The sequence below is a fragment of the Bacillus sp. XT-4 genome, assembly GCF_050864245.1.
In the GTDB taxonomy this organism is placed as follows: domain Bacteria; phylum Bacillota; class Bacilli; order Bacillales; family Bacillaceae; genus Bacillus; species Bacillus altitudinis.
In genome coordinates this window covers 262,838-320,508 of record NZ_JBPAFI010000001.1, presented here as the reverse complement: position 1 = coordinate 320,508, position 57,671 = coordinate 262,838, and the positions used below count along the sequence as shown (strand labels likewise).

The following is a 57,671-nucleotide window of genomic DNA, read 5'->3' as shown; positions in this document are numbered from 1 at the left end:
TCACTTCTCAGTTCAATCGGTGGAAAATGGGCTCAAAATGGATGTGAAAGATTCGGGAAGCGGCATTCCTGAAGAGGATCTCCCATTTATTTTTGAACGGTTCTATAAAGCAGATAAAGCAAGAACAAGAGGACGTTCCGGTACGGGGCTGGGCCTTGCGATTGTTAAGAACATCGTAGAAGCGCATCAAGGCTCCATTCATGCACATAGTAAAGCTGGAACAGGTACTCACTTCACTTTCTATATTCCGAAAAAGCAGGAACTCGTCTAATCTTGACGAAGAATCTTGTTACATGAGAAACACTTCTTTTCGAAAGAAAATGAAGTGTTTTTTCTATTTTCATATTTTTAAGGAGAAGTTAAACAAAAAGCCCTTTCCAAATTGTCGATCTTGTAATATATTTGTCATAAAGTTGTAATGTAACGTTTTGTGAGAGTCACTCGACAAAAATAAGTGAACGGAGGGGTTTCCTATGCATGAAACCTTTCAAAAAATATATGATTCGTACCATCAAGATTTGTACCAATTTTTATTTTATATGGTAAAAGATAAAAATCAGGCAGAGGATCTCGTGCAGGAGGTTTACATTCGGGTACTTCACTCATATAAAACTTTTGAAGGAAGAAGCAGCGAGAAAACATGGCTGTTTTCAATTGCAAGGCATGTAGCAATTGACTGGTTTCGCAAACAGCAAACCATCAGACAACGGGTGCTCGGCACGTTTGATTGGGATAAACAGGATGTAAAAGATCCAGACCTGCTCCCAGATGAATTGGCTGTACAGGATGAAAATATCAAAGAAATTTATGCCGCACTTGATCATTGCACCATTGATCAACGAGCCGTCATCATTTTAAGGTTTATCCAAGGCTACTCAATCATGGAGACGGCCAAGGCGCTAAAGTTCTCGGAAAGCAAAGTCAAAACAACGCAGCACCGAGGCCTGAAAGTGCTCCGAAAACATATGGAGCTTTTGAAGGAGGAGCTAGTGAATGAAAACGAACAGGTCCAATTGGAGCGAAGAACGAATTAAAGTATTACTCAGTCAGCTTCCAAAGGTGGAGGACAACCGTTCATCTAAGCAGATTTACCAGCAAATGCTGATGGCAAGCGGGAAGAAAAAGAAAAGTGCCAGATGGATCGGTCCAGCGGTCGCAACCGTTGTGGTCTTATTTATGGCGTTTTTGATTTCTCCTCATTTATTTCAGCCGGCTGCTCAAGATATAAAGAAAGTGAAAATGGATTCGAGTGCTGAAAAAGGACAGGTGAACGCTACATTAGAGGCGATAAAAAACACAAATGATCCTTCACATGTTGCTTACGCATCTGACAAAGAAAAGTATATGACGATTTCATACATAGATGAATCGACTTCTCAAGTTGTCCCAATCAGTATTCAAAAAGAAAATAAGCATGATGATGTGCAGGCGCTTCTTGATACATATGAAAAACTGGAGCTGCCTGAAATGACAAAACCTCTTCAAGCCTATATGGATATGGTGGATGTGAGTGAAAAAGGGGACACGCTGATTTTTCAGCTGAAAAATGATTTGTCTCTTGATACATTAAAAGAAGCCAATCGTTTTAAAGACATGGTCAAAGAAACGTTAAAATGGAGCCAATATAAACAAGTACAGGTCAAGTCTGTCAATGGCTCGCACCTTCAATTAGGGACGAATGGCCGTCTTGGTACCATTTCAATTAATAAACAAACAAAGCACGCTTACTACGTTTTAGAAAATAAGAGCGGGACATTTTTGGTGCCGTCAAAAGATGATTATCCTTCTTATAAAGATGCGGTAGAGGCGATGAAGCGGGCGAATGATGCAGGACTCGATCCACTCATTAAAGAAGAGCCTATTCAAAAGGTGACATCAAAAGGAAAACATGCAACCATCACGTTTGGAGCATCAGCACAATTAACGGACTCAATTGATCATATTTTACTTATTGAAGGACTGCTGCTCACAGCGAAAGATTTCGGTTTTACAGATGTCACGATACAAAATGCAGGAACAGATCAAGTAGGCCCATATGAATTAAAAGAACCGCTAGAGGTACCGGCACTGCCAAACCCAGTTGTTATCAAAGAACGCTAAAGGACGCAACTTATTGCGTTCTCAGCGTGTAGACAAACCCTCGCATTCTTTGTCAGTCCTGCGCTCCGGTGCTCACGAATGTCAAATTCGCTCTGCTCCGGTGCTCGTCCTTCCTAGACTGCAAAGGTTTTCTATCACGCTGAAAAGAAGACAAAGGGCTAAAATCAAGTTCATTTTAGCCCTTTGTCAACAATCTGAGGACGCAACTTATTGCGTTCTTTTTTCATGTATAGAAAAGGGCTTCCTTGAGGTATACTAAGCTGTCATGAAAAGAACTTCAAAGAAGGGAAGTCACTGATGAAAAGGTATTGCTACATATGTGCTAGCTGTTTCTTGTTCTTGACCTTATCACCGTTTGCCCGTGCAGAGAAAACAACCGAGTGGGTGGAACCAATCAAAGGTGAAGTCACTGATTTGTTTGGGACAAGAGGTGGTTCGCATAAGGGGTTAGACATTGCTGCACCAGAAGGAGAATCCATTTTGGCTGCTAGCGAAGGTGTGGTTACTCGTTCCTATGTATCTGCTACATATGGTGAAGTTGTATTTATTCGGCATCCAAATGGATATGAAACCGTCTATGCGCATTTAAATGCGCGTTTTGTGAAGAATGGTGACCATGTACAAACAGGACAGCCGATCGGCATCATAGGCAACACAGGCGCTTCTAGGGGCACTCATTTGCATTTTGAGGTGCACAGGGGTCATTGGTCAGTTAGTAAAGAAGATGCAGTAGATCCGCTCACAATCATTGCAAGAGATCGTTTCCAAGAGCCAGCCCTTCATGTAGATGGATATGAGAAACATACATATGTCATACAACAAGGGGACACGCTTTGGTCCATTGCTAAAGCACATCAAATGACCGTTAATCAATTGAAGAAAATCAATGCACTGACAACGCATCTCATACGTACAGGTGAACGTTTAATCGTTTCAACAAAATAAACCTCATGCAAAAGCATGAGGTTTACCATTTTTTATAGGTCAATCAGACGCACAGAAAGAATATCGCTTACTTCAGTTAATGTTTGGACAATTTCATCTTCAAGGTGCTTGTCAAAAGAAAGCATCATGATGGCTTCGCCGCCTTTTTCTTTACGGCCTACTTGCATTGTCGCAATGTTCACATCGTGGTCGCCTAAAATCTTTCCAACTTGACCGATCACACCAGGTGCGTCAGTATGCTGAATATAGACAAGGTGCCCATCTGGGTAAAAGTCAATATTGAAACCATTAATAGAAACGACACGTTCACCTAGATGCGGGATATACGTTGCTTTTAATGTAAAGGTGGAAAGGTCACCTTTGACTTCAATGGAAATGCTGTTCTCATAGCCAGATTCGCTTGAAGAAATTTTCTCGCTAAAGCTAATGCCGCGTTCTTTTGCCACCATACCTGCATTGACTTCATTTACAGTCGAATCGACACGCTCTTTCAAAAAGCCAGAAAGCAGACTTTTTGTAATAAATGATGTTTCGAGTTTTGCGATAGATCCTTCATATGAAATGCAGACTTCTTTTACAGGTTCTCTCATCGATTGAGAAACAAGACGTCCAAGTTTTCCCGCAAATTGATGATAAGGCTGGATTTTTTTGAACTCGTCTTTTGTCATCGCTGGTAGATTAATAGATGACATGACCGGGAGTCCTTTTGCAAATTGAAGAACTTCTTCAGAGACTTGTGCCGCCACATTTAATTGTGCTTCTTTTGTAGATGCACCAAGATGCGGAGTGGCAATGACGTTTGGATGATCCACAAGTGGATTCTCAGTAGGTGGTTCTACTTCAAATACATCGAGAGCAGCCCCTGCGACATGACCATTTTCAAGTGCTTCAAGAAGGTCTCGTTCGTCAATGATGCCGCCGCGTGCACAGTTCACTAGACGAACACCTTTTTTCGTTTTTGCGATTGTTTCTTTATTGAGAAGTCCTCTAGTTTCTTTTGTTAAAGGTGTATGTACCGTAATAATATCTGATACTTCAAGCACTTCATCAAGTGATTTTGCATTGACACCAATTTTTTCGGCACGTTCTTTTGTGAGGAAAGGGTCAAATACGTTGACCGTCATGCCAAATGCTCTTGCACGCTGGGCGATTTCACTTCCAATTCTGCCTAAGCCAACAATCCCAAGAGATTTTCCGTAAAGCTCAGCACCGACATATGCGCCTCTGTTCCATTCTTTTGATTTCACAGAAATATTCGCTTGAGGAATATGACGCATGAGAGATGAGATCATCGCAAACGTATGCTCTGCCGTTGAAATCGTATTCCCATTTGGTGCATTGATGACAATCACACCATGTTTTGTTGCTTCATCAATGTCAATGTTGTCGACTCCCACACCGGCACGGCCAACAATTTTTAATGAAGTCATTTTTTCATAAAGTTCTTTTGTCACTTTTGTGGCACTTCTGACAAGTAAGGCATCAAACGTGTGTAATTCATCTTCTGCTTCTGTTACATTTTTTTGAACAATTTCAACAAAATCTGATTCTAATAGTGGTAAAAGACCATCATTGCTCATCTTATCTGAGACTAATACTCGAAACATCGTAAGATTTCCTCCTAAAATAAACGTCATAAATATCTGATAATTTACCATATTCCTTTTCACTGTGTCAATCAAATTAAAGCAGTAAAGCGAAAAAGAAAACACGAACATTTTTTAGTGTCTTGATCAAGAATGGACACCTTTAAACAAAAGATAACCAATTTTTACGCATTTGTCATTATAAATTTTAGGTTTTTTACGATTTCTTAAAACTGATGAATTTGCTCAGGATTTTTATCTGTACAAATGCTCATATATCATATATAATGATGTCGAATTGAATAATGATCAATCTTCGGGGCAGGGTGTAATTCCCTACCGGCGGTGATGAGGCATAGTCTCTAAGCCCGCGAGCCTTTTTTGGCAGGATTCGGTGTGATTCCGAAGCCGACAGTATAGTCTGGATGGGAGAAGATGGAGGTTCGTAAACGTTGAAAACATGTCTGTTTATACGTTTATTTGTGTAGCCTAAATTTCCCGCTCCTGTGTATGTATTCAGAGCGGTTTTTTTGTGGCTAAAATTGAACAATCCTCTTTTCGAAAGATTTGATCGAAAAGGAGAGAGAATATTGAATCAAAGTAAAGTAAAACGTTTAGTCGTCATCAGCATGCTTAGCAGTATCGCATTTGTATTAATGTTATTGAATTTCCCTTTCCCTGGGCTTCCTGGGTATTTAAAAATTGATTTTAGTGACATTCCTGCGATTATTGCGATTTTAATTTATGGGCCAGGTGCTGGGATTGCTGTTGAAGCTTTAAAGAATCTACTGCACTACCTCATTCATGGTAGCATGTCCGGTGTTCCTGTGGATCAAGTAGCGAATTTTACAGCAGGTGTACTATTCATCTTACCGGTGGCTTTTATTTTTAAAAAGATTAAATCAGCAAGAGGGTTAGCGTGGTCCATGATTCTCGGAACATTACTCATGACAGTCATGATGAGCATCTTAAACTATTTCTTGTTCCTACCTGCTTATACATGGTTTTTGAATGCACCCGTCCTATCAGATCATGTGCTAAAGGCAACCATTACAGCAGGGATCTTGCCTTTTAACCTGATTAAAGGAATCATCATCACCATCGTCTTTAGTTTCATTTTTGTCAAAATGCGTCCATGGTTTGAAAATAAACGTCGACTTCAAAATAGTTAATATAAAAAAAGCCCCTTTTATAGGGGCTTCAGACCGTAGACAAACCCCACCTTTACTTCAAGTAAAAGTGGGGTTTTCACATTTTTTGATAAAAACATTATGTGTTTTACGCTGGACATGGCTCTTTCCATGTCCAGTTTGCTAGCTTTTTAAGATTCATGGCAGCGAAAGTAAGCATCGCCTGCATTGAAACTTTTTTCAGTCCTCGAAGTTTCGTCCAACGCATACCATGCTTTTCTTTTGCATCCGCAAAAACGCGTTCTATTGTTTCTTTCCGTTTTGCATAGATGTCTTTATTCATTTGTGTCAGCCTCAGATGGTCTGCTTCATCTAGATAGTCCTGCCAAATATGCCGATGAATTTGTTTAGTGTGATTTTGACTTTGTGTACAGTTATTTAAAAACGAGCAGGATTTACATACCTCTGAATCAGATGCATATTGCTTATAGCCTTCTCTAGTCGTTGTACGATAAGAGAGAATTTGCCCGTTGGGGCAAATGTAACAATCAAAATATGCATCATACACGTATTCATTCTTTTTCAAATAACCAGCTTTTGTTCTTGGGCGAGTGTAAGGCATGACAGGTCTTATCTCTTGATCCATTAAAAACTTAGCGATGTAAGGTGTTTTATATCCTGCATCTACTGCGACTACAAATGGTTTTCCGACTTTTTCTGTCACCTTTAATACGAGTGAATCCAACATACGACTATCATGAACATTTCCACCAGTGACCAGTGATCCTAAAATAAATCCTTTAGTATCACAAGCCGTATGAAATGAATAGGCAAATGATTTTTCTCGCTCATCCTTCACATAGTAACCACTCTCTGGATCAGTCGTACTTACCTTGATTTCTTTTGTCTCTTCTTTATTCTGTAGGGGTAAAGGCTTTTTTCCATGTTCTTCACGGTCAATATTGATCTCCTCATGAAGCTGATTTTGATAACTTCTCGTCTCTACTCGAACGATTTTCTTTTCAAGTTTTTTCTTATTGGCATTCGCTTTTACATGAGTGGAGTCAATGAAGGCAATAGAAGGGTCAACGAGTCCTTTTTTCAGCGCTTCTCTTAAGATTCGGTAAAAAATTTGTTCGAATAAATCTGTATCATGGAAGCGTCTCACGTAGTTTTTACCGAAGGTAGAAAAGTGCGGGATTTTCTCGGAAAATCCATATCCAATAAACCAACGATAAGCCACGTTGGTTTCAATTTCTCTAATGGTTTGCCGCATAGAGCGAATGCCAAATAGATATTGAATTAAGACCATCTTAATGAGAACAACGGGATCAACACTTGGTCTACCGTTGTCAGAACTATAATGATCTTTGACAAGATCATAAACGAAATCAAAGTCGATCGCTTGATCAATTTTTCGTACAAGATGATCTTCAGGCACTAATTCATCTAAGGCCACTACTTCTAATTGATTTCTTCTTTCTTCTTCACGTTTCGATAACATGTTCATCCCCCACAGAATTGTGTTATTACCCTTATTATACAAAAAAGCTTGTAGACTTTGTCTACAAGCTGAAGCCCCTTTTATAGGGGCTTTTATCCTATTCATGCTTAAGTGGATCACCATCGAAAGTTTCGTCCGCAACTTTAATTGAGTCAGTTGGGCAACCTTCAAATGCATCAAGCATATCTTCTTCAAGTACTTCTGGAACTTCTACAGTCCCCTGATTGTCATCAAGCGTGACAAATGCAATGCCTTCATCATCATAATCATAAATGTCTGGAGCAGCTGCACCGCATGCGCCGCAAGCAATACATGTGTCTTTGTCTACAATTGTATATTTTGCCATGTTAAAAAAATACCTCCCAGATTGTTCGATGGAACAAATGGTTTAACCTTTTTAGTTTCACCGATAAAAAACCAATTTCCTCAAACCTTATTGTAATGATTTTAAATTCACATTTCAACTGTAAAGTGATTGAGAATGCTTATCACATAAGGGTTTGTTCATAACTTTCCCCCATTAATTGAGTTTAAACATTTCTTCTTCAATGAAATCTGTTAAAATAAAGGGAGAAAATATTCGAATTTTGTCAGGAAGACAGGTGCTTTGGTCAATGACGATTCATTACTTGGATGTCATGTTGATGGACAGCGTACATAAATTGAACGGCGAACGCTCCATTAGTGCTGTCTACCATCTTTTTAAAGGAAAAAAATCTTCACAAACGATACAGGATGCAAGTTTGTTTCAGCTTTCTAGCTACTTCGGCTGCTATCCAGCTTTTACGAGGGATCAGTTGAACCGCTCTGTACAAAGGCTAAAAGAGCAGCACTTCATCAGAAAGACAGGGGATACATTCATCGCCACAGATGCAGGAATAAGTATGCTCAGGCAGTGTTTCACTGAAAAACCGATGCCAGTTTATTTTAATGGTGCCAAGTATCATGATAAAGCAAAGGCGTTATGGATGAGACTGTCTTTACTTGTGCAGGTCCTTTCACATCATGCAGCGGGGTCACAACACTATGTGCCGATTCAAAGAGATATATCGGTTCAAAACTGGACAAAATCCTTCTTCTCGCAATATCACCAGAAGAAAAAGCTTTCTGAAGATATCCATCATGAGCTTGAAACACTTCTTGCTCATTTAACTGATCAAGAGGCACTGCTTTTTGTTTATTCATTGACTTCCAATGAAAGAATCGGACGGACATACCAGCAAATGGCGGAATGGATGAAAGAAGATGTATGGTATGTTTACTTGCTTTTTTGGAATGTGCTCCATTATTTTATTCAATGTGCGAAAAAAGGTGAGGCACCGATCATCCAGCGAATGATAGATGATCTTCAATTCAAACGTGTGCTGACCACCTCTACCCATAAAACGCTTGAGCTTGTACAAAAAGGATTCAGTATTGATCAAATTGCTCATATTCGTTCATTAAAAAAAGCGACAATTGAAGATCATATTGTGGAGCTCTCGATACATGAGCCGAGCTTCTCGATCGAACCATATGTCAGCAGTGAAGCTCAAAAGGCGATACATGAGGTAGCCGGTCAGCTCCAAACCAACAAGATGAAGCTGATCAAAGAAAGTCTCGAGCATTCATTTACTTATTTTCAAATACGATTGGCATTGACAAGGATGGTGAAAGCAAGTGGATAAGCTTCATCAGACGCTGATGCGATACTTTGGTTATGATGCCTTCAAAACAGGTCAGGAGGACATTATTCGAAGTGTACTTCAACAAAAAGATACGGTTGCCATGCTTCCTACTGGTGGCGGGAAGTCACTTTGTTATCAAATTCCGGGCTATTTGACAGACGGGTTAGTGCTGATCATTTCACCTCTTTTATCACTCATGGAAGATCAAGTAGAACGCATGAAAATGCGCGGTGAAAAGCGAGTGGCTGCGCTTAACAGTACACTGTCCTTTCAGGAAAGAAGACATATTATTCGGCATTTGCCATCATATAAATTTTTATTTGTCGCACCTGAGGCGCTTATGTCAGAGGTATTGGTAGAGCAGCTCAAAGCGATGCATGTGGGTCTATTCGTTGTAGATGAAGCTCACTGTATATCGGAATGGGGACATGATTTCCGCCCGGAATACTCCAAGCTTGGAGTATGGAGAGAAGCGCTCGGCAATCCTGTCGCCTTAGCACTAACGGCAACTGCGACGAAACAAACCTTAAAAGATACTGTGCAAACGTTGCGGCTAGAGCATCCAGAGGTTCATATTCATTCAGTTAACCGGCCGAATATTGCACTATTAAAAGAGGCACATGAAACGAAAGAAGCAAAAGAGAAACGAGCACTTGAGCTTGTGGAAACCCTTCAAGGGCCTGGGCTGATTTATTGTCCGACCCGGCAAATGACAGAAGATATTTCACGTTTGGTGAAACAAAAAACGCATCAACGTGTAGAGTTTTATCATGGCGGAATGGAGTCAGGGGACCGCATGCTGATCCAGCAGCAATTTATCAGCGGTCAAATTGATCTCATTTGCTGTACAAGTGCTTTTGGAATGGGAATTGATAAAGCAAATATACGCTTTGTGATTCATATGAGTCCGCCTCAGTCAATTGAAGCATTTATGCAGGAAATTGGAAGAGCTGGACGGGACGGTAAAAATAGTGTGAGCGTTCTTTTATATACAGAAGAGGATGCGGATATTCAAAGTCATTTGATTCAAGCAGAAGGTTTTGATGACCCAGAAATTGATTTTTTCTTAGCTCGAGTATCACAAATGCCGATCAATGATGAAAAGAAATTACGTGAACAATTGATGGAAGCAGGGCTTCAGGAGACGCGCGCGCGAATGCTCTCGCATTATTACACGATGTACCAAACTGAACAGCCCCGTTTACTCATGAAGAAGCTGAAAGAAAAGCTGCAGGATAGACAAACAGAAAAGCTAAAAAAAGTGTGGCAGTTTAAAGAGCATATCACTGGCCATCGCTGCTTTAGGCAATCTTTGTTATCATACTTTGATGAGCAGCTTGATCTAACGGAGGACGCTTCCTTTGGGAACTGCTGCTCTTCATGCGGACTTGACCTGTCTGATTACGAAAAAAAAGATCAACCATTGGAGCTGAATGAAATGAAACACTGGAAGACCGAGCTGGATCGTCTGTTTCACCTGACAAAAGAGGCGCAGCATTGATTGAACAACATCGCCGTATTATTGAAAAATTAACCGATCGACAAGTAGTAGAACAGTTGTATTTCACACAGCTGCTCATGCTGATTGTCTCTTTTTTACTAGGGATGTTTATGTTTGATCATTGGACTGATTTTACAGCCCTATGGCAGATCCGAGATATGCGTATCCTGACTTACGGAATTGGCGGCGCTTTGCTTGTGATTATTGTCGACGCTATTGTCATGAAGGTGTTTCCAGCTCATATGTATGATGATGGCGGATTAAATGAAAAAATGTTCAAAAACCGCAGCATCCCGCATATTGTTTGGTTAACGCTGCTCATTGCCTTTTCAGAAGAAATTTTATTTCGCGGGATCGTTCAGCAGCAATTTGGACTGGAGATTGCAAGCATTGTGTTTGCACTTCTTCACTTTCGCTACTTGTCAAAAATACTCTTGTTTATCCTAGTGGTTTCTATTAGTATTTTTTTAGGACTTTTATACGAGTGGACAGGAAATTTATTCGTTCCTGTCATGACACACTTTGTCATTGACCTAGTCTTTGCATGTCAAATTCGTTTTAAATATTGGGGGAGGGATGAACATGGAAGAAATGTCGAGAATGAAGAGAAAAAAGCAGCAGCTGACAAACATTCATGATGATGATGTAGAGGAAAATCTTGAAGAAGAAAAAGTGCATCCTTCAGATGACTCTCACTTTCCTACACGAGAAGATTTTCATGAATATAAAAAGCAGCGAACCAAAAAGGTGCGTAATCCATTGTTTACGACACTGGCTATTATCTTTCCTATTATTGTCGTCACGGTTTTCTTCCTGTTGATTTATTACACATCAAAGGAAATTAACGATAACAACAATCAAGGTGTTTATATTGATAAAACATCGAGTGCTGACACAGATCCAGTCCCGTCAGCACTTGTTGACACAAAAAATGATTCAAGCGCTGACAAAGCGGATGCGTCTGATGATGAGAAGAAAAAGAAAGATGCTGATAAAGAAAAGCAGCGTTCAAAAGAAAAAGCAGAGCAAAAGAAAAAAGAACAAGCCGCTAAAGAGAAGGCTGAGCGTGAAAAGGCCGAAGCTGCAAAAAAGCGTGAGCAGCAACAGCTCGCTCTTCAAAAACAGCAGGAAGAGAAAAAGCGAAAAGAAGCAGAAGAGAAGAAGAAGCAGGAAGAAAAGCCTGTTCGTGTCGTGCAGCATACTGTTGGACCAGAGGAAAACTTGTATCGAATTTCCATGAAGTATTATCAAAACCGATCAGGGGAAGAGAAAATTCGAGCTTACAATCATTTAAAAGGAAATAGCGTGTACAGCGGACAAGTATTGAATATCCCATTAGAAAATTAATATTTGACATGAATGAATCGAAAAGCACATACATATGTAGAAAAAAGGGACAAGGGTGTATGTGATGACATTGCACGCAATCAGCCGCTATATGGATCAGCCGACACAGAAAATGATTGAAACATTGATCAAAAGGAAGCGCAAATACGAGGGGTTTGCAAAACAATGCAAAAGGTGGCAATGGACAGCCCTTTTATCACTTGCGATTCTTCTGTTTTATTTTGTGATAACAGCTAATAGCGGGGGCTCCCTGCAGCCGGAAGCGATGATTGCCACATTGCTTGGCCATGAGGTGTTTCTGTTTTGGATCATGGCTGAAGTGTTTGCTTTTTACGCATCGTATTATTATAAGAAAAAAGAAGAAAAGGCTGAGGATGAATATCATAAGCTCAGATGTGAAATTATACAGAAAAGCACAGATTTATGGCCTCAATCAAATCAATGGAAAGAGCGCGAGGCCGTTTTCCACTTCATGCAGACGCAATATGATATCAATCTCTATTATGAAAGTAAATAAATGAGCAAAAGACGTTTAAACAGTTGAAACGTCTTTTTTCATTCAAGCGTCTTATAAAAGAAAGCTGATACAAGGGAGTCATTCATAATGAAATATGCCATCGGATTTACTGCTGCCATAGCGGCTGTGACAACAGGTGTGTGTGTAACAGCGAAAATGGTGAAAACGGCAAAACAAAACAACATCAAAAAGCATTACTTTACAATAGAAGGACTTCAGTCAGATCGACCTGCAGTCATTTTCTTTATTTCTGATACCCATCGCCGTCTAATTAGTGATACTTTATTAGCGGAAGTAAAAGAGCAGCAGCCTGATGTCATTATGATCGGCGGGGACTTAGCTGAAAAGGGAGTCCCTTATGCTAGAGTTGAAGAAAATGTGAAACGTTTAGCAAGGATTGCCCCGGTGTATTTTGTGTGGGGGAATAACGACCATGAGCTGCATCAGCAAAAACTCAAAGACATCCTCCATACCTATCAGGTGACGACATTGCAAAATGAGACGGCTGTGTGGAATTTTGAAGGACAGCCCATTAAAATAGGCGGAATCGATGATATCCGGCTTGAAAAAGCAGATTATGAAGCGATACGGCCGGAGTTTGTCAAAGAAGACGTGAATATCCTTTTATCACACAACCCAGATGTGCATCATTTGATGAGTGAAGAAGAGGGAATTGATCTTGTTTTGAGCGGTCATACCCATGGGGGTCAAATTCGTATTGGGAAATTTGGTCCGTATGAAAAAGGAAGAACAGGCCAAGTCAAAGGTGCTTTCTTTCTGATTAGTAATGGTTACGGAACAACAAAGATTCCGATGCGTCTTGGAGCAGAACCAGAAACCCATCTGATCTATTTAATGCCGCTAAAAACGCGCTAAGTTGATGCCCCATCAATATTTTCCATAAAAGTCACCGTAAGCATAGCTTCATGCTTGTCTTCCGTCTTGACACAGTGTAAACTGAATACAAAATTAAGAACCTATGACTCATCATCTCATATACTACAGTATGATGTGTGTTAGAAGAGGCAGGAGGGAACGTTATGCGGCTAGAGCGTCTGAATTATAATAAAATCAAAATTTTTCTCACACTAGATGATCTGACAGACCGAGGTCTTACGAAAGAAGACCTTTGGAAAGATTCGTTCAAAGTTCATCAGCTGTTTAAAGACATGATGAACGAAGCGAATCAGGAGCTCGGTTTTGAAGCGAATGGACCGATTGCTGTTGAAGTATTTTCTCTTCAGGCGCAGGGGATGGTCGTCATTGTGACAAAGAGTCAGCAGGAAGATGCTGATGATGAGTTTGATGAAGATTACATTGAGATGCAAGTCAAGCTCGACGAGAGCAAGCATGTGCTCTATCAATTTGCCTCGTTTGAAGATGTGATTCAACTGTCCCATAGTTTAAGTCGTATTGGACTTTTAGGGGGTACAGTTTACCACTATGAAGGTCAATATTTTCTCAGCCTAGATGATTTCGAAGAACTGTCTGCAGATACAGTCATTTCTATTTTAGCGGAGTTCGGTTCTCCGACGACATTAACCATTCACCGGTTAAAAGAATACGGAAAAGTGATCATGCAGGAAGATGCAGTGAAAACGATTCAACTGTATTTTTAATCACTTTTTTCTATTATATTTAATACTGTTGTGATGAAACAACAGTATTTTTTTATATCCATTTTTATATTTATAAACGCTGATATTTTATTTTGATAAAAAACGCTTTTTACCTTTGCTTTACCAGTACGAAGGTGTATACTATTGCTTGAAAGGGAGCAGTAGATCATGAAAGATTTCTAGGGGGTTTATTTTAATGGCAGCCGATCAAAACGCCGCTCATAACGCAGAAGATAAGCTAGATGTTTTAAAGTCAACTCAAACCGTCATACATAAAGCGCTTGATAAATTGGGCTATCCGCAAGAAGTGTATGAATTGCTGAAGGAGCCAATTCGCCTATTAACGGTCAAAATTCCAGTACGTATGGATGATGGATCGGTGAAAATTTTCACTGGTTATCGTGCGCAGCATAATGATGCTGTCGGTCCAACAAAAGGCGGAATTCGATTCCACCCGAACGTTACTGAAAAAGAAGTAAAAGCGCTTTCAATTTGGATGAGTTTAAAATGTGGTATTGTGGATCTTCCTTATGGCGGAGGAAAAGGCGGTATTATCTGTGATCCAAGAGAAATGTCATTTAGGGAGCTTGAAAAACTAAGCCGCGGCTATGTTCGCGCAATTAGCCAAATCGTTGGACCAACAAAAGATGTTCCAGCACCAGATGTGTTTACAAACTCTCAAATCATGGCATGGATGATGGATGAGTATTCTAGAATTGATGAATTTAACTCGCCAGGATTTATTACAGGAAAACCAATTGTTCTTGGAGGCTCACATGGACGTGATACTGCAACGGCAAAAGGTGTAACGATCTGTATCAAAGAAGCGGCGAAGAAAAAAGGAATTGACATCAATGGGGCTCGTGTTGTCGTTCAGGGATTCGGAAATGCAGGAAGTTACTTGGCTAAATTTATGTATGATGCCGGAGCGAAAATCGTAGGAATTTCAGATGCTTACGGCGGTTTGTATGATGAAGATGGTCTCGATATTGACTACTTGCTTGACCGACGTGACAGCTTTGGAACCGTCACTAAATTATTTAATGATACAATTACAAACCAAGAGCTGCTTGAGCTAGATTGTGATATCTTAGTACCTGCAGCCATTGAAAACCAAATTACAGAAGATAATGCGGCAAACATTAAGGCCAAAATTGTCGTAGAAGCAGCAAATGGACCAACGACATTGGAAGGGACAAAAATTCTTTCAGATCGTGGTGTACTGCTTGTTCCAGACGTACTTGCAAGTGCGGGTGGAGTGACTGTTTCTTACTTTGAATGGGTTCAGAATAACCAAGGGTTCTACTGGACAGAAGAAGAAGTGGAAACTCGTTTAGAAGATATGATGGTGAAATCATTTAATAATATTTATGAAATGGCGCAAAACCGCCGTATTGATATGCGACTAGCAGCATATATGGTCGGTGTACGTAAAATGGCTGAAGCTTCTCGATTCAGAGGCTGGATTTAAGCGACTTATTTGCATCGCGCCTTAAAATCTCCTATCCTTAAATAGGAGATTTTTTTATGGAATCATGCAAAGAATCAAACAGCCCAGCAATTGTTATTGCAGTGAAACGACAGGAGTGGAACAAATGAAACAAGAAAAAGCGATCATAATAGGAGGAGGCCCGTGCGGTCTATCAGCTGCCATTGCATTCAAGCAAATTGGGATTGATGCACTTGTGATTGAAAAGGGCAATGTGGTCAACAGTATTTATCATTACCCTACACACCAAACCTTCTTCAGTACAAGTGAAAAGCTTGAGATCGGTGACGTCGCTTTTATCACTGAAAATCGGAAACCCGTTCGTATTCAGGCGCTTTCCTATTACCGAGAGGTGGTCAGACGAAAAAGCCTTCGTGTGAATGCTTTTGAAAAGGTAAACGCTGTGACGAAAAAAGATGGCCGTTTTACGGTAAATACATCAAAAGACGACTATACATGTGACTATGTTGTGATTGCGACTGGCTACTATGATCATCCTAACTATATGAATGTAAAAGGGGAAGACCTTCCTCATGTGTATCATTATTTTAAAGAAGGACACCCCTACTTTGATAAAGATGTGACGGTGATCGGCGGGAAGAACTCTAGTGTTGATGCTGCCCTAGAACTTGTGAAATGCGGAAGCAGGGTGACGGTTTTATATAGAGGAACTGAATATTCATCCAGCATCAAACCTTGGATTTTACCAGAGTTTGAAGCGCTTGTTCGAAATGGCACCATTCGAATGGAGTTTGGTGCAGAGGTGAAGGAAATCACAGAACAGGATGTTGTCTTTACAAACCAGCAGGGCCAAACGGATCGAGTGAAAAGTGATTATGTGTTTGCGATGACAGGTTATCATCCTGATCATTCATTTTTAGAAAAAATGGGTGTAACAATCGATCCAGAATCAGGCCGCCCAGCATTTGATGAACAAACAATGGAAACAAATGTAGAAGGTATTTTCATTGCAGGGGTTATTGCAGCTGGTAACAACGCCAACGAAATTTTCATTGAAAATGGAAGATTTCATGGTGGGTTAATTGCAGAAGAAATCAACAAAAGAATCAACGGGTAAAAAAAGAACTGGGTCCTTCTAAGGGATTCAGTTCTTTATTATGTAAATTGGGATTATATAGAAGATTATTTTTGGGAAAATGGGCTCGAGTCATATAAAAAAGGGGTGATTCGTGGTACGATAATAAAGGATAATGTAGGGAAAGAGGTCTGATTATGATCGCAATCATTTCAGCAGGTTTAGCTCCCGGCATCGCACTTTTAAGTTATTTTTATTTGAAAGATCAATACGACAATGAGCCGGTTCATATGGTCATCAGATCTTTTATGCTAGGTGTCATACTTGTGTTTCCAACCATGTTTATTCAGTATGTCCTCCAAGAGGAAAATATCGCTACGAATCCTATCGTGATTTCATTTGTGACATCGGGATTTTTAGAAGAATCATTAAAGTGGTTTATTTTAATGGTCAGTGTCTATGCGCACGTACAGTTTGATGAACACTATGACGGGATTGTCTATGGAACAAGTGTCTCACTTGGATTTGCGACACTTGAAAATATTCTGTACTTAGTGGGTCATGGGGTAGAGTACGCGTTTACACGTGCCTTGCTGCCTGTATCAAGCCACGCTTTATTTGGTGTGGTGATGGGATTTTATATAGGTAAAGCTCGCTTTTCTGATAAAAAAGAGCAGCGAAAATGGCTGATTCTCTCTTTAATACTTCCTATCCTTTTTCATGGCTTATATGATTTCATTCTTCTTGGCATGAAAAATTGGGGATATATTATGTTGCCGTTCATGATTTTTTTATGGTGGTTTGGTCTGCGGAAAGCCAAAAAAGCCCGTGCGGTGAAGATGGTACAAATTTAAATTGGAAAACGTCCTATACGTCTTTAGGGCGTTTTTTGTCTTTTCCATCCAATTCCCTCCTGTGATGAATGTATAAAAATAGGGATCGGAAGAAACATATATTCAAACATCAAAAGTACAGGAGGATCAAATATGGACAAAGCTCGTTTTATGAAACAAATCGTCCTTATCTTCTCAATTGTTCTGCTCGCGTCTTCATTGATGACAGCTGAAAAAAGTGAAGCTTTCACGAATCAAGTGATTCAGCGGGGAGCTACAGGAGAAGATGTCGTCGAGCTCCAGGCAAGGCTCCAATACAATGGTTTTTACAATGGAAAAATAGACGGGGTGTATGGCTGGGGAACTTACTGGGCCGTGCGCAATTTTCAAAGCCAGTTTGGTGTAAAGAAAGTCGATGGACTCGTAGGGGAAAAAACAAAAAGCCTATTAGTTCAAAAGACGAAATACTATAAAGAGTTTGTGCAACAGCAGTTGCAAAAAGGGAATCAGTTTACGCACTATGGCGGGAAACCTCTTGATCAGCAAACAAAGGCTCCTGCTCAAAGAAACACGCAAAAAAAGACAGCACAAGGTGCAAAAGAGAATCAAAAAAGTCAAAGCGGAGGAAACAGCTCGACTGGGAAGTCTGGAAACCAGTCAGGAAATGGTCAAGCAAATCAAACGCCGAAACAAACAGCAGCCAACATGCCAGGTGGTTTTTCAAGCAATGACATTCAGCTTCTTTCACAAGCTGTTTATAGTGAAGCGAGAGGTGAACCTTATGAAGGACAGGTAGCGATCGCAGCCGTCATCTTAAACCGTTTAAACAACCCGACCTTTCCAAACACGATTGCTGGTGTCATTTTTGAACCGCTTGCGTTTACTGCTGTAGCAGATGGACAATTTTATATGGCGCCAAATGAAACCGCTAAAAAGGCAGTATTTGATGCCATTAATGGCTGGGACCCATCTGAAAGCGCCGTTTATTACTTTAATCCTGATACAGCAACAAGCCCATGGATTTGGGGAAGACCACAAATTAAACGAATCGGGAAACATATTTTCTGTGAATAAAAAGAGGTGTAAATAAATGATCAGAGGAATATTGATTGCTATTTTAGGAATTGCTGTCATATCAACAGGATACTGGGGCTATAAAGAGCATCAAGAAAAAGATGCAGTACTGCTTCATGCAGAGAACAACTATCAAAGAGCCTTCCATGATTTAACGTATCAAGTCGATCAGCTGCACGATAAACTTGGCGCAACACTTGCGATGAATAGCCAAACATCTATATCTCCAGCACTGGCAGATGTATGGAGAATGTCATCAGAAGCGCATAACAATGTCAGTCAGCTTCCGCTCACATTGATGCCTTTTAACAAAACAGAAGAGTTTTTAGCGAATGTCGGTGACTTTAGCTACAAATCGTCACTTAAATCTTTATCAGATGAACCATTAAACAAAGATACACACAAAACCATTACCACTTTATATGATCAAGCGGCAGATATTCAAAACGAACTTAGACAAGTGCAGCATCTCGTACTCAACAAAAATTTAAAATGGATGGATGTTGAAATGGCACTGGCTGATGGAGATCGAAAAAACGACAACACCATCATTGACGGATTAAAAACCGTTGAAAGAAATGCTGATGCGTTTGCAGATGTTGATCTTGGCCCTACAAATGTGTCAACTGAATCAGAAACGCAAGGCTACAATCACTTAAAAGGGCAAAAGATTTCAAAAAAAGAAGCGATTCGCATCGCCCAGCAATTCGCGCCTGACCACAACAAAGATTTTAAGGTGAGAAAAAGTGGGAGTAAAACGAACCGTGATGTCTACAGCCTGTCAATGTCTGACCCAGACAACCGGGCAAACTTTTATTTAGACTTGACTGAAAAAGGCGGCCATCCTGTCTATCTTCTTCAGAACCGAGAAGTGAAAAAACAAAAAATCAGTTTAAATGATGCCTCAGAAAAAGCACTAAGTTTCTTAAAGAAGCATGGATTCGATACCGAATCATTTCATTTAGATGAGAGTGCGCAATTCGATAATATCGGCGTATTTACCTATGTACCTTTACAGAATAACGTATTGCTTTATCCAGATAGTATTCGAATGAAAGTCGCTTTAGATGATGGTGAGGTTGTGGGATTCTCAGCGAAAGACTATTTAATGAATCACAGAAAACGTGACATAAAAGCACCAAAGATTTCTCGAAAAGAAGCTGAAAAGACCTTAAATAAACATGTGAAGATCGAGGATACACATGTAGCTCTTGTTCAAAATGATATGTCAGAGGAAGTTCTCTGCTATGAGTTTTTAGGAACCATTAAAAACGACACGTACCGAATGTTCATTAATGCAGATACTGGAAAAGAAGAAAGAGTAGATAAACTAAAAAATGCAGAACCTATATATAAAGACCTATAGAAAAGGGAGCGAGGAAAAGGCGAATAAGCCTTTTCCTTTTGTTTTATACATGGTTTAATATAAGAGAGGATACGATTTCACAGATGAAAAGAGTGATGAGGAATGTTACAAATAGGGGATGCAATCACAATTGAGTATGTCAATGAGAACAAAGAAGTGAAAACCGCAAAATCGAAAGTTTTGGAAAATAATAACGATGATATTTGCATTAATTATCCAGCTGATAAAGAAACGGGGCGCACGATCTATTTAAATCAAGAAACAGAAATCACCGTCTTCTTTTTCGATGAAAATCAAATTCCATACAAATGTACAAGCAAAGTCATTGGGAAAAGAAAAGAAGATATCCCGATGATTGTCGTTTCGATTCCGCCAAAAGAAGAAATGATTCGGCTTCAGCGAAGAGAATATCTTCGAGTGGATACGATGGTGAAAGCGTCCATTACGCAAAATGGTGAAGAAACCTTCGACACATTTATTGTCAATATGAGTGCTGGCGGTGTAGCAATTGCTGTTCCAGAAGGTGTCTCACTAAAAGAATATGGCGAGGTCGTCACAGAGTTTGAACTTTCACTTAAAGAACCAGTGAAAATTAAAGCGATTGCAGAAATGAATCGTGTTTATCAAGATGAACAGACGGGGAAAACAAGAGCGATCATGGAATTTACTGAAATCACAAACGACCACCAGCAACACATCATGAAGTATTGCTTCCAGCAGCAGCTTCTAACACGTGTGAAAAAAGTATAAGAATAAAGGTTGTCAAAAGCTTCCATACTAGAGAGAAAGAATCTAGCGTTGGAGGCTTTTTGTATGAAAACAATGGAAAGATGGCTATTCAAAGCAGTGCTCATTCAGCTCATTCTGCTTTTGGCGGTTCAGGTCACCCTTCACTTGACGAAAGGAGAACTATTTTTGTCAAAAGTCGTACAATACGAGGGTGTGAATAACATGAGCATTGAAGATTGGATTGAGACATTTAAGCAAAAGGATTGATAGAAAATTCCCCCGTTTGAGCGGTGATCGTGTTACAATTCATAAGGGAGATTCAATCAAGGAGAGGTATTATGAAAAAGAAATTATCTATCGCAATTGACGGTCCTGCTGCAGCAGGAAAAAGCACTGTGGCAAAAATTGTCGCAGCGAAAAAATCATATATTTATATCGATACAGGTGCGATGTACCGCGCAATTACACTTGCAGCACTCAATCAAGGCGTAGACATTGAAGACGAACAGGCACTTGATGCGTTATTGAAAAACACAGTCATTGAACTTGTGTCAACTGATGAAGGTCAAAAAGTACATTTAGACACGATCGATGTCACAGAAGACATCAGAACAGACCGCGTAAGCAATCAAGTCTCTGTTGTTGCAAAGCATCGAGCTGTTAGGGAAGAAATGGTCCGCAGGCAGCAAGAGCTGGGGAACCGAGGCGGTGTCGTCATGGATGGAAGAGACATTGGCACGCATGTTCTTCCAGATGCAGAAGTGAAAATTTTCTTGCTTGCGTCAGTAGAGGAAAGAGCAAAACGTCGTTTTGAAGAAAATCAGAAAAAAGGCTATGATGTCAATTACGATCAGCTGATCGAAGAGATTGCAAGACGTGACAAGCTTGATTCTGAGCGGGAGGTATCACCGCTGAAGAAAGCAGATGACGCCATTGAAATTGACACGACTTCCCTTTCTATTCAAGAGGTTGCAGGTAAAATTTTAGATGCAGCAGAGCGTGTAGAAAAACAGTAAGAAATTTTAGAAAACTTTTATAAGTTAGAGGTTTATCTCTTGACAAACAAGGTCTTTTATTAGAAGTTTATACTAATACTATTTTTATTGATCATTCAAGCAATTCTGTTGATTTGAATGTTTCTATAATACATATTCGGCTGGCAATCATCATGCTAAGGACACATATTCACCCAGTCGTTTTAACTAAGCTGTGTAGGTTTGGACCAAGGAGGTTATCGAAATGACAGAGGAAATGAATCAAATCGATGTTCAGGTACCAGAGGTTGGAGATGTGGTGAAAGGGATTGTTTCTAAAGTTGAGGACAAGCATGTCAATGTAGATATCGTCAATGTGAAACAACCTGGGATCATCCCAATCAGTGAATTATCAAGTCTTCACGTTGAAAAAGCATCAGATGTCGTGAAAGATGGCGACGAGTTAGAGCTTAAAGTAACAAAGGTCGAAGACGATGCTTTGATTTTATCGAAACGTGCTGTTGATGCAGACCGCGCTTGGGAAGACCTAGAGAAAAAGTTTGAAACAAAAGAAGTATTTGAAGCAGAAGTAAAAGACGTTGTCAAAGGTGGTCTAGTGGTCGACATTGGTGTTCGCGGATTTATTCCTGCGTCTCTTGTTGAGGCACACTATGTAGAAGACTTCACTGACTACAAAGGAAAAACACTCTCGCTTGTTGTGGTAGAGCTTGACCGCGAAAAAAACCGCGTGATTCTATCGCATCGTGCAGTCGTTGAGCAAGAACAATTAGACAAGAAGCAAGACTTCCTGCAAAAGCTTGCAGTAGGCAGTGTGATTGATGGAAAAGTGCAGCGCCTGACTGACTTTGGTGCATTTGTTGACATTGGCGGCATTGATGGATTAGTTCACATTTCTCAACTATCCCATGCGCATGTCGAAAAGCCATCTGACGTTGTTGAAGAAGGACAGGAAGTAAAAGTCAAAGTTCTTGCTGTTGACCGCGATAACGAACGTATCTCACTATCTATTAAAGAAACATTACCAGGACCTTGGAGCCAAATTGGTGAAAAGGTAAAACAAGGTGATGTTCTTGAAGGAACCGTTCAACGTCTTGTGAGCTTTGGAGCATTTGTTGAAATTCTGCCAGGTGTAGAAGGACTTGTGCATATTTCCCAAATTTCACACAAACATATCGGTACTCCTCAAGAAGTCCTTGAAGAAGGGCAGACTGTGAAAGTGAAAGTGCTTGATGTCAATGAAGATGAAGAGCGCATTTCACTTAGCATTCGTGAATTAGAAGAGAATCCTGAAAAACAAATCGAAGAGGATTACCGTCAATATCAGGCGAAAGAAGAAAATACAAGTGGATTCCAGCTTGGTGACCTGATTGGTGATAAACTCAATAAACTAAAATAATTTGGTGATCAAAATTGACGCGAGCAGAAAGAAAGAAACAGCATATTGAGCATGCTTTGTCGACTGGCCAGCATGCAGCAACAGGTTTACAAGATGTTTCCTTCGTTCACGCCAGTTTACCAGATCTTGCGACATCACAAATTGATACACATACGACAATTGGCGGACTGACTTTCGGTTCGCCAATTTTTATCAATGCAATGACTGGTGGAGGCGGAGAATCGACCTATGAGATTAATCGCTCTTTATCTATCGCAGCGAAGGAAACCAATATTCCAGTAGCAGTCGGATCACAAATGGCTGCACTGAAAGATGCAGACGAACGTCGTACGTATGAAGTGGTTCGAAAGGTGAATCCAGATGGACTCGTTTTTGCCAATTTGGGTAGTGAGGCGACAATTCAGCAAGCACGGGATGCCGTTGACATGCTGGAAGCAAACATGCTTCAAATTCACTTAAACGTGATTCAAGAGATCGTCATGCCTGAAGGAGATCGTGATTTCAGAGGTGCTGTTGAGCGGATCGCAGCCATCACTGAATCAATTGAGGTACCTGTTGTCGTCAAAGAAGTTGGATTTGGGATGAGTAAGGAAACAGCAAAGAAATTATTTGATGCTGGAGTTGCTGCTGTTGATGTAGGTGGATTTGGGGGAACGAATTTTTCTAAAATCGAGAACCTGCGCCGTCAAAAAGCACTTCGCTACTTTGACCAGTGGGGAATTCCAACTGCAGCGAGTCTGGCTGAAGTACATACAGCCTTTCCAGATCAAACCGTCCTAGCTTCTGGAGGCATTCAAGATGCACTTGATGTGACAAAATCAATTGCTCTTGGTGCGTCTGCCGCTGGATTAGCCGGCTTTTTCTTAAAATCCCTGACGAGTGGAGGAGAAAAGGGCCTCATCTCTGATATCATTGATCTACAAGATGATGTGAAGATGTTGATGACAGTACTTGGCATGAAGACAATTGAGGAGCTACGGCAAGCTCCAATTGTGCTTACAGGGGAAACAAGTCATTGGCTGAAAGAAAGAGGCGTGGATACTACGTACTATAGTTTAAGAAATAAGAAGACAAAGGACTAAATGAAATTTAGCCCTTTGTTTTCTTTTCAGTGTGAAAGAAAACTTTTTTGTCTACGAAAGACAGCTGCTTTTTGCGGAGCGAATTTGACATTCATGAGCACCAATGCGCAGGACTGACATTGAATGCGAGGGTTTGTTTGCACGCTGAGACATGTGGTGATCACATGTCTTTTTTTATTGATTTCTTTTGCGAGCGTCTTCCGGGCCTTCTAAAGTTGTTGCCCCTTTGTGATGAATGGATTGATCGCGGTCAGATTCAACTCTTCTTGACGCCTTTAGGCGTTTTTCCTGTCTATCCTTACCCATTATACATCCCTCCTCAACTATTAGGGTGTCACCTCTTGTTTATTTCATGCAAATCCCGCACCTTCTCATACGTTTAAAAACTGGAGATTTTCCCATAATGTAATTGAGGTGATGAGGGTTGGAGGCATTGTACTATTATTGGTCAATATGGTTCGTTTGGATTATGGTGACATTTATCATGGAGAAAAGCACGTGGCGCAATGTGCTAGGCGTATGTGTTCTCATTCATATTATATGCAGTCATGTCATGGTTTCTATTTTAGACATTAGGATCAATGCAGGATTTTTGATGACCTTTTTATATGCTTGCATGTCATTCGTGATCTTTCGGCCTGCTCATCGAATCATGCGAATCATGCAATTAGGTTCCATGGTCAGTGCGTATGCCTTTTTTATGATTTTTGCATTATATGATCCAGTTTGGTTCACGATAATAAAGGTGGACTGGGTTGTATTTGCCTTGCTGATCTTGATGTGTTTAACATATGGGCATCAGTTAACGGAACGGATCACTTTATGGATGATGGCTATATGTCTGGGGGAAGCCCTTTATGCGCTTACGATTCATCGCCTCACATCTTCCATTGTCATAGGAGATCTCTCGTTTCTTTCCATGGCTGTTCAAGGAGCTGTCTTTCTATTAGGTGTAGGTCAGCTTGAAAAACTCTTGAACACCCGTTCATCTAGAAAACCAGTAAAAGGGGCTGCAAAATCAACATGACAAATTACACGTTTCCTGTGATTATTGGTGTCATCTTTGGGATGGCGGCTAGGCTTTATATGCTAAGAACTGATTATCGGCAATATCCCACATATATTCATGGACAAGTGATTCACATTGCGCTAGGTTTTATCGCATCAGGGCTTGGTGCTATTATTATGCCTGCGCTGATCCAGGAAGAATTCACTGCAATTACCTTTCTGACGCTTGCAGCCACGCAATTTCGTGATGTGCGTAATATGGAAAGAAATACATTGACCCAAATGGATTCGTATGAGCTTGTCTCACGAGGCAGTACATATATCGAAGGCATTGCGATCGCCTTTGAAAGTCGAAATTACATTGCCATTCTTACTGCCCTTATTACAACGACCGCCTGTATTTTCTTTTCGCTCGTCGTTGGGACCGTGGTCGGTATTCTTTGTTTTTTCATGGCAAAACTATTAATGTCAGGGAGCCAATTAAAGGATATCGTGAATATTCAAAAAGGGGAACTTCGTTTTGACGGCGCAGGACTTTATGTAAATGATATTTACATTATGAATATCGGGCTGCCTGAAAAGCAAAAATTGATTTTAGAGCATGGAATGGGGTTCATCTTGACTCCGAAGAATTTTAACTCGGCCACAACCATCGCAAACCTTGGGCAGCGGCAAGCTATCTTATTTGATTTATCCAACGTGCTTGGTGTATACCGAGATTCTGGTGAACCATCGCTTTGTCCGCTCGCAAAACGTGATCTGAATAATGGCACACTTGGCGTATTCATTTTACCGCAATGGCAGCGTGAAGATTTGGCTGTCCGTGTATTAGAAGAGGTGCCTATTTTAGAAAATGCCATTAGAATGCCGACAGATTTCATTAAAAAGAAAGTGAGGTAATAGGGCATGGCGAACACCATTGAACAATTTATATTGGCTGTGGCGACAACAAATAAAGAGCGGGTCATTGGCGGAACAGCCGTTTTTTTCTGTGAAAATAAAGAAGAACTCGACATGTATGCCATGAATTTAGAGGCCATTTTAGATGGAATTGCACACGGCATTGGAGAAGATCTTTACTTGATCGTCAAACATTTTTAAGTTATTCATTGTGGTCTGATTAAAAATTGATATAATATATAAGTTGAACCCTTCATGTTTGAAGGGTTTATTTCATAAAACTGAATGAAAATTATAAATCCCGGTTGAAACATGATGATGAACATATTGAATCGCGGCTGGATTGAAAGGAAGGGTACTATGGGTAAACCTGTCGTAGCCATTGTTGGAAGGCCCAACGTTGGAAAATCTACAATTTTTAATCGAATCGCAGGCGAAAGAATATCGATTGTAGAAGACACACCTGGTGTAACAAGAGATCGAATCTATAGCTCTGCTGAATGGTTAAATTATGACTTTAATTTAATAGATACTGGTGGAATTGATATTGGAGATGAGCCGTTTTTGGCGCAAATTCGCCATCAGGCTGAAATCGCAATGGATGAAGCGGATGTTATTATCTTTATGGTCAATGGAAGAGATGGCGTCACATCTGCGGATGAAGAAGTCGCAAAAATTTTATATCGCACGAAAAAACCTGTCGTACTTGCTGTCAATAAATTGGACAACCCTGAAATGAGAAGCGACGTGTATGACTTTTATGCACTTGGATTTGGCGAACCGTATCCGATTTCTGGAACGCACGGACTCGGTCTAGGTGATCTGCTTGATGCTGTCGCAGAGCATTTCAAAAACTTACCAGATACACAGTATGATGAAGAAGTGGTACAGTTCTGCTTAATCGGCCGCCCAAATGTAGGGAAATCCTCTTTGGTGAATGCGATGCTCGGTGAAGAACGTGTCATTGTCAGCAACATCGCTGGTACAACAAGAGATGCTGTAGATACAATGTTTACGTACAACCAACGTGACTTTGTCATTGTCGACACAGCCGGTATGAGAAAAAAAGGGAAAGTTTATGAAACAACAGAGAAATACAGTGTACTTCGAGCGTTAAAAGCCATTGATCGATCGGATGTTGTCGCTGTAGTTCTTGATGGTGAAGAAGGCATTATTGAACAGGATAAACGTATTGCCGGCTACGCACACGAAGCGGGTAAAGCCGTTGTGATCATTGTGAACAAGTGGGATGCTGTTGAAAAAGACGAGCGTACAATGAAGGAATTTGAGCAAAATATTCGCGAGCATTTTCAATTCCTTGATTATGCACCTGTCTTATTCATGTCTGCTCTTACGAAAAAGAGAATTCACACGTTAATGCCAACAATCATTACCGCTAGTGAAAATCATGCGATGCGCGTTCAAACGAACATTCTAAACGATATTATCATGGATGCCGTAGCAATGAACCCAACGCCGACCCATAACGGACAGCGTCTGAAAATTTACTATGCAACACAAGTGGCGATCAAACCGCCGTCCTTTGTTGTGTTTGTAAATGATCCAGAACTTATGCACTTTTCTTATGAGCGTTTCCTAGAAAACCGAATTCGAGATGCATTTGGTTTTGAAGGAACACCAATTAAAATATTTGCGAGAGCGAGAAAATAAAAAGGGTGAGCAGGATGAAGAAAATTTCAGTACTTGGAGCAGGGAGCTGGGGAACAGCTCTTGCGCTTGTATTAGCTGATAATCATCATGATGTACACATGTGGGGACATAGACAAGAATTAATTGATCAAATCAATGAGAAACATGAAAATCATGATTACTTGCCTAATGTTGCATTGCCAGCGTCTATTCAAGCGACAACAGATATGAAACAGGCACTAGAAGGGACAGATGCGATTATTGTCGCTGTGCCAACAAAGGCCATTCGAGAAGTATTGAAGCAGGCAAATGAGTTTGTTTCGTCAAAGGTGCCATTTGTTCATGTCAGTAAAGGGATTGAACCAGACACACTTCTTAGAATTTCTCAAATGATTGAACAAGAAGTCCCAGAAGCAAAAAGAGAAGCAGTTGTTGTCCTGTCAGGACCAAGCCATGCTGAAGAAGTTGGCTTGCGTCATCCGACAACTGTTACTGTCTCGTCAGAACATATTGAAGCAGCTCAATTTGTTCAAGATTTGTTCATGAACAATCATTTTAGAGTGTACACCAACCCTGATGTGATTGGGGTGGAAATTGGCGGGGCGCTGAAAAACATCATCGCTCTTGCGGCAGGGATCACAGACGGACTCGGATATGGCGATAATGCGAAAGCAGCGCTCATCACAAGGGGTCTTGCTGAAATCGCCCGCCTCGGCACAAAAATGGGAGGAAACCCTCTTACGTTTGCCGGATTAACAGGTGTTGGAGATTTGATTGTCACATGTACAAGTGTTCATTCGCGTAACTGGCGCTGCGGGAATTTACTCGGTAAAGGATATAAGCTCGAAGAAGTGCTTGAAAAAATGGGGATGGTTGTCGAAGGCGTCCGCACAACAAAAGGCGCTTATCAGCTCTCCAAAGAATACAAGGTCAGCATGCCGATTACAGAGGCTCTTTACGGCGTCCTATTTGAAGGGAAAAAGGTAGACGATGCTGTAGAATCCTTAATGGCACGTGTGAAAACACATGAGATGGAAGACCTTGTGAACATGTTCGAAAACCAAACAAAATAATTGGAAGACTGAACTTAGGCGTGTAGAGGATGCAAGAAGGGGAAGACTTGCATAACATAACAATGAAGTTTGAATAGAGCTTTGCCTCTACAGAATGAGGAAAAATAGTCGACCTAATGACTGAAGCAGAGTCCCCCTCTTTGCTTCAGTTTTTTTATGCACTTTTTTCTGAATTGATTGGAAAAATGATTGATATTTTACTTAATTTTGGTTTAGAATGAAATATAAACGCTTACAATTCGTTTGTATTAAAGGGGGACAGGCACGATGAGTTTTGCTTTAATCAAGATGTGGTTTGCGCTTGGTTCAATGGGGCTCATGTTTTTAGCCGTTGTAACCATTTATCTGAGTAGGTTTAAGCTGAAGAGCCGGTTTCTGAAAATAACAGCCTCAACTGTCGCGTACAGCTTAATGCTCATATCAGGTATCATTGTGTTTTTAGTTGTATTTAGCGGGCCGGTCAATGAATAAAGAAAAAGGAAGAATGTGATGATCAAAGCAAAAATCAGTGTCATGCTGTTAACACTTATTTTACTTACGGGGTGCCTCTATCCAGAGAATCGTAAAGCTGAAAACCGCGTGCCATATAAAGAGCAGCTGCAAAGTGTGCAGACCGCAATTGAAGATTTTCAAAAAGCGACAAATGGCCTTTTGCCGATTGAAACAAAAGAAGGCGACACACCTATTTATCAGAAGTATGTCATTGACTTTAAGCGTCTGTCACCTAGATATTTACACGATGTACCGTCGACATCTTTTGAAGGCGGGGGCGAATATATCTATGTCCTCACAGACGTCGAACAAAACCCAACGGTGAAACTGCTTGATGTCAAAATGACACAAACGATCAGTGAATTACGTCTAAGGATCAAAATATATCAAGATGAACATACATATCCGCCATATGGCAAAGTAGTATCTAAAGATTTATATACGTTAAATGAAAAAAAACTAGGGTTAAAAGCACCGCCTACAGTGACGAGCCCTGTCACGGGTGAATCACTTCCATTACTGATTTCCTCAAATGGCGAAATCTATGTTGACTATCGCAGTGATTTTGCCCAGATTTTGAAAAATACGAAACAAAAGCTGAAACCAGGTGAAAATATTCAAGATGTCTATTGGCAGGAAACCCCGTTTGTACCAGCGTTTTCTGTTCCATATACGATCAACAAAAAAGGTGAGCCGGCTTTTTTAGAAAAAAAGACGTCATAAACAAGAATGAACCTTTCTCCTCTGCATATAAATGAGGAGAAAGGTTTTTTTATGGCTAAACATACTCTCAAAACAAAAAAGGTGTCATATTCAAATAGGACAACGTCATACACATATATTGTCCTGACACCTTTCAAGCACCGTTTGATTGAAGTATAGAGTATTTTATTTGAAAACGAGGATAGCAAGTCCGGGAGGGGATCACTTGGAAAAAGTCGATATTTTCAAGGATATCGCTGAACGAACAGGAGGCGATATATATTTAGGAGTCGTTGGAGCTGTTCGTACAGGGAAATCTACGTTTATTAAAAAGTTTATGGAGCTCGTGGTGCTCCCGAATATCAATAATGAGGCAGACCGTGCAAGAGCACAGGATGAATTGCCGCAAAGCGCAGCAGGAAAAACCATTATGACCACAGAACCAAAATTTGTGCCAAATCAAGCGGCATCCATTCACGTGAGCGACGGCCTGGATGTCAACATTAGGCTTGTCGATTGTGTAGGCTACACCGTGCCTGGTGCACGCGGGTATGAAGATGAAAATGGTCCGAGAATGATTAATACTCCGTGGTATGAAGAGCCAATCCCGTTTCATGAAGCAGCGGAAATTGGTACACGCAAGGTCATTCAAGAGCATTCAACCATTGGTGTTGTGATTACAACAGATGGATCTATTGGGGAAATCCCAAGACATGACTATATTGAATCAGAAGAACGTGTCATTGACGAACTCAAAGAAGTTGGAAAGCCTTTTATTATGGTGATCAACTCTGTGAGACCTTATCACCCTGAAACAGAAGCACTGCGGCAGGAACTTAGTCAAAAATATGATATTCCTGTACTCGCGATGAGTGTCGAAAGTATGAGAGAACAAGACGTTCTCAGTGTACTTCGTGAAGCATTATATGAATTTCCAGTGCTTGAGGTGAATGTGAACCTGCCAAGCTGGGTCATGGTACTAAAAGAAGATCATTGGCTAAGAGAGAGTTATCAGGATTCAGTGAAAGAAACCGTCAAGGATATTAAGAGATTAAGAGATGTTGACCGAGTGGTAGGTCAGTTCAGTGAATTCGATTTTATCGAAAGAGCGGGCTTAGCAGGCATTGAAATGGGTCAGGGGATCGCAGAAATTGATCTGTATGCGCCGGATGATCTATATGATCATATCCTAAAAGAAGTGGTTGGTGTGGAAATTAGGGGCAAAGATCACCTTCTTGAGCTCATGCAAGATTTTGCACATGCGAAAACGGAGTATGATCAAGTGTCTGACGCTTTAAAAATGGTGAAGCAGACTGGTTATGGAATTGCGGCACCAGCTTTGTCAGATATGAGTTTAGATGAGCCGGAAATCATTAGGCAAGGATCAAGATTCGGCGTCAGATTAAAAGCAGTCGCGCCATCTATTCATATGATTAAGGTAGATGTAGAAAGTGAGTTTGCGCCGATTATCGGAACAGAAAAACAAAGTGAAGAGCTCGTCCGATACTTAATGCAAGACTTTGAAGATGATCCGCTTTCGATCTGGAATTCCGATATATTTGGACGCTCACTCAGCTCGCTTGTCAGAGAAGGCATTCAAGCAAAACTCTCGCTGATGCCGGAAAATGCAAGGTATAAACTAAAGGAAACGCTTGAACGAATTATTAACGAAGGATCAGGCGGTCTGATCGCGATTATTCTATAGGATGTGAGACCTCTCATTGATGGGGGTCTTTTTTTGCGTGCGGGTGAAGTCATAAAAAGACAATTGTATAAAGATTAGTCAGATTCAGGCTGAAATTAGGAATATTCGTTCGCAAAAGTGCCCTTAATCCTTGACGAATAAGGATTCTTCCCTTTAAAATGCTTGATATGGTATTTCATATGTGTTAATCTACTTACAGAAAATCTTCACTTTGTTGGACAAACATTCCTTCAAAGAGAAGTTTTCTAATGAAAAGCCATGTATGACGCTTTCTAGACGCTCTTTTTTTCAAAAAAAGTGTATAGAAAGAAGATGAATTGTGAAGAAATGATAACAATCTATTGAATGCATATTTTTGGGAGGAGGTGAAAGGCATGAACAAGACAGAACTTATTAACGCGGTTGCTGAAGCAAGCGAGTTATCTAAAAAAGATGCGACAAAAGCAGTTGATTCTGTTTTTGATACAATTTTAGATGCACTTAAAAATGGTGACAAAATCCAACTTATTGGTTTTGGTAACTTTGAAGTACGTGAGCGTTCAGCTCGTAAAGGACGTAACCCACAAACTGGTGCAGAGATCGAAATCCCTGCAAGCAAAGTACCTGCTTTCAAACCAGGTAAAGCACTTAAAGACGCGGTGGCAGGTAAATAATCGTTATGTGTAATGATCCTATTGAAGGAGTTATACATATACAGTTTCACACTGGTCTAGAAAAGCCCCTTTGATAAGGGGCTTTTCCTTTTGAATCAAATGGTTTGTTTAGAACGCTCTCCTTTGCTTTTAGGATCTGAAGTGTGCTAGAATCTGAATGAAATGTAATCGCCTTTGGAGGATATAATACATGAGTGAAATAAATAAAGAATTAATCGAACACGCTGTACGCGATATATTAAAAGCGATTGGAGAAGATCCAGATCGTGAAGGACTTCTTGATACCCCAAAACGAGTAGCAAAAATGTATGAAGAAGTGTTCTCGGGATTAAATGAAGATCCAAAAGAACATTTTAAAACCATTTTTGGTGAAGATCATGAAGAACTCGTTCTTGTCAAAGATATTGCTTTTCATTCAATGTGTGAACACCACCTTGTGCCATTCTATGGCAAAGCCCATGTCGCTTATATTCCGCGCGGCGGAAAAGTAACGGGACTCAGCAAGCTGGCAAGAGCAGTAGAGGCCGTGGCAAAGCGCCCGCAGCTTCAGGAACGCATTACATCAACGATTGCAGACAGTATGGTAGAAACCTTAAATCCACATGGTGTGATGATTGTCGTTGAAGCAGAGCATATGTGTATGACGATGCGCGGAGTGAAGAAGCCTGGCGCTAAAACAGTCACTTCAGCCGTACGCGGAACATTTGCAAATGATGCGGCAGCAAGAGCAGAAGTGCTTTCCTTTATTAAAAACGACTAATCCATAGATGGAAGGTGAACAGATTGAGTGAAAATAAAGCATCTGATTTTGTGGTGATTAAAGCCATTGATAATGGTGTCAATGTGATCGGCTTAACTAGAGGTTCCGATACAAGATTTCACCATTCCGAAAAGCTCGATAAAGGTGAAGTCATTATCGCACAATTTACTGAGCACACATCAGCCATCAAAGTGCGGGGCGATGCTGTTATTCAAACAAGCTTCGGTGAAATTCAAAGCGAAGCAAAGAAATAACGCTCGACTATGCACTTGATAGCATGAAAGTCAGGCCTGATATGATATAATAAATCTCTATACAATGTAGAGAGCTACATATGAAACTGTAATTTTTGGGACAAGGGTGATATCTTTGCAAGACATCTACGGAATTTTATCTAATCTGAATATAAAATTAAACAAAAAGCTTTCTCATCCTTACTTGGCGAAGCATTTGCGTGCGCCGCTCATCGATGAAGATAAGCTCCTTCTTTTTCATGCAATGTTTGATGAAGCTCAAATCGATGCTGAGAAAAAAGAAAATTATATTTTAACGGCGATGCTTGTGCAAATTGCCCTTGATACCCATGACGAAGTCACAACTGCTGCAGCCATCAAACAAGACGAGTTCAAAAATCGTCAGTTGACCATCCTAGCAGGAGACTATTTCAGCGGTCTCTATTACTCTCTTCTCTCTGACATGAAAGACATTTACATGATCCGCACTCTCGCCACGGCGATCAAAGAGATTAATGAACATAAAATTAGACTATATGATCGATCCATTCAAGATGCAGCCCACTTTTATAAAAGTGTTGCTACAGTGGAATCTGCGCTATTCCAAAGAATTTCTGAGCACTTTCAATTGACGCATTGGAATGAAATTGCAAGTCACTTCCTTGTTTATAAACGTTTTATGAAACAAGCAGAAGACGACAAACATTTAAAACTTTTTTTGAACGATAGCTATACGGACGCCTATACATGTTTTGACAACTTTGAGAATGAAGGCTATGAAAAGGCCAAACGATCAATCAAGGAGCATCTTGTTTCATCTCCGATCGTTCAAAAAGAGCTATTAAATCGCTTGGATCATATGAAAAATGAACCTGCGTACCATCAGAAAGTGGAAGAAGGGTAAGTCATGCAGCAATCAAAAGAACAGCGAGTACACGGTGTATTTGAAAAAATTTATAAAAACTATGACCAAATGAACTCTGTCATTAGCTTTAAACAGCATAAAAAATGGCGCGATAAAACAATGAAGCTCATGAATGTACAAAAAGGAGCCAAAGCACTAGATGTATGCTGCGGAACTGCCGATTGGACGATTGCGCTTGCAGACGCTGTTGGAGATACTGGCGAGGTCAAAGGTCTTGACTTCAGTAAAAATATGCTGAGTGTTGGCGAAACGAAGGTGAAAACAGGCGGCTACAATCAAATTGAGCTGCTCCACGGCAATGCAATGGAGCTTCCTTTTGAGGACAACTCATTTGATTATGTCACAATCGGTTTTGGCCTTCGAAATGTCCCTGATTACTTAACAGTGCTAAAGGAAATGACACGAGTGGTAAAACCCGGTGGAATGGTTGTCTGCCTTGAAACATCACAGCCTGAGATGATTGGGTTTAAACAAGGGTATTATGTCTATTTCAAATACATCATGCCGCTCTTTGGCAAGCTGTTTGCCAAAAGCTATCAGGAGTATTCATGGCTTCAAGAATCAGCCAAAACGTTCCCTGGCATGAAAGAACTGGCGTCTCTTTTTGAAGAGGCCGGTCTATCTGATGTCTCGTATCATCCATTTACAGGCGGTGTAGCAGCAACACATATCGGAAAGAAGCTTTGAATAAACGATATTTGGGTGAAAATAATGAAACTAAAAGCAATGATTTCTTTTCTAAATCATGATATCGATATAATTGAAAAAGAGCTTGAACAAACCGTTCGCTCTGATTATGCATTATTAAGTGAAGCCGGTCTTCATTTGCTGCAAGCGGGCGGAAAACGAATCCGCCCCGTTTTTGTTCTCCTTTCAGGCATGTTTGGTGACTATGATATTAATAAAATTAAATATGTAGCCGTAGCGCTTGAATTAATTCATATGGCATCACTTGTCCATGACGATGTCATTGATGATGCAGAACTGAGAAGAGGAAAACCGACGATTAAAGCAAAATGGGACAACAGAATTGCGATGTACACGGGGGATTACTTATTTGCAAGGTCACTCGAGTACATGACGAAAATCAATCACCCAATGGCACATGAAATTTTGTCAAAAATGGTCGTCGAGCTCTGTCTTGGGGAAATAGAACAAGTCAAAGATAAATACAACATGGACCAAAACCTTCGTACATATTTAAGAAGAATTAAACGAAAAACAGCCTTGCTTATTGCAGGTAGCTGCCAATTAGGTGCGATTGCAGCTGGAACAGATGAAAAAACACATAAAGCCCTTTACTGGTTTGGGTACTATGTTGGTATGTCGTACCAGATCATTGATGATGTCCTTGATTTTACATCAACTGAAGAAGAATTAGGTAAACCTGTTGGCGGGGACCTTTTACAAGGAAATGTCACTCTTCCCGTTTTATATGCGCTTCAGAACCCGACGTTAGAAGGTCAGTTGAAGCTGATCAATAGTGAAACGACGGAAAAGCAGCTGAAACCTGTGATTGAACATCTCAAACAAACAGATGCGATCGACCGTTCCATTCGAGTGAGTGAAATGTATTTGAAAAAAGCATTTGAACAGCTCGATCAACTTCCGCGAGGGCGGGCTAAATCTTCATTAGCGTCGATTGCAAAATATATTGGTAAACGAAAATTCTGATCAACGTTTCGTTGGTTGGTTTTTTTGTGAAATTTTTTGTCAAAAATTGATTATTATAAAAAAAAATGATACGATCACTTTGTAACAATGTAAGCCTATACATACATAACGACGGGGTGGAGAACGTATATGGACAAAACATTTCTTATGGTCAAGCCTGATGGTGTGGAAAGACAATTAATCGGTGAAATTGTGTCAAGATTCGAAAAAAAGGGGCTTCAGCTTGTTGGAGCAAAGCTCATGAGCATTCCAAAAGAAGTAGCAGAAACACATTACGGAGAGCATAAAGAAAAACCATTTTTCGGTGAATTGGTTGACTTTATTACGTCAGGACCTGTATTTGCGATGGTATGGCAAGGTGAACAAGTCGTAGACGTAACAAGGCAGATTATCGGAAAGACAAATCCGAAGGAAGCGCTTCCGGGAACAATAAGAGGCGACTATGGATTAACTGTTGGCAAAAACATTATCCATGGCTCAGACTCACCAGAAAGTGCCGAAAGAGAAATCAACCTGTTCTTCAAACAAGAAGAACTGACAAACTGGGATCAAACGATCTCAAGCTGGATTTATTAATGTTCAAGCCAAAGTGTTCATCAAATGATCACTTTGGCTTTTTTATATTGAGATTTCTATACGAATTTTCGCATGAGATGATACAAATTTATGATAAAAACAGCTATACTAGGACAAAGATAGATGAGACAGGAGAGGACATTGATGGATCAGTATCAAGTATTTGTTGGAAAATGGAAAAAACTAACTGGGGTGGATCTGAACTTATATAAAGAAGCACAAATGAAACGAAGATTAACATCCCTTTATGATAAAAAAGGATATAAAGATTTTGAGGCATTTGCATCTGCTCTTGAAAAGGACAAAGCGCTATTAGATGAAACGATGGATCGAATGACGATCAATGTGTCAGAATTTTACCGAAACTATCAGCGCTGGGAAGTACTTGATCAAAAAATCCTGCCGCTGCTTTCAAAAAACAGTGGCACCCTAAAAATATGGAGTGCAGCTTGCTCTACTGGAGAAGAGCCATATACACTCTCAATGCTGCTATCAAGCCATCCGCTTGTGAAAGACTTCCAAATTATTGCAACGGATATTGATGATAAAGTCTTGCAATCCGCGCAAAAAGGAAGATATCATGAACGATCTTTGCAAGAGGTGCCAGATCAAATCAAGCAAAAATATTTCACCAAGGAAGATTCTTCATTTTACACGGTGAAGGATGAGATTCGAAAGCACATTCAATTTAAGAAACACAACCTTTTAGCAGATCCATATGAAAAACAGCTGGATCTCATCGTGTGCCGAAATGTTCTCATCTACTTTACAGAAGAGGCGAAAGAAGAAATTTACTTAAAAATGAGCAGCAGTTTAAAGCAAAACGGCGTATTATTTGTTGGTTCTACAGAACAAATTTTTCACCCAGAAAAGTTTGGATTAACCTCTGCTGATACTTTCTTTTATCAAAAGAAGGGGTAGTAGCTGACTTTTTAGTAGGAAGTGTGTTATTATAGTTTTACTTAAAAGCGTTAATGCGATGAAGGGAGAATAAGTCATGAGGTACTTAACAGCAGGTGAATCACATGGTCCACAACTGACCACAATTATTGAAGGAGTTCCAGCGGGACTTTACATAGAGCAGGATGACATCAATTATGAACTGGCTAGAAGACAAAAAGGTCATGGCCGCGGAAGAAGAATGCAGATTGAAAAAGACCAAGCGAAAGTGTTAAGTGGAGTCCGCCACGGGAAAACATTAGGTTCTCCTATTGCACTTGTTGTTGAAAATAATGATTGGAAGCACTGGACAAAGGTCATGGGTGCAGAGCCAATTACTGAAGAAGAAGAGAGTGAAATGAAGCGTCAAATTTCTCGTCCAAGACCAGGGCATGCGGATTTAAATGGTGCGATTAAATATGGTCACCGTGATATGAGAAACGTATTAGAGCGCTCATCAGCACGCGAGACAACGGTTCGTGTAGCAGCAGGTGCAGTAGCGAAACAAATTTTGGCTCACCTTGGAATCAAAGTGGCTGGTCACGTCCTTGAAATTGGTGGAGTAAAAGCTTCCCATACCGCTTATGAATCTATTGAAGATTTGCAAAAAGTAACAGAAGAATCACCTGTTCGCTGCTATGACAGTGAAGCTGGTCAAAAAATGATGGATGCCATTGACGAAGCGAAGAAAAACGGCGATTCAATTGGTGGTATTGTCGAAGTCATCGTTGAAGGGATGCCAGTTGGAGTTGGCAGCTATGTGCACTATGACCGCAAACTGGATAGCAAGCTTGCAGGCGCAGTACTGAGTATCAACGCTTTTAAAGGTGTTGAATTTGGTATTGGCTTTGAGGCAGCTTCTAAAAATGGCAGTGAAGTTCATGATGAAATCATCTGGGATGAAGAAAAAGGCTATACGAGAAAAACAAACCGTTTAGGTGGTCTTGAAGGCGGAATGTCAACTGGCATGCCGATTGTCGTAAGAGGGGTTATGAAACCAATCCCAACCTTATACAAACCATTGCAAAGCGTGGATATTGAGACAAAAGAACCTTTCTCTGCAAGTATTGAGCGTTCTGACAGCTGTGCTGTTCCAGCCGCAAGTGTTGTGGCAGAAGCAGTCGTTGCATGGGAAATCGCCAATGCTGTAGTTGAGCAGTTTGGTCTTGATCAAATTGACCGCATTAAAGAAAATGTGGACAAAATGCGCCAGCTTCAGAGGGAGTTTTAATGAAAACACTGGAAGTGAAGACGTCTTCAGCCACTTATCCTGTATATATCGGTGATGGGATTAGACAAAATATCGTAGACTTGATTACTTCCACTGGGCGATCTTACACGAAGCTCTTCATCGTGACAGATTCAGCCGTCGATGCCCTTTATGGAGATGAAATGGTTCAATTACTGAAACAGAAATGGTCTGTACAAAAAGTAGTGGTGCCAAACGGAGAACAATCAAAATCTTTTACACAGTTTGAGCAGATTCATACGAAAGCCATCCAATTTCAACTCGACCGCTCCTCATGCATCATTGCATTAGGAGGCGGGGTGATTGGAGACTTGGCTGGCTTTGCTGCTGCCACTTATATGAGAGGCATTGATTTTATTCAAGTACCGACCACGCTGCTTGCACATGATAGTGCAGTCGGCGGAAAAACCGGAATCAATCATCCGCTCGGTAAAAATTTAATTGGTGCGTTTCATCAACCGGCAGCTGTCATCTATGATACAAGTATGCTAGAGACACTCTCACCAATAGAGCTGAGATCAGGCTTTGCTGAGGTGATAAAACATGCACTGATTTCAAGTGAAGTCTTTTTATCAGAACTGATGTCCATTCGTTCGTTGACAGAATTATCAAAGGATGAACTGGCACATATGCTTTATCAAGGGATTCAAGTGAAAGCATCCATTGTTCAAGAAGATGAAAAAGAACAAGGTGTGCGGGCATACTTGAATTTAGGTCATACACTAGGGCATGCCATTGAAGCGGAGTATGGATACGGTGCGATCACGCATGGAGATGCCATTGCAATTGGCATGCAGTTTGCTTTATATGTCAGTGAAAAAGAGCAAGGACTCAGCCTAGATCGTGAGAAACTTAAAGTGTGGATGAAAGAACTAGGGTTCCCAGTACAAGTCACACAAACGATTTCAACCAAAACATTTGTCGATCGCATGATTGGTGATAAGAAGGCAAGAGGCGGGAGTGTTCAGTTTGTTTTGCTAAAACAAGTTGGAGACGTCACCCTGCAATCTTTCACAAAAGATGAGCTGTATCACTGGCTCGAAGAATGGAAACGGGAGGAGGGCTGTCTATGATGTTTCGCGGGATACGCGGGGCTACAACTGTGACAGAAGATACAGAAACAGAAGTGTTAACCAAAACGAAGCAGCTGCTAGAAGCGATCATTTCAAAAAATCAAGTAGATCCAGAGCGTGTCGTGCAGATCTTGATTTCAGCTACACAAGATATTCACTCTGTTTTTCCAGCAAAAGCACTCAGGCAGTTTGAAGGATGGACCTATGTGCCTGTCACTTGTATGCAAGAGCTTGACATTGATGGAGGTCTAAAGAAGTGTATTCGCGTTTTAATGACCGTTCAGACAGATGTCAAGCAGGAAGACATACAGCACGTATACTTGGAAGAGGCTGTCACGCTTCGGCCTGATTTACAGTTGACAAAAAACAAGGAATTATAATACGATATGAACAGCCGAAGTTTACACACAGGTGTGAACGGCATTGCAAGCTTAGAGAAGATGAGAATGAGACTAGGGTAGTTGAGATGAGTAGAGTTGAGCAGAGATACGATACTTCTATTTAATCATACTGCCTAAAAGAGCGAAGCCTCTTTTAGGCTTATTTCGTATACTCAAACAAATCCTCAAGATGTCCCCTCATTCTCCTTAATTCCATTTAAGGAGTGTGCTTATGAAATCCCAATCAAACCTTACCCAATTTTTAAGAGACAGTCAGTTTTACAAAACCATCCCGATTGTTGAAACCATTACAGTTGATACGCTCTCACCCATTCAAATTGTTGAGAAACTGAAACAGGATATTGTGTATTTGCTAGAAAGCAAAGACGAATCTTCTAGCTGGTCGAGATATTCCTTTATCGGATTACATCCTTTTTTAACATTACATGACGAGCAAGACCATTATATTGCTCGTGACGCTGCAGGAAAGTCAGTGATGCAAAAAGCGGAGCTGAAAGAGTTGCTTGACTGGATGAAAGAGCAATATCAAATCAAGACACCTGAAATTGAGATCCCATTTACTGGCGGAGCCGTAGGGTACTTAAGTTACGACCTCATTCCAAACATTGAGCCGTCTGTTAAGCCGCATCCGAATGCATCAACAACAGATAATTGCACATTATTTGTTTGCCAAACAATGATCGCATTTGATCACGAAACAAACCAAGTTCATTTTATTCAGTACACGCAGCTGAACGGTCATGAAACAGAGGAAGAAAAAATTCTGGTTTATCAAGAAAATCAAAAGCAGCTTGAACTGATGATACAGCAGCTGCATACAAAAACTGATATGAAAGAATTGATTATCTCAGGGAATATGAATGAACCCCCTTCGTTTGAACAGGTGACGTCTACCTATGAAAAAGCAAAATTTTTAAAGGATGTCGAAAAAATCAAGGAGTATATTCGAGCGGGTGATATCTTCCAGGGTGTACTTTCTCAGCGTTTTGATATTCCAGTGACAGTGAGCTCATTTGAATTATATCGTGTGCTTCGGATCGTCAATCCATCACCGTATATGTATTTTATGAAATTAAAAGATCGAGACTTAGTCGGAAGCTCGCCAGAACGATTAATCCATGCGAAAAACGGTCACTTAGAAATCCATCCAATTGCTGGTACAAGAAAACGAGGAATGACAAAAGAAGAAGATGATGCACTAGCAAGAGAGTTGCTCGATGATGAAAAAGAAAAAGCAGAACATTACATGCTAGTGGATCTGGCTCGAAATGATGTGGGGCGTGTAGCAGAATACGGCAGTGTGTCTGTCCCAACTTTTACAAAAGTCGTGAACTTTTCGCACGTCATGCACATTATTTCTATTGTGACAGGGAAGCTGAAGCAGGATACACATCCAGTAGACGCGCTTATGTCCGCTTTTCCAGCAGGCACATTGACAGGCGCCCCAAAAATTAGGGCGATGCAATTATTAAACGAAATGGAGCCTGAGCCAAGAGAGACGTATGGCGGCTGTATTGCCTATATTGGTTTCGACGGCAATATCGATTCCTGTATTACCATTCGCACAATGAGCGTCAAACATCAGACTGCTTCAATACAAGCAGGTGCCGGCATTGTCGCTGATTCCGTTCCAGAAAACGAATGGGAAGAGACATGTAATAAGGCAGGAGCACTTCTAAAAGCCATTCAGCTTGCTGAACATATTTTCTCAGAAAAGGAGAGTGTGCCAAATGAATCAACGACTATCAGCTCTTGTTAATGGAGGAAAACTATCAGAAAAAGAAGCGAATGGCCTGATGCATGATATGATGAGCGGCTCGTTAACAGATGCTGAAGTCGCTGCTAGTCTATCTATTTTAGCGCATCGAGGAGAAACCGCTGAAGAAATGACAGGCTTCGTGAAAGCCATGAGGCAGCATGCAGCACCAGTAGAAAGGTCACTTGATGTCGTTGATACGTGCGGGACAGGAGGCGACGGTTTATCAACATTTAATATATCAACAGCCGCTGCCATCGTTGCTTCGGCTGCTGGGGCGAAAATCGCCAAGCACGGAAATCGTTCCGTCTCCTCTAAAAGCGGGAGTGCTGACGTGCTAGAATGTCTTGGTATTCAAATTCAATCCACACCTGAAGAAACAAGACGGCAAATACAGCAGAAAAACATGGGCTTTTTATTTGCACCGCTCTATCATTCTTCGATGAAACAAGTAGCCGCCGTACGCAAGCAGCTCGGATTTCGGACGGTATTTAACTTATTAGGACCGCTTTGCCACCCGATGCAGGCCAAAAAGCAAATCATCGGTGTGTATGCAAAGGAAAAGGCAAAGCTCATGGCGAAAGCTCTTGCTCCTTTAGAGCCAGAACATGTCCTGTTTGTTTGCGGAGATGATGGGCTGGATGAATTAACCATTACAGCAAATTCATACATCATTGAACTCAAAAAAGGTGTCATGACAGAATATACGTTAAACCCAGAAGACTTCGGACTTGAAAAAGGGCATTTATCAGACATTCAGGTCCAATCACCAGAAGAAAGCGCCAAATTGATTCAGAATATATTGAATTATCAAGCGGGTGGAGCACCGCTTCATATTACAGCGCTTAATGCTGGGGCCGCATTATATGTGGCAGGAAAAGCAGAGAGTCTGATGGCAGGAACAATGAAAGCATTAGAAACGATCAAAAACGGATCAGCTAAAGAACAATTAGCCCGTCTAAAACAAAAAACGAAAGAGGAAGAGATCTATGCTTAATCAAATTATCGCCCGTAAAAAAGAACATGTGAAAACCTTGCAATTACCTGAGGATGGACATTATGAAAGACGATCATTTAAAGAATCCCTTATGAATCCTCACCGCTCGATTGGACTGATTGCTGAGGTGAAAAAAGCGTCTCCTTCCAAAGGAATCATTCAGCCTCATTTTGATCCTTTACAGACAGCAAAAGCATACGAAGCATCAAATGCAGATTGTTTATCTGTCTTAACGGATGAACCGTTTTTCCAAGGGAAAAACGAATATTTGTCTCTTATTAAAGAACACATCACACGTCCTATTCTAAGAAAAGATTTCATTATTGACTCTATACAAGTAGAAGAATCGAAACGGATAGGGGCAGATGCCATTTTATTAATTGGAGAGGTGCTTGAGCCGCAAAAGCTGTATGAGCTCTATACAGAAGCGAAAGAAAAAGGACTGGATGTCCTCGTTGAAGTACATGCAGCACATACACTAGAAAAGATCTTACACCTATTCACTCCTGAGATCATCGGTGTGAACAACCGGAATCTCAATACGTTTACAACAACAGTTGAACAAACAAAAGAGATCGCGCCACTTGTTCCAAAAGACGTATTACTAGTAAGTGAAAGCGGCATAAAGACATTTGATGATCTGACCTTTGTGAAACAGCACGGAGCAAACGCCGTTCTTGTTGGTGAATCTTTAATGAGGGAACAATCACAGGAGAAAGCCGTTCAGGCATTGTTCGGAGAATGAATAGGATGAAACCTTATTTAAAATATTGCGGGGCTGTCTCACAAGAGGATGTCGCATGCATCTCGCAATCACAAGCGGATGCCATCGGTTTTATTTTTGCCCCGAGTAAAAGACGAGTTCATCCAGATCAAGTGAAACACTGGCTGTCACAAGTAAAATGCAAAAAAGAGATAGTGGGCGTATTTGTGAATGAAAAAACACCAAAAGTGTGCGAGATCACAAACAACCTCCCCTTAGATATTGTGCAGCTCCATGGCGATGAGACGCCAGAAGTTGCAAATGACATCAAACAGCAAACGAAGGCTCTCGTTTGGAAAGTGTTCCATCACGAGCCCGATGTAAACGACACACTTGAACATATGACGGCATTCGCTCCAAGTGTCGACGGTTTTCTCATTGATGCGAAAGTGAAAGGAATGAGAGGCGGTTCTGGAACAGCTTTTGCATGGGAGGCAGTGCCTTCATATGTTCAGCATGCAAAACAACTGGGGAAAACTTGCGCCATTGCTGGCGGGATCACGCCAGACACCATAACAGATCTGCTTGCTTTTGGTCCAGACGCCATAGACCTTTCAAGCGGTATAGAAGAAAACGGGAAGAAAAGCAGTACAAAGATGAAAGCGCTCGAAGAAAGGATGTTGAACCATGTACGCATATCCAAATGAGATTGGCAGATATGGAGAATTTGGAGGGAAATTCGTTCCTGAAACGCTCATGCAGCCACTAGAAGAGATCGAACAAGCTTTTCGTGAATTAAAAGAAGACCCTGCTTTTCAAAAGGAATATATATCGCTTTTGAAAAACTATTCAGGCAGACCAACTGCACTCACATACGCTGATCAATTATCGGCATATCTCGGCGGTGCTAAAATCTATTTAAAAAGAGAAGATTTAAACCATACAGGCGCTCATAAAATTAACAATGCGCTTGGGCAGGCACTGCTAGCGAAAAAAATGGGGAAATCAAATATCATCGCCGAAACAGGAGCAGGTCAGCACGGTGTAGCTGCTGCAACAGTGGCGGCAAAATTCGGTTTATCCTGCACTGTATTTATGGGAAAAGAAGATGTGGAAAGACAATCACTCAATGTGTTCCGAATGAAACTACTCGGCGCTGAAGTCATGCCTGTTACTAGCGGGAACGGAACATTAAAGGATGCAACCAATGAAGCCATCCGCTATTGGGTCCAGCATTGCAGTGACCACTTTTATATGATCGGCTCAGTCGTTGGACCTCATCCGTATCCTCAAATCGTCAGTGAATTTCAGCGGATGATCGGAGATGAGGCAAAAGCACAGATACTTGAAAAGGAAGGGCAGCTTCCTCATAAAGTCGTTGCCTGTGTTGGCGGCGGAAGCAATGCGATAGGAATGTACCGGGCGTTCTTAGATGAAGAGGTCGATATCATTGGTGTAGAAGCTGCTGGGAAAGGAATCGACACTCCGCTTCATGCAGCAACCATCACGAAAGGGACAAAAGGTGTCATACATGGATCTTTGACATACTTGATCCAAGACGAATTTGGTCAAATTATTGAGCCCTATTCCATTTCAGCTGGATTAGACTATCCGGGGATCGGGCCAGAGCATGCGTACTTGCATGCGAGCGGCCGGGTTCAATATGTGAGTGCGACAGATCAAGAAGCACTAGATGCGTTAAAGCTGCTCACAGAAAAAGAAGGAATCCTGCCAGCGATCGAATCTGCACATGCTTTAGCAAAAGCGTTTGAGATGAGCCAGAACATGAGTGAAGACGACATTGTTCTTGTCTGCTTGTCAGGCAGAGGAGATAAGGACGTGCATACATTAATGAATGTGCTTGAAAGTGAGGGTGAAACAAAATGATCACATTTCAATTAGAACAAGGTCAGAAATTATTTATTCCATTTATTACAGCGGGTGATCCATCAGAAGAGATCACCATTGATTTAGCCCTCGCGCTTCAAGCAGCAGGGGCACATGCGATTGAACTAGGTGTGCCGTATTCCGATCCGTTAGCGGACGGCCCTGTCATTCAAAGAGCTTCTAAAAGAGCACTTCATCATGGTATGAATATCGTAAAAGCGATAGAATTAGCAGGAAAGATGAAAAAAAACGGCGTAAAAATTCCTGTAATTCTATTTACGTATTATAATCCTGTGTTACAATTAGACACAGAATACTTTTTCGCTTTACTGCGCAAAAATCATATTTCGGGACTCTTAACACCCGACTTGCCTTTTGAAGAGAGCAGCGAGCTACAGAAGAACTGTCAAGCACACGACATTTCATATATATCACTCGTTGCACCAACAAGTAAGGAACGATTAGAAAAAATTGTAGAGCAGGCAGAAGGTTTTGTGTATTGTGTTTCATCTCTCGGCGTCACAGGTGTCAGACAATCTTTCGACGCATCGATTACAGATTTTATTCAACAAGTGAAAGAGCTGAGTCAAATACCAGTTGCTGTAGGTTTTGGTATTTCAACAAGAGAACAAGTAGACTCAATGAATAAAATGAGTGATGGTGTCGTTGTCGGCAGTGCGCTTGTCAAAAAAATTGAAGAGCTTCAAGAACAATTAGTAGCAAGTGATACACGCCAAGAGGCTTTAAGAGAATTTGAAACATATGCAAAAACATTTAGTCCCCTCTATTCATTCAAATGAGGTGAAACATTTTGCAAATCAAAGATCAATTAAAACAGCTAAAACCGTATCAACCTGGTAAACCAATTGAAGAGGTCAAAAAAGAATATCAATTAGACAAAATTGTGAAATTGGCTTCAAATGAAAACCCTTTTGGATGTTCCACACATGCAAGAGAGGCCATACAAGCTGAACTTGAACATTTAGCGATTTATCCAGACGGATACAGCGCAAGTTTAAGAACGGAACTGGCTGAGTTTCTTCAAGTAAATGAAAAACAATTAATATTCGGGAATGGCTCAGATGAACTTGTGCAAATTATTGCTAGGGCATTCCTTGATCAACATACAAATACGGTGATCCCATCTCCGTCATTCCCGCAATACCGTCACAATGCAGTAATTGAGCATGCAGAGATTAGAGAAGTACCACTTCTAAATGGTGGAGCTCATGATCTAAAGGGAATGCTGGATGCGATGGATGACAACACAAAAGTCGTTTGGGTGTGTAACCCGAACAATCCGACAGGAAATCATTTGTCAGAATCTGAGCTCGTATCGTTTTTAGATCAAGTGCCTGCTCACGTGCTTGTCGTTCTAGATGAAGCATATTTTGAATATGTTCGCGCGGAAGACTTTCCGAACAGTTTATCTCTATTAAAAGCCTATCAAAATGTCATTGTATTGCGCACATTCTCTAAAGCATATGGACTTGCGGCACTTCGAGTAGGTTATGGGGTTGCTTCAGAGGAATTGATTACCGCCATTGAACCTGCGAGAGAGCCCTTTAATACAAGTCGTATCGCTCAGGCAGCTGCACGTGCAGCCATTAAAGATCAAGACTTCATTCAATCGTGCAGACAAAAAAATGAAGCAGGTCTCAAACAATATCAAGAATTTGCAGACCGTTTTGGATTATTTATCTATCCATCTCAAACAAACTTTGTGCTGATTGATTTTAAAAGAGATGCAGATGAGTTGTTCAATGCACTTTTGAAAAAGGGCTACATCGTTCGATCTGGTCAAGCTCTCGGATTCCCAACTTCTTTACGTATTACTGTTGGAACAATGGAGCAAAATGAAGAAATCCTAACTACACTTGCCGATTTATTACAAGGCATTCGTGCGTAGCATAACAATGAAGTCATATCCTGTTTATGGGATATGGCTTTCGTTGTAACTCATCCAATATACATATAAGCTATTGAAACAGCTTGTTTAATTTTCGCGAAAAATCAGGTGATGAACATGAATGAAGCAAACGAAACCATATTAATCGCTGGGCTCGGTTTAATTGGTGGTTCTATTGCACTGTCGATTAAAAAAGAATTTCCACATAAAAAAATTGTAGGCTATGATGTCTCTAAAGAACAAATGATTGCTGCAACAAAACTAGGAATCATCGACGCGACTGCCGAGTCCTTGATGGAAGGCTTAAAAGCATCAGCAACGATTATTTTGGCAACGCCAGTACAACAAACCGTCAAAATGTTAAGTGATATTGCGGCATCTGGAATTGAAAGAGAGCTCACGATTACGGATGTAGGGAGCACAAAGCAAAAGGTCGTTCACTTTGCTGAAAAAACGTTGCCTGATCATTACCAATTTATTGGCGGGCATCCGATGGCAGGATCTCATAAGTCAGGTGTCATTGCAGCGAAAGACTTTTTATTTGAAAATGCATTCTACATTTTAACGCCAGCAAAGGTAACAAGTCGTCAGGCTGTTGACCGTTTGAAGGATCTACTGAAGGGAACCAATGCTCATTTCATTGAAATGACACCCGAAGAACATGATGCTGTGACAAGTGTGATTAGTCACTTTCCACATATCGTCGCTGCCAGTCTTGTGCATCAAGCGCATCATTTTGAAGAAGAATTTCCTCTTGTAAAACGGTTTGCTGCTGGAGGCTTTCGAGATATTACCCGTATTGCATCAAGTAATCCTGCAATGTGGCGCGATATCCTTTTGCACAATAAAAACAAGATTTTAGACCGATTTCATGAATGGAAAAAAGAGATTGACCGCATTGAATCCTTTGTGCAACAAGAAGATGCTGAGGGGTTATTCTCTTATTTCCAAGAGGCCAAGGAATATCGCGACGGCCTGCCTCTGAGGAAAAAAGGAGCTATCCCTGCTTTTTATGATCTTTATGTCGATGTGCCGGATCATCCTGGTGTTATTTCGGAAATTACAGGATATCTAGCAAATGAAAACATCAGTATTACAAATATCCGTATTATTGAAACGCGAGAAGACATTAACGGGATTTTACGCATTAGTTTTCAAACAGATGACGATCGAAAGCGGGCAGAACTCTGTATAAAAAATAGAGCAAATTACGATACATTTTATGCTGATTGAGGTGAGGAAGATGAAAATTCATAAAAGTGCTCCTATGAATGGAGAAATTCATATTCCAGGAGATAAATCCATTTCTCATAGATCTGTGATGTTTGGCGCTATTGCTGACGGGACTACAGTAGTAAAAAACTTTCTTCCTGGCGCTGATTGTTTAAGCACGATTGATTGTTTTAGAAAAATGGGTGTCGACATCGAACAAAGAGGTACAGATGTTGTCATTCATGGTAAGGGATTAAAAGGACTTAAAGAGCCGAGTGATATTCTCGATGTCGGTAACTCTGGCACGACCATTCGTTTAATGATGGGAATCTTGGCTGGCTGTGAGTTCCACAGTACGCTGATCGGAGATGAAAGTATTGCCAAAAGACCGATGAAACGGGTAACAGGTCCGCTAAGACAATTAGGAGCCAAGATAGATGGCAGAGCAAGTGGCGAGTATACACCGCTTTCTATACGTGGGGGCAATTTAAAAGCTATCTCTTATGAGTCTCCGGTTGCAAGTGCGCAAATTAAATCGGCTGTCCTTTTAGCTGGACTGCAGGCAGAAGGAACAACGACGTTAACTGAACCGCATAAATCAAGAGACCATACCGAAAGAATGTTATCAATGTTTGGGGTCTCGCTACATGAAGATGCACAAAGTGTTTCAATTGAAGGTGGACAAACGTTAAAAGCAACAGATGTATTTGTCCCTGGAGATATTTCTTCAGCTGCATTTTTCTTAGTGGCTGGATCTATCGTTCCAAACAGCCGGATTGTATTGAGAAATGTCGGTTTGAACAAAACGAGAACTGGTATTATAGATGTGCTAAAACAAATGGGTGCAGACCTCGACATTCAAGAAGTGGATGCTAAAGGCGGAGAACCGTACGGTGATTTAACGATCTCTACCTCTTCATTAAAAGGGATCGACATTTCAGGTGATATGATCTCTAGACTGATCGACGAAATTCCTATTATTGCGCTCCTAGCTACTCAAGCAGAAGGAACAACGATCATTAAAGATGCCGCTGAATTAAAAGTGAAAGAAACCAATCGTATTGATACAGTCGTTTCAGAACTTAAAAAACTAGGTGCTCATATTGAAGCAACAGATGATGGAATGAAGATTCATGGTAAAACGAGCCTTAAAGGCGGCGCAGTCGTCTCAAGCTACGGAGATCATCGAATTGGTATGATGTTAGGAATTGCGGCATGTATAACAGAGCAAGCAATCGAGATTGAAGATACAGATGCAGTACGTGTATCTTACCCAAATTTCTTTGAACACATTGAATACTTAACGCAAACAGTCTGAGGATTTCCTCAGGCTTTTTCTTTCCTTTTGCATATTTGAAAGAACTATAGCATAGCTTGTCTCAAGGTGAAACCTTGAAAAAGAGCATTTTGCTGATTCAAAAACAATTTTTTAGCGTATTCGGTTTACAAATCGTCAGTTTAGTAAAGTATTGATTGAAAAAGAGTCTTCAAAACACAAAAATGGCTTCATGTTAAAAGAGCAACATATTTGCTGGATATGCAGCTGTCGATTATGATATGAAGTAACAACAGTTTAGGTTTTTGGAAACAGAAAGGAACGGTTTGATTTGAATAGTTCATTACAAGAAGCCATAAAATTAGTTGAGGCGGGTGAGACTGAAAAGGGACTCCAAACACTTGCTCAAGCAGAGAAGCATCTTCATGATGAAGAAAAAGCGCAGGCAGCTCAGTTATATTATGACTGGGGAGATATTGACAAAGCACGGAATCTCATTAGTGATTTACATGATTTATATCCAGAAGAAACAGGATTAACTTGTTTTTATGCAGAGCTGTTAATTGACTCTGATGAAGAAGAGAAGGCAATAGCAGTTCTTGAAACGATTCCTGAAGATGACGATGCGTATCCAGAGAGTTTATTGTTAATGGCAGATTTGTATCAAATGCAAGGACTATTTGAAGTCAGTGAACAAAAGCTTTTAAAAGCGAAAGAGTTACTACCTCATGAAGCCGTCATTAATTTTGCTTTAGGGGAATTGTATTTTTCTCAAGGTCTTTCAAAGAAAGCAGCCGACTATTTCTACAAAGTGGCCGATCAACAAAATGAAATTGGTGGTGTCAATGTATATCAGCGGCTCGCTGAATCATTAAGCACAGCTGGAGAATTTGAAGATGCCCTTGAATGGTATGAAAAGGCTGTAAAGGATCAAGTGGATCCAAATACACTTTTCGGCTACGGATTTACAGCGATGAGGGCTGGCAGAACGAAAACGGCTATTCAGCAGCTTTCTGAACTAAAAGATATTGATCCTTCGTATTCGTCACTTTATATGCCTTTAGCTAAAAGCTATGAGGAAGAAGGACTATATCATGAAGCTTTAGAGATAGTAAAAGAAGGAATTAAAGTGGATGAGTATAACAAAGAGTTATATTTATATGGGGCAAAGATTGATTTGAAAAATGGCCATTCGGAAGATGCGAAAAAATTGCTTCAAGAAGCACTTGCTCTTGATCCAGGATATATTGAAGCGGTTCAAACGCTGCTTGCGATCTATTTAAATGAAGAGCTGTTTGATGAAATTCTGGATGTGATTAAAGAGGTTAAAAGCTTTGGGGAAGAAGATCCAAAATGGAATTGGTATGCTGCTTCTGCTTCTGTCGGACGAGAAGAATACGATGAAGCCGCTGAGTATTTCAAACTTGCTCTGCCTGATTTTGATGAGGAACGTGACTTTTTATATGAATATGCTTCGTTCCTTTTAGAAGAAGGCAGACAAAAAGAAGCCTTGCCGTTATTACGAAAAGTTCTTCAGAAAGATGGCACGAATGAAGAAATTGAAGAAACGATTTTAAGAATTGAAGACGAAATTTCCTTATAGTTTGCAGGAATGAAGAACTGGTTTGTTGAATAATTCATGTATAGCAATTTAATTTACGATAGAGGAGGGAATAACATGCAGACCCCTGTTTCTGTCAATGAAAAGAAGGAATTTATCCGGTGGTTCTTAAACCATTATCAGTTAAAGCGAAGAGAGTGTGTTTGGATATTAAATTATTTAATGAGTCACGACTCTTTGATGGAAAAGGTTCATTTTGTAGAGCAAGCAGAATTTTGCCCAAGGGGAATTATTATGTCAACACACTGTGTGGATGAAGTTCCCTTTAGATTTTATAAAGAAAATATCATGACGACAGATGCAGAAAAATCATTTCATGATATTCGTTTGAATAAACAGCAAGATTTGTTTATTCAATTGAATTTCCGATCTGCATATCGTTCGCCGGAATATGCCGCTGTACTTGAAACAAATCCTCATATTCCTAAAGATCTTTATGAAAATGAAAAAGATAAAGATCTTGCTGAGAAAGTGCTAGAGCATTCTATTGCTACTTTCCAAAAAGAACGGCTGATGAAAGAAATCGATGAAGCGCTTGACCGTCATGATCAAGAAACATTTAATAAGTTAGCAAAAGAATTAAGCCTATTATCATAAACCAAGCCAATAAGCCTTGCCCTATACAGGCAGGGCTTATGTGATGAAAGAGGGGAACTAGATGAAGTTTCAGTCGGAGGACGCGGATCTCTTTTTACAATCTAAAGATTACATTGATACCGCTATCATTCCATTAGTTGGGATAGATGCAAGCCATATCAAACAAACCGTGTCTTTAGGTGAGTTTACAATGCTTGTGGCAGAGGATCTTGAAAGGCAACTGAAAGGCAGAGTGTTTCTTTTTCCTCCACATACATATTTAGAAGTAAAGCAAGAAGACATACTTGCAGTAAAACAATCATTGCAAGAACATTTTCAGCATGTTGTGTTTATCACATCTGATACCAAATGGAAAGAACAGCTAGAAGTGAGCGAATCGGCATTTATATTGCAGTCTGTTCCGCTTGAGCATTTAAAGGTCAATTTAAAGCAAAAAGTCATTCAAGACAGTGTAGAACAAATTTTGAACTTTTTGTTACAAAAATGGAACCCTTCATAAAAACCCTTACATTTGCATTGTACATAGCTTTTTAGGCTGTTGACCTTGTGAATAGATTGATATATTATGAGGGTGTCCTAGTTTTATGAAATTTTTTCTAATTCAGTTATAAAGTAGCTGACGACCTGAGGGGGGGAGAAAAAAATGAGCGAGAAGAGACATGGAGTGTCCAGGCGTCAATTTTTGAATTACACGTTGACCGGCGTGGGGGGATTTATGGCCGCTGGAATGCTCATGCCTATGGTTCGCTTTGCGCTTGACCCTGTGCTAAAAGGAACAGAGGATCAGGATATGGTTCAAGTTGTCAGTGTAGATGAACTGACAAAAGAACCGAAGCGCTTTGACTTTAAAATTGATCAAGTAGATGCATGGTATGAGTCAAAGGAATCTAGGTCTGCATGGGTGTACAAAGAAGGGGATGAAATTGTCGCTTTATCGCCAATCTGTAAACATTTGGGATGTACAGTGAACTGGAACAGTGATCCGAAAAATCCAAACAAATTTTTCTGCCCATGCCATTATGGGCTGTACGACAAGGATGGTACAAACGTACCCGGAACTCCACCGCTTGCACCGCTTGATCATTATAAGCAGCAAGTGAAGGACGGATACCTCTATCTTGGAAAAGCTGTGCCGAAAGGGGAAGGGTAACGATGCTTAACAAGATTTACGATTGGGTAGATGAGCGGCTGGACATCACACCGATATGGAGAGACATTGCGGATCATGAAGTGCCTGAGCACGTCAATCCAGCACATCATTTCTCTGCTTTTGTGTATTGTTTTGGCGGTTTAACGTTTTTTGTGACGGTCATTCAAGTCCTTTCGGGCATGTTTTTAACGATGTATTATGTACCGGATATTAAAAACGCATGGGAATCTGTCTATTATTTGCAAAATGAAGTGGCATTCGGACAGATTGTAAGAGGGATGCACCACTGGGGTGCGAGTCTAGTCATTGTTATGATGTTTTTACATACGCTGAGGGTCTTTTTCCAAGGGGCGTATAAAAAGCCTAGAGAGCTAAACTGGATTGTCGGTGTGCTCATTTTCTTTGTGATGCTTGGACTTGGTTTTACAGGATATCTTTTACCGTGGGATATGAAGGCGCTATTTGCGACGAAGGTTGGTCTTCAAATTGCAGAGGCGACACCTTTCATTGGGAAAGAGATTAAAACGCTGCTTGCAGGTCATCCTGACATTGTAGGTGCACAAACGCTGACGAGATTTTTCGCTATCCATGTCTTTTTCTTGCCAGCGGCATTATTTGGGCTGATGGCTGCCCACTTTATTATGATTCGTAAGCAAGGAATTTCTGGACCGCTGTAAAATTTTGCGTTTGATGAATGTTCAATGAGGAGGGGATGACTTTGCATAGGGGAAAAGGGATGAAGTTTGTCGGAGATTCCAGAATACCGGCAGAAAGAAAACCTAACATACCTAAAGACTATTCCGAATATCCGGGAAAAACCGAAGCCTTTTGGCCGAACTTTCTTTTAAAGGAATGGCTTGTAGGTGCTGTTTTTTTAATTGGATTTCTTGTCCTAACTGTTGTTCATGCACCTCCGCTTGAGCGGATGGCTGATCCGACAGATACGGGCTATATTCCGCTGCCAGACTGGTATTTCCTATTTTTGTACCAGTTGTTAAAATATGAGTTTGCTGCAGGGAGCTATACGGTAGTTGGCGCAATGATTATGCCTGGAATTGCGTTTGGTGCTCTTTTACTCGCACCATTTCTTGATTCTGGTCCTGAACGCAGGCCATATCGAAGACCAATTGCAGTTGGGATGATGATTCTTGCAGTTGGTGCAGCAACCTATTTAACATGGGAATCTGTTGCTACTCATGACTGGGAAGCAGCAGCGAAGCAAGGTGAAATCAAGAAAGAAGCAGAGATTGATACCTCAGCTGAAGAGTATAAAATCTATCAAGAGCAGACATGTATCTCCTGTCACGGAGATAATATGCAAGGCGGGGCAGCTGGACCGTCACTTGTTGACAATGGTTTAGCACCAGAGGAAATTGCGAAAATCGCTGTAGAAGGTAAAGGCAACATGCCTAAGGGCATTTTTAAAGGCAGCGATGAAGAACTTGAAAAGCTCTCGAAATATTTATCTGAGGTCAAATCTAAATAATTCAGTTGTTTAAATGCAAGTACAAGGATATACTCAAAAGGAGAAAAAAGCTGGCGCTGTCAGCTTTTTTCTGATTTTAACAGATCGTGAGTGAAGAGAAATATGAGATGGATTCAATATCTGCTAGCCACACGCTACATGCTTGTGCTGGTGCTCATTGTCAACTTTCTTGGCACTGTGTACGGCTACTACTGGTATATCCCGCAGCTCGTTGAGACGCCGGCTATCTTTTTACCTTTTGTACCGGACAGTCCGACGGCAAGCTTTTTCTTTTTATTTGTATTACTAGCCTTTCTAATGAAACGCCATGCTCCTTATTTTGAAGCACTGGCCCTTGTCACCTTGATCAAATATGGATTATGGGCTGTAGGGATGAATCTTTTCGTGCTCGTTTCTGTTGATGATTTTCCGTGGGAAGGATATATGCTAATTGGTTCGCACTTTGCGATGGCGGTACAGGCTGTGTTATTTGCGCCGTATTATCGTTTTCACATGCGTCATTTGGCTGTAGCAGGCATATGGATTTTACATAATGATGTGATTGATTATGTATTTGGAATGATGCCGCGTTATTCTATGCTTTCTGCCTATTCAAATGAGATCGGCTACGTGACGTTTTGGTTAAGTATTGCCGTTCTTCTTGTTTCGTATTATCTTGTCATCTCGAAAAAATCGGTCAAGCTTGAACTCCCTTAACAATGTTGGTCTAACCTTGTCCTTTTCTTCATACGCTGTATGGAGAAAGGCTAGGAGGGACTTGCATGAAACGAAAGTCAATCGCGATGATTCTATTATTATTTCTCGTCTTGCATCCAGCTGCTGTAAAAGGTGAGGAAACAACAGCTGCTAAAGCGCTGCAAGAATTAACGGAACTATCAGATTCAATCTTTCAATTAACGAGACAAGCTAAATATGATGAGGCATTACAAGTTGCATTGTATGCTGAAAAGACATTTAAAGCTGAGAATTGGCGTGGAACTCTGACGAATACGCAGGTTCGGCAAATTACACTTGGCTATCAAGATATCATTAAAGGACTCCCGCAGGAAGACTTAAATGAGCGCGAAAAACTTCGGTATGCCTCTCAGTTTAGAATGCTTCTCGATGCGATACAATCAAATTCAGAACCTCTTTGGGGATCTCTCGAGAAGCCGATTATGGGGTCTTTTCCGACATTAAAGAAAGAAGTAAAAGATCCAGAATCGACGACGTTCTATGAAACTTGGAATGAGCTGGTTTCATTGTATGATATGATTTATCCGAGTTTAACCATTGATATCTCGCCTGAAAAGCTGCAAACGATTAAGCAGCACATGGAAGTAATTGAACAAGGTGAATTTTTAAAAGCATCTAGTGGGACAAAGCTTGAGCGTCTCACGAAACTCGAAGAAGATTTATCAAGTGTGTTTGCGAACGTTGATCAAGATGAAGCGGATCCATCGCTTTTATGGGTCATTTTAACAACAGGAAGTATGATTTTACTCACTTTAACGTATGTTGGGTTTAGGAAATACCGTGCTGAAAAAGAAAAAAAGCAAAAGCGACAAGCCGATTATCCAAAGTCATAAAAAAAGAAGCACCGTTATCGGGCTTCTTTTTTAGTGGGGATTGAGCGGCTTTTTATGTTCATCTAATGTGAAGCCTTCACCAAGTACGTCATGCACGTCACTCACTGATACAAAGGCATGAGGATCGACGGAAGTTACGACGCTCTTGAGGTGGACAAGCTCATTTTTTGGAACGACGCAGTAAAGAACGTTGCGTTCCTGTTTCGTATAGGAGCCGACACCCTTTAAAATGGTCACTCCGCGCTCCATTTCCTCTGTGATTTTCTTTTGAATGATGTCATCCTTTTCAGAAATAATCATCGCTCCTTTGGCAGCGTATGCGCCTTCTTGCATGAAATCGATGACTTTTGCAGCAACAAATACGGCAACAAGTGTATACATGGCTTCTTTGTAATTTAAATAGGTGAGAGAGATGGTAATGACGCACGCGTCGAAGATAAACATCGTTCTTCCCATTGCGACTTGATAATGTTTGTTGATCAGTCTTGCAATAATGTCCACGCCGCCTGTTGTCCCGCCGAATTTAAAGATGATTCCGAGGCCTGTTCCGATAAACACACCTGCAAAAAGTGCGGCTAAGGCTAAATCGTGCTGAAGAGGCATATGTATTTGAAAGCGCTGGAAGATGGCTAGAAAGACAGAAAGACTGACGGTTCCGACAATTGTATATGTAAACATGGTTCTGCCAAGCATTTTCCAGCCGATAAAAAAGATCGGAATGTTTAACACAAGGTTTGAAATAGATGGGTCAATGTGAAATAGAAAATATAAAAGCAGTGTGATACCTGTAAATCCGCCTTCCGCCAAGTTGTTCTGCATATTAAAATGAACAAGGCCGAAAGAAAAAATCGCAGATCCTATTAAAATAAATACGATATTTTTAAGACGAATTTCTTTTAGCAAAAGATCACTCCTTTTTTTGCTTAGACAGCGATAATATTATATGGTATGGAAGAGAAACAAGCAAACTGAGTTTTAAACATTTGTCAAATATTTATGATTTCGCTAACATGTAAGAGATGGATAGGAGGATGAGCTTCATGACGAATGAAAAAACGCTGCGTCACGTGCAGCAAGAAGTCGATGATTACATAGGACAATTTAAAGAAGGCTATTTCAGCCCGCTTGCCATGATGGCCCGTCTGACAGAAGAATTAGGTGAGCTGGCAAGAGAGGTTAACCATTACTATGGAGAAAAGCCGAAAAAAACAACGGAAACAGAGAAAAGCATGGAAGAAGAAATTGGTGATGTGCTGTTTGTGTTAACATGCCTTGCCAATTCACTCAATATATCACTTGAAGAAGCCCATGATCGTGTGATGCATAAATTCAATACAAGAGACAAAGACCGCTGGACGAAAAAAGAAGGGAAGTAGAGAAGATGACGAATCAAACCATCAAAGTTGTAATCGCTGGAGCAAGAGGAAGAATGGGGATAGAGGCTGTCAAGCTGGCAGAAGAAACAAGCCATTTTGAACTAGTAGCAGCACTTGATCACACACATGAGGGGAAAAAGCTATCTGATGTGCTTCATACAACATCTGATGCGCCCATTTATACGGATATTGACGTGTGTCTTT

At 40.7% G+C, this 57,671-nt stretch carries 64 protein-coding genes, 1 pseudogene and 1 riboswitch (1 of these 66 cut by a window edge); of the genes and pseudogenes, 60 read left to right on the top strand and 5 right to left on the bottom strand.

The features are described from left to right. From ACRRMM_RS01645 to ACRRMM_RS01630, 4 genes are all read left to right on the top strand, one after another. Window positions 1–271, top strand: partial view of an ATP-binding protein gene (locus ACRRMM_RS01645; RefSeq protein WP_428828425.1) — the 3' end only. It extends 1,508 nt beyond the left edge of the window; the window shows 271 of its 1,779 coding nt (coding positions 1,509–1,779); the start codon falls outside the window, past its left edge; the stop codon is at window positions 269–271. 202 nt (window positions 272–473) lie between these two features. Next, window positions 474–1,034, top strand: coding sequence for an RNA polymerase sigma factor SigX (gene sigX / locus ACRRMM_RS01640; RefSeq protein ID WP_007501006.1), 561 nt, complete (start codon window positions 474–476; stop codon window positions 1,032–1,034). Continuing rightward, the gene (locus ACRRMM_RS01635; protein ID WP_428828424.1) at window positions 994–2,100 is read left to right on the top strand and encodes a sigma X negative regulator; all 1,107 of its coding nucleotides are present in this window, start codon (window positions 994–996) and stop codon (window positions 2,098–2,100) included. Before sigX ends, ACRRMM_RS01635 begins: the two co-directional genes overlap by 41 nt. A 297-nt stretch (window positions 2,101–2,397) precedes the next feature. Beyond that, window positions 2,398–3,045 (top strand): peptidoglycan DD-metalloendopeptidase family protein, encoded by a 648-nt coding sequence (locus tag ACRRMM_RS01630; RefSeq protein WP_411229520.1) that lies wholly within the window; start codon window positions 2,398–2,400, stop codon window positions 3,043–3,045. A gap of 32 nt (window positions 3,046–3,077) precedes the next feature. Here ACRRMM_RS01630 and serA read toward each other — a convergent pair whose 3' ends face one another. Continuing rightward, entirely contained in the window at window positions 3,078–4,652 is a 1,575-nt protein-coding gene (serA, locus tag ACRRMM_RS01625) for a phosphoglycerate dehydrogenase (protein WP_283933145.1), read from the bottom strand. Window positions 4,653–4,939: 287 nt separating this feature from the next. Then, window positions 4,940–5,072: riboswitch (FMN riboswitch) on the top strand. Window positions 5,073–5,221: 149 nt separating this feature from the next. Here serA and ACRRMM_RS01620 point away from each other — a divergent pair. After that, window positions 5,222–5,803 (top strand): ECF transporter S component, encoded by a 582-nt coding sequence (locus tag ACRRMM_RS01620; RefSeq protein WP_008344490.1) that lies wholly within the window; start codon window positions 5,222–5,224, stop codon window positions 5,801–5,803. A gap of 106 nt (window positions 5,804–5,909) precedes the next feature. On the opposite strand, the gene ACRRMM_RS01615 is transcribed toward ACRRMM_RS01620, so the two are convergent. Both ACRRMM_RS01615 and ACRRMM_RS01610 read right to left on the bottom strand, forming a co-directional pair. Next, window positions 5,910–7,265, bottom strand: a complete 1,356-nt coding sequence (locus tag ACRRMM_RS01615; RefSeq protein ID WP_061417609.1) for an IS1182 family transposase — start codon at window positions 7,263–7,265, stop codon at window positions 5,910–5,912. A 97-nt stretch (window positions 7,266–7,362) separates the two neighbouring features. Then, window positions 7,363–7,611, bottom strand: coding sequence for a ferredoxin (locus ACRRMM_RS01610; protein WP_008344492.1), 249 nt, complete (start codon window positions 7,609–7,611; stop codon window positions 7,363–7,365). A gap of 268 nt (window positions 7,612–7,879) precedes the next feature. On the opposite strand from ACRRMM_RS01610, the gene ACRRMM_RS01605 reads away from it, so the two are divergent. The 17 genes from ACRRMM_RS01605 to fni all read left to right on the top strand — a co-directional run bounded on the left by ACRRMM_RS01605 (window position 7,880) and on the right by fni (window position 23,916). Next, on the top strand, window positions 7,880–8,932 hold the full coding sequence (locus ACRRMM_RS01605) for a helix-turn-helix domain-containing protein (protein WP_428828423.1): 1,053 nt from the start codon (window positions 7,880–7,882) through the stop codon (window positions 8,930–8,932). Beyond that, the gene (locus ACRRMM_RS01600) at window positions 8,925–10,433 is read left to right on the top strand and encodes a RecQ family ATP-dependent DNA helicase (protein ID WP_428828422.1); all 1,509 of its coding nucleotides are present in this window, start codon (window positions 8,925–8,927) and stop codon (window positions 10,431–10,433) included. Before ACRRMM_RS01605 ends, ACRRMM_RS01600 begins: the two co-directional genes overlap by 8 nt. Further along, window positions 10,430–11,071 carry a CPBP family intramembrane glutamic endopeptidase gene (locus ACRRMM_RS01595; protein ID WP_019744028.1) on the top strand — a complete coding sequence of 214 codons (642 nt, stop codon included), beginning with the start codon at window positions 10,430–10,432 and terminating at the stop codon, window positions 11,069–11,071. The genes ACRRMM_RS01600 and ACRRMM_RS01595 overlap by 4 nt, the downstream gene beginning before the upstream one ends. After that, window positions 11,016–11,780 (top strand): LysM peptidoglycan-binding domain-containing protein, encoded by a 765-nt coding sequence (locus tag ACRRMM_RS01590; RefSeq protein WP_039963980.1) that lies wholly within the window; start codon window positions 11,016–11,018, stop codon window positions 11,778–11,780. Before ACRRMM_RS01595 ends, ACRRMM_RS01590 begins: the two co-directional genes overlap by 56 nt. 64 nt (window positions 11,781–11,844) lie before the next feature. Beyond that, window positions 11,845–12,297: a DUF2663 family protein gene (locus ACRRMM_RS01585; RefSeq protein WP_007500988.1), complete on the top strand. Its 453-nt coding sequence runs from the start codon at window positions 11,845–11,847 to the stop codon at window positions 12,295–12,297. 87 nt (window positions 12,298–12,384) lie between these two features. Beyond that, window positions 12,385–13,173, top strand: a complete 789-nt coding sequence (locus ACRRMM_RS01580; protein ID WP_017367513.1) for a metallophosphoesterase — start codon at window positions 12,385–12,387, stop codon at window positions 13,171–13,173. 164 nt (window positions 13,174–13,337) lie between these two features. After that, window positions 13,338–13,916 carry a genetic competence negative regulator gene (locus ACRRMM_RS01575; RefSeq protein ID WP_007500984.1) on the top strand — a complete coding sequence of 193 codons (579 nt, stop codon included), beginning with the start codon at window positions 13,338–13,340 and terminating at the stop codon, window positions 13,914–13,916. A gap of 196 nt (window positions 13,917–14,112) precedes the next feature. After that, window positions 14,113–15,387: a Glu/Leu/Phe/Val family dehydrogenase gene (locus tag ACRRMM_RS01570; protein WP_007500982.1), complete on the top strand. Its 1,275-nt coding sequence runs from the start codon at window positions 14,113–14,115 to the stop codon at window positions 15,385–15,387. Window positions 15,388–15,511: 124 nt separating this feature from the next. Further along, a complete protein-coding gene (locus tag ACRRMM_RS01565; RefSeq protein ID WP_017367512.1) occupies window positions 15,512–16,483 on the top strand; it encodes a YpdA family putative bacillithiol disulfide reductase in 972 nt (323 codons plus the stop codon). A 155-nt stretch (window positions 16,484–16,638) separates the two neighbouring features. Then, a complete protein-coding gene (gene prsW, locus ACRRMM_RS01560) occupies window positions 16,639–17,295 on the top strand; it encodes a glutamic-type intramembrane protease PrsW (protein WP_008344507.1) in 657 nt (218 codons plus the stop codon). 132 nt (window positions 17,296–17,427) lie between these two features. Next, a complete protein-coding gene (gene sleB / locus ACRRMM_RS01555; protein WP_268412379.1) occupies window positions 17,428–18,348 on the top strand; it encodes a spore cortex-lytic enzyme in 921 nt (306 codons plus the stop codon). A 16-nt stretch (window positions 18,349–18,364) separates the two neighbouring features. Then, the gene (ypeB, locus tag ACRRMM_RS01550) at window positions 18,365–19,714 is read left to right on the top strand and encodes a germination protein YpeB (protein WP_008344510.1); all 1,350 of its coding nucleotides are present in this window, start codon (window positions 18,365–18,367) and stop codon (window positions 19,712–19,714) included. Between the two features lie 102 nt (window positions 19,715–19,816). Then, a complete protein-coding gene (locus ACRRMM_RS01545) occupies window positions 19,817–20,464 on the top strand; it encodes a flagellar brake protein (RefSeq protein ID WP_007500975.1) in 648 nt (215 codons plus the stop codon). A 63-nt stretch (window positions 20,465–20,527) separates the two neighbouring features. Further along, the gene (locus tag ACRRMM_RS01540; protein ID WP_008344514.1) at window positions 20,528–20,710 is read left to right on the top strand and encodes a YpfB family protein; all 183 of its coding nucleotides are present in this window, start codon (window positions 20,528–20,530) and stop codon (window positions 20,708–20,710) included. A 71-nt stretch (window positions 20,711–20,781) separates the two neighbouring features. Then, a complete protein-coding gene (cmk, locus tag ACRRMM_RS01535; protein ID WP_046527083.1) occupies window positions 20,782–21,459 on the top strand; it encodes a (d)CMP kinase in 678 nt (225 codons plus the stop codon). Between the two features lie 223 nt (window positions 21,460–21,682). After that, window positions 21,683–22,834: a 30S ribosomal protein S1 gene (rpsA, locus tag ACRRMM_RS01530; RefSeq protein ID WP_008344519.1), complete on the top strand. Its 1,152-nt coding sequence runs from the start codon at window positions 21,683–21,685 to the stop codon at window positions 22,832–22,834. 14 nt (window positions 22,835–22,848) lie between these two features. Further along, window positions 22,849–23,916, top strand: coding sequence for a type 2 isopentenyl-diphosphate Delta-isomerase (gene fni / locus ACRRMM_RS01525; protein ID WP_411229509.1), 1,068 nt, complete (start codon window positions 22,849–22,851; stop codon window positions 23,914–23,916). 174 nt (window positions 23,917–24,090) lie between these two features. On the opposite strand, the gene ACRRMM_RS01520 is transcribed toward fni, so the two are convergent. Continuing rightward, complete coding sequence (locus tag ACRRMM_RS01520; RefSeq protein WP_008344525.1) at window positions 24,091–24,222, bottom strand: YpzI family protein; 132 nt, start codon at window positions 24,220–24,222, stop codon at window positions 24,091–24,093. A gap of 118 nt (window positions 24,223–24,340) precedes the next feature. Between ACRRMM_RS01520 and ACRRMM_RS01515 the strand changes: the two genes are divergently transcribed. From ACRRMM_RS01515 to ypjB, 36 genes are all read left to right on the top strand, one after another. After that, window positions 24,341–24,943 (top strand): YphA family membrane protein, encoded by a 603-nt coding sequence (locus ACRRMM_RS01515; protein ID WP_419145717.1) that lies wholly within the window; start codon window positions 24,341–24,343, stop codon window positions 24,941–24,943. Next, window positions 24,940–25,824 carry a YIEGIA family protein gene (locus ACRRMM_RS01510; RefSeq protein ID WP_039165753.1) on the top strand — a complete coding sequence of 295 codons (885 nt, stop codon included), beginning with the start codon at window positions 24,940–24,942 and terminating at the stop codon, window positions 25,822–25,824. The genes ACRRMM_RS01515 and ACRRMM_RS01510 overlap by 4 nt, the downstream gene beginning before the upstream one ends. Window positions 25,825–25,830: 6 nt before the next feature. Then, window positions 25,831–26,025, top strand: a complete 195-nt coding sequence (locus tag ACRRMM_RS01505) for a capping complex subunit for YIEGIA (RefSeq protein WP_008344527.1) — start codon at window positions 25,831–25,833, stop codon at window positions 26,023–26,025. A gap of 159 nt (window positions 26,026–26,184) precedes the next feature. Continuing rightward, entirely contained in the window at window positions 26,185–27,495 is a 1,311-nt protein-coding gene (gene der / locus ACRRMM_RS01500) for a ribosome biogenesis GTPase Der (protein ID WP_008344528.1), read from the top strand. 14 nt (window positions 27,496–27,509) lie between these two features. Beyond that, window positions 27,510–28,547 (top strand): NAD(P)H-dependent glycerol-3-phosphate dehydrogenase, encoded by a 1,038-nt coding sequence (locus ACRRMM_RS01495; protein ID WP_428828421.1) that lies wholly within the window; start codon window positions 27,510–27,512, stop codon window positions 28,545–28,547. 267 nt (window positions 28,548–28,814) lie between these two features. Next, window positions 28,815–29,018 (top strand): DUF2768 domain-containing protein, encoded by a 204-nt coding sequence (locus tag ACRRMM_RS01490; RefSeq protein WP_008344530.1) that lies wholly within the window; start codon window positions 28,815–28,817, stop codon window positions 29,016–29,018. A gap of 18 nt (window positions 29,019–29,036) precedes the next feature. Then, a complete protein-coding gene (locus ACRRMM_RS01485) occupies window positions 29,037–29,762 on the top strand; it encodes a hypothetical protein (RefSeq protein ID WP_007500961.1) in 726 nt (241 codons plus the stop codon). 205 nt (window positions 29,763–29,967) lie between these two features. Then, window positions 29,968–31,446 (top strand): stage IV sporulation protein A, encoded by a 1,479-nt coding sequence (gene spoIVA / locus ACRRMM_RS01480; RefSeq protein WP_008344534.1) that lies wholly within the window; start codon window positions 29,968–29,970, stop codon window positions 31,444–31,446. 374 nt (window positions 31,447–31,820) lie between these two features. Beyond that, window positions 31,821–32,099 (top strand): non-specific DNA-binding protein Hbs, encoded by a 279-nt coding sequence (gene hbs, locus ACRRMM_RS01475; protein ID WP_003215863.1) that lies wholly within the window; start codon window positions 31,821–31,823, stop codon window positions 32,097–32,099. A 190-nt stretch (window positions 32,100–32,289) separates the two neighbouring features. Next, window positions 32,290–32,859, top strand: a complete 570-nt coding sequence (gene folE / locus ACRRMM_RS01470; RefSeq protein WP_003215789.1) for a GTP cyclohydrolase I FolE — start codon at window positions 32,290–32,292, stop codon at window positions 32,857–32,859. Window positions 32,860–32,882: 23 nt separating this feature from the next. After that, the gene (mtrB, locus tag ACRRMM_RS01465) at window positions 32,883–33,113 is read left to right on the top strand and encodes a trp RNA-binding attenuation protein MtrB (RefSeq protein WP_008344541.1); all 231 of its coding nucleotides are present in this window, start codon (window positions 32,883–32,885) and stop codon (window positions 33,111–33,113) included. Between the two features lie 115 nt (window positions 33,114–33,228). Further along, window positions 33,229–33,996 (top strand): heptaprenyl diphosphate synthase component 1, encoded by a 768-nt coding sequence (locus ACRRMM_RS01460; protein ID WP_008344543.1) that lies wholly within the window; start codon window positions 33,229–33,231, stop codon window positions 33,994–33,996. A 3-nt stretch (window positions 33,997–33,999) separates the two neighbouring features. Further along, window positions 34,000–34,704 carry a demethylmenaquinone methyltransferase gene (locus ACRRMM_RS01455; RefSeq protein WP_428828420.1) on the top strand — a complete coding sequence of 235 codons (705 nt, stop codon included), beginning with the start codon at window positions 34,000–34,002 and terminating at the stop codon, window positions 34,702–34,704. Window positions 34,705–34,728: 24 nt separating this feature from the next. Next, window positions 34,729–35,691, top strand: coding sequence for a heptaprenyl diphosphate synthase component II (gene hepT, locus ACRRMM_RS01450; RefSeq protein WP_007500951.1), 963 nt, complete (start codon window positions 34,729–34,731; stop codon window positions 35,689–35,691). A gap of 129 nt (window positions 35,692–35,820) precedes the next feature. Continuing rightward, window positions 35,821–36,267 carry a nucleoside-diphosphate kinase gene (gene ndk, locus ACRRMM_RS01445; protein WP_003216015.1) on the top strand — a complete coding sequence of 149 codons (447 nt, stop codon included), beginning with the start codon at window positions 35,821–35,823 and terminating at the stop codon, window positions 36,265–36,267. 144 nt (window positions 36,268–36,411) lie between these two features. Further along, entirely contained in the window at window positions 36,412–37,188 is a 777-nt protein-coding gene (locus tag ACRRMM_RS01440) for a CheR family methyltransferase (protein ID WP_008344547.1), read from the top strand. A gap of 76 nt (window positions 37,189–37,264) precedes the next feature. Further along, on the top strand, window positions 37,265–38,437 hold the full coding sequence (gene aroC, locus ACRRMM_RS01435) for a chorismate synthase (RefSeq protein ID WP_007500947.1): 1,173 nt from the start codon (window positions 37,265–37,267) through the stop codon (window positions 38,435–38,437). Continuing rightward, on the top strand, window positions 38,437–39,528 hold the full coding sequence (gene aroB, locus ACRRMM_RS01430) for a 3-dehydroquinate synthase (RefSeq protein ID WP_428828419.1): 1,092 nt from the start codon (window positions 38,437–38,439) through the stop codon (window positions 39,526–39,528). The genes aroC and aroB overlap by 1 nt, the downstream gene beginning before the upstream one ends. Beyond that, window positions 39,525–39,908, top strand: coding sequence for a chorismate mutase (gene aroH / locus ACRRMM_RS01425; RefSeq protein ID WP_008344549.1), 384 nt, complete (start codon window positions 39,525–39,527; stop codon window positions 39,906–39,908). Before aroB ends, aroH begins: the two co-directional genes overlap by 4 nt. 232 nt (window positions 39,909–40,140) lie before the next feature. Next, on the top strand, window positions 40,141–41,688 hold the full coding sequence (gene trpE, locus ACRRMM_RS01420; RefSeq protein WP_331831806.1) for an anthranilate synthase component I: 1,548 nt from the start codon (window positions 40,141–40,143) through the stop codon (window positions 41,686–41,688). After that, window positions 41,660–42,682 carry an anthranilate phosphoribosyltransferase gene (gene trpD / locus ACRRMM_RS01415; RefSeq protein WP_017359755.1) on the top strand — a complete coding sequence of 341 codons (1,023 nt, stop codon included), beginning with the start codon at window positions 41,660–41,662 and terminating at the stop codon, window positions 42,680–42,682. Before trpE ends, trpD begins: the two co-directional genes overlap by 29 nt. Beyond that, window positions 42,675–43,427, top strand: coding sequence for an indole-3-glycerol phosphate synthase TrpC (trpC, locus tag ACRRMM_RS01410; RefSeq protein ID WP_148779988.1), 753 nt, complete (start codon window positions 42,675–42,677; stop codon window positions 43,425–43,427). Before trpD ends, trpC begins: the two co-directional genes overlap by 8 nt. After that, window positions 43,424–44,092 carry a phosphoribosylanthranilate isomerase gene (locus tag ACRRMM_RS01405; RefSeq protein ID WP_148944378.1) on the top strand — a complete coding sequence of 223 codons (669 nt, stop codon included), beginning with the start codon at window positions 43,424–43,426 and terminating at the stop codon, window positions 44,090–44,092. Before trpC ends, ACRRMM_RS01405 begins: the two co-directional genes overlap by 4 nt. After that, window positions 44,073–45,272 (top strand): tryptophan synthase subunit beta, encoded by a 1,200-nt coding sequence (trpB, locus tag ACRRMM_RS01400; RefSeq protein ID WP_113747226.1) that lies wholly within the window; start codon window positions 44,073–44,075, stop codon window positions 45,270–45,272. The genes ACRRMM_RS01405 and trpB overlap by 20 nt, the downstream gene beginning before the upstream one ends. Beyond that, window positions 45,269–46,072, top strand: a complete 804-nt coding sequence (gene trpA / locus ACRRMM_RS01395; protein ID WP_052320776.1) for a tryptophan synthase subunit alpha — start codon at window positions 45,269–45,271, stop codon at window positions 46,070–46,072. Before trpB ends, trpA begins: the two co-directional genes overlap by 4 nt. Window positions 46,073–46,083: 11 nt before the next feature. Beyond that, window positions 46,084–47,181, top strand: coding sequence for a histidinol-phosphate transaminase (gene hisC / locus ACRRMM_RS01390; RefSeq protein ID WP_108611135.1), 1,098 nt, complete (start codon window positions 46,084–46,086; stop codon window positions 47,179–47,181). 117 nt (window positions 47,182–47,298) lie between these two features. Next, window positions 47,299–48,414: a prephenate dehydrogenase gene (locus tag ACRRMM_RS01385; RefSeq protein WP_045034315.1), complete on the top strand. Its 1,116-nt coding sequence runs from the start codon at window positions 47,299–47,301 to the stop codon at window positions 48,412–48,414. 10 nt (window positions 48,415–48,424) lie between these two features. Beyond that, window positions 48,425–49,711 (top strand): 3-phosphoshikimate 1-carboxyvinyltransferase, encoded by a 1,287-nt coding sequence (aroA, locus tag ACRRMM_RS01380; protein ID WP_428828418.1) that lies wholly within the window; start codon window positions 48,425–48,427, stop codon window positions 49,709–49,711. A gap of 289 nt (window positions 49,712–50,000) precedes the next feature. Then, a complete protein-coding gene (locus tag ACRRMM_RS01375; RefSeq protein WP_017367499.1) occupies window positions 50,001–51,272 on the top strand; it encodes a tetratricopeptide repeat protein in 1,272 nt (423 codons plus the stop codon). 75 nt (window positions 51,273–51,347) lie between these two features. Continuing rightward, window positions 51,348–51,887, top strand: a complete 540-nt coding sequence (locus ACRRMM_RS01370) for a ReoY family proteolytic degradation factor (RefSeq protein WP_008344562.1) — start codon at window positions 51,348–51,350, stop codon at window positions 51,885–51,887. A 61-nt stretch (window positions 51,888–51,948) separates the two neighbouring features. Continuing rightward, entirely contained in the window at window positions 51,949–52,386 is a 438-nt protein-coding gene (locus ACRRMM_RS01365; RefSeq protein ID WP_017367498.1) for a YpiF family protein, read from the top strand. 144 nt (window positions 52,387–52,530) lie between these two features. After that, a complete protein-coding gene (locus ACRRMM_RS01360; RefSeq protein ID WP_007500911.1) occupies window positions 52,531–53,037 on the top strand; it encodes a ubiquinol-cytochrome c reductase iron-sulfur subunit in 507 nt (168 codons plus the stop codon). 2 nt (window positions 53,038–53,039) lie between these two features. Next, window positions 53,040–53,714 (top strand): menaquinol-cytochrome c reductase cytochrome b subunit, encoded by a 675-nt coding sequence (gene qcrB / locus ACRRMM_RS01355; protein ID WP_003215804.1) that lies wholly within the window; start codon window positions 53,040–53,042, stop codon window positions 53,712–53,714. 41 nt (window positions 53,715–53,755) lie between these two features. Continuing rightward, window positions 53,756–54,523, top strand: a complete 768-nt coding sequence (locus ACRRMM_RS01350; RefSeq protein WP_008344567.1) for a menaquinol-cytochrome c reductase cytochrome b/c subunit — start codon at window positions 53,756–53,758, stop codon at window positions 54,521–54,523. Between the two features lie 102 nt (window positions 54,524–54,625). After that, window positions 54,626–55,219 carry a DUF1405 domain-containing protein gene (locus tag ACRRMM_RS01345; RefSeq protein ID WP_268449638.1) on the top strand — a complete coding sequence of 198 codons (594 nt, stop codon included), beginning with the start codon at window positions 54,626–54,628 and terminating at the stop codon, window positions 55,217–55,219. Window positions 55,220–55,284: 65 nt separating this feature from the next. Beyond that, on the top strand, window positions 55,285–56,091 hold the full coding sequence (gene ypjB / locus ACRRMM_RS01340; RefSeq protein ID WP_148779982.1) for a sporulation protein YpjB: 807 nt from the start codon (window positions 55,285–55,287) through the stop codon (window positions 56,089–56,091). A gap of 30 nt (window positions 56,092–56,121) precedes the next feature. Here ypjB and ACRRMM_RS01335 read toward each other — a convergent pair whose 3' ends face one another. Further along, a complete protein-coding gene (locus ACRRMM_RS01335) occupies window positions 56,122–56,994 on the bottom strand; it encodes a YitT family protein (RefSeq protein ID WP_003215598.1) in 873 nt (290 codons plus the stop codon). 137 nt (window positions 56,995–57,131) lie between these two features. Here ACRRMM_RS01335 and ACRRMM_RS01330 point away from each other — a divergent pair, with 137 nt between their 5' ends. Beyond that, entirely contained in the window at window positions 57,132–57,467 is a 336-nt protein-coding gene (locus ACRRMM_RS01330; protein WP_008344575.1) for a nucleotide pyrophosphohydrolase, read from the top strand. Between the two features lie 5 nt (window positions 57,468–57,472). Continuing rightward, window positions 57,473–57,671 (top strand): annotated as a pseudogene (locus tag ACRRMM_RS01325) (4-hydroxy-tetrahydrodipicolinate reductase); the annotation flags it as partial.

Coding starts and splice junctions, on each gene's coding strand:
- sigX (WP_007501006.1), top strand. CDS start 474: ATGCATGAAACCTTTCAAAAAATATATGATTCGTACCATCAAGATTTG.
- ACRRMM_RS01635 (WP_428828424.1), top strand. CDS start 994: ATGAAAACGAACAGGTCCAATTGGAGCGAAGAACGAATTAAAGTATTA.
- ACRRMM_RS01630 (WP_411229520.1), top strand. CDS start 2,398: ATGAAAAGGTATTGCTACATATGTGCTAGCTGTTTCTTGTTCTTGACC.
- serA (WP_283933145.1), bottom strand. CDS start 4,652: ATGTTTCGAGTATTAGTCTCAGATAAGATGAGCAATGATGGTCTTTTA.
- ACRRMM_RS01615 (WP_061417609.1), bottom strand. CDS start 7,265: ATGTTATCGAAACGTGAAGAAGAAAGAAGAAATCAATTAGAAGTAGTG.
- ACRRMM_RS01610 (WP_008344492.1), bottom strand. CDS start 7,611: ATGGCAAAATATACAATTGTAGACAAAGACACATGTATTGCTTGCGGC.
- ACRRMM_RS01605 (WP_428828423.1), top strand. CDS start 7,880: ATGACGATTCATTACTTGGATGTCATGTTGATGGACAGCGTACATAAA.
- ACRRMM_RS01590 (WP_039963980.1), top strand. CDS start 11,016: ATGGAAGAAATGTCGAGAATGAAGAGAAAAAAGCAGCAGCTGACAAAC.
- ACRRMM_RS01585 (WP_007500988.1), top strand. CDS start 11,845: ATGACATTGCACGCAATCAGCCGCTATATGGATCAGCCGACACAGAAA.
- ACRRMM_RS01580 (WP_017367513.1), top strand. CDS start 12,385: ATGAAATATGCCATCGGATTTACTGCTGCCATAGCGGCTGTGACAACA.
- ACRRMM_RS01575 (WP_007500984.1), top strand. CDS start 13,338: ATGCGGCTAGAGCGTCTGAATTATAATAAAATCAAAATTTTTCTCACA.
- ACRRMM_RS01570 (WP_007500982.1), top strand. CDS start 14,113: ATGGCAGCCGATCAAAACGCCGCTCATAACGCAGAAGATAAGCTAGAT.
- ACRRMM_RS01565 (WP_017367512.1), top strand. CDS start 15,512: ATGAAACAAGAAAAAGCGATCATAATAGGAGGAGGCCCGTGCGGTCTA.
- prsW (WP_008344507.1), top strand. CDS start 16,639: ATGATCGCAATCATTTCAGCAGGTTTAGCTCCCGGCATCGCACTTTTA.
- sleB (WP_268412379.1), top strand. CDS start 17,428: ATGGACAAAGCTCGTTTTATGAAACAAATCGTCCTTATCTTCTCAATT.
- ypeB (WP_008344510.1), top strand. CDS start 18,365: ATGATCAGAGGAATATTGATTGCTATTTTAGGAATTGCTGTCATATCA.
- ACRRMM_RS01545 (WP_007500975.1), top strand. CDS start 19,817: ATGTTACAAATAGGGGATGCAATCACAATTGAGTATGTCAATGAGAAC.
- ACRRMM_RS01540 (WP_008344514.1), top strand. CDS start 20,528: ATGAAAACAATGGAAAGATGGCTATTCAAAGCAGTGCTCATTCAGCTC.
- cmk (WP_046527083.1), top strand. CDS start 20,782: ATGAAAAAGAAATTATCTATCGCAATTGACGGTCCTGCTGCAGCAGGA.
- rpsA (WP_008344519.1), top strand. CDS start 21,683: ATGACAGAGGAAATGAATCAAATCGATGTTCAGGTACCAGAGGTTGGA.
- ACRRMM_RS01520 (WP_008344525.1), bottom strand. CDS start 24,222: ATGGGTAAGGATAGACAGGAAAAACGCCTAAAGGCGTCAAGAAGAGTT.
- ACRRMM_RS01510 (WP_039165753.1), top strand. CDS start 24,940: ATGACAAATTACACGTTTCCTGTGATTATTGGTGTCATCTTTGGGATG.
- ACRRMM_RS01505 (WP_008344527.1), top strand. CDS start 25,831: ATGGCGAACACCATTGAACAATTTATATTGGCTGTGGCGACAACAAAT.
- der (WP_008344528.1), top strand. CDS start 26,185: ATGGGTAAACCTGTCGTAGCCATTGTTGGAAGGCCCAACGTTGGAAAA.
- ACRRMM_RS01495 (WP_428828421.1), top strand. CDS start 27,510: ATGAAGAAAATTTCAGTACTTGGAGCAGGGAGCTGGGGAACAGCTCTT.
- ACRRMM_RS01490 (WP_008344530.1), top strand. CDS start 28,815: ATGAGTTTTGCTTTAATCAAGATGTGGTTTGCGCTTGGTTCAATGGGG.
- ACRRMM_RS01485 (WP_007500961.1), top strand. CDS start 29,037: ATGATCAAAGCAAAAATCAGTGTCATGCTGTTAACACTTATTTTACTT.
- hbs (WP_003215863.1), top strand. CDS start 31,821: ATGAACAAGACAGAACTTATTAACGCGGTTGCTGAAGCAAGCGAGTTA.
- folE (WP_003215789.1), top strand. CDS start 32,290: ATGAGTGAAATAAATAAAGAATTAATCGAACACGCTGTACGCGATATA.
- ACRRMM_RS01455 (WP_428828420.1), top strand. CDS start 34,000: ATGCAGCAATCAAAAGAACAGCGAGTACACGGTGTATTTGAAAAAATT.
- hepT (WP_007500951.1), top strand. CDS start 34,729: ATGAAACTAAAAGCAATGATTTCTTTTCTAAATCATGATATCGATATA.
- ndk (WP_003216015.1), top strand. CDS start 35,821: ATGGACAAAACATTTCTTATGGTCAAGCCTGATGGTGTGGAAAGACAA.
- ACRRMM_RS01440 (WP_008344547.1), top strand. CDS start 36,412: ATGGATCAGTATCAAGTATTTGTTGGAAAATGGAAAAAACTAACTGGG.
- aroC (WP_007500947.1), top strand. CDS start 37,265: ATGAGGTACTTAACAGCAGGTGAATCACATGGTCCACAACTGACCACA.
- aroB (WP_428828419.1), top strand. CDS start 38,437: ATGAAAACACTGGAAGTGAAGACGTCTTCAGCCACTTATCCTGTATAT.
- aroH (WP_008344549.1), top strand. CDS start 39,525: ATGATGTTTCGCGGGATACGCGGGGCTACAACTGTGACAGAAGATACA.
- trpE (WP_331831806.1), top strand. CDS start 40,141: ATGAAATCCCAATCAAACCTTACCCAATTTTTAAGAGACAGTCAGTTT.
- trpD (WP_017359755.1), top strand. CDS start 41,660: ATGAATCAACGACTATCAGCTCTTGTTAATGGAGGAAAACTATCAGAA.
- trpC (WP_148779988.1), top strand. CDS start 42,675: ATGCTTAATCAAATTATCGCCCGTAAAAAAGAACATGTGAAAACCTTG.
- ACRRMM_RS01405 (WP_148944378.1), top strand. CDS start 43,424: ATGAATAGGATGAAACCTTATTTAAAATATTGCGGGGCTGTCTCACAA.
- trpB (WP_113747226.1), top strand. CDS start 44,073: ATGTACGCATATCCAAATGAGATTGGCAGATATGGAGAATTTGGAGGG.
- trpA (WP_052320776.1), top strand. CDS start 45,269: ATGATCACATTTCAATTAGAACAAGGTCAGAAATTATTTATTCCATTT.
- ACRRMM_RS01385 (WP_045034315.1), top strand. CDS start 47,299: ATGAATGAAGCAAACGAAACCATATTAATCGCTGGGCTCGGTTTAATT.
- aroA (WP_428828418.1), top strand. CDS start 48,425: ATGAAAATTCATAAAAGTGCTCCTATGAATGGAGAAATTCATATTCCA.
- ACRRMM_RS01370 (WP_008344562.1), top strand. CDS start 51,348: ATGCAGACCCCTGTTTCTGTCAATGAAAAGAAGGAATTTATCCGGTGG.
- ACRRMM_RS01365 (WP_017367498.1), top strand. CDS start 51,949: ATGAAGTTTCAGTCGGAGGACGCGGATCTCTTTTTACAATCTAAAGAT.
- ACRRMM_RS01360 (WP_007500911.1), top strand. CDS start 52,531: ATGAGCGAGAAGAGACATGGAGTGTCCAGGCGTCAATTTTTGAATTAC.
- qcrB (WP_003215804.1), top strand. CDS start 53,040: ATGCTTAACAAGATTTACGATTGGGTAGATGAGCGGCTGGACATCACA.
- ACRRMM_RS01345 (WP_268449638.1), top strand. CDS start 54,626: ATGAGATGGATTCAATATCTGCTAGCCACACGCTACATGCTTGTGCTG.
- ypjB (WP_148779982.1), top strand. CDS start 55,285: ATGAAACGAAAGTCAATCGCGATGATTCTATTATTATTTCTCGTCTTG.
- ACRRMM_RS01330 (WP_008344575.1), top strand. CDS start 57,132: ATGACGAATGAAAAAACGCTGCGTCACGTGCAGCAAGAAGTCGATGAT.